General features: G+C 70.5%; 53 protein-coding genes and 3 pseudogenes (2 of these 56 cut by a window edge). 25 read left to right on the forward strand and 31 right to left on the reverse strand.

Annotated elements, in window-relative coordinates; translation table 11 throughout:
- The 3 genes from ACFYWX_RS28195 to hemL all read right to left on the reverse strand — a co-directional run.
- A protein-coding gene (locus tag ACFYWX_RS28195) for a hypothetical protein (RefSeq protein ID WP_389426910.1) crosses the window boundary here: on the reverse strand, window positions 1-1124 show its 5' portion. The gene continues 169 nt to the left of window position 1, outside the view; only the first 1124 of its 1293 coding nucleotides appear in the window; its start codon is at window positions 1122-1124; the stop codon falls past the left edge of the window.
- Between the two features lie 133 nt (window positions 1125-1257).
- On the reverse strand, window positions 1258-1941 hold the full coding sequence (locus ACFYWX_RS28200; RefSeq protein WP_389426911.1) for a histidine phosphatase family protein: 684 nt from the start codon (window positions 1939-1941) through the stop codon (window positions 1258-1260).
- Window positions 1938-3257: a glutamate-1-semialdehyde 2,1-aminomutase gene (hemL, locus tag ACFYWX_RS28205; protein WP_389426912.1), complete on the reverse strand. Its 1320-nt coding sequence runs from the start codon at window positions 3255-3257 to the stop codon at window positions 1938-1940. Before hemL ends, ACFYWX_RS28200 begins: the two co-directional genes overlap by 4 nt.
- A 375-nt stretch (window positions 3258-3632) precedes the next feature.
- Here hemL and ACFYWX_RS28210 point away from each other — a divergent pair, with 375 nt between their 5' ends.
- Both ACFYWX_RS28210 and ACFYWX_RS28215 read left to right on the forward strand, forming a co-directional pair.
- The gene (locus tag ACFYWX_RS28210; RefSeq protein WP_389426913.1) at window positions 3633-4259 is read left to right on the forward strand and encodes a hypothetical protein; all 627 of its coding nucleotides are present in this window, start codon (window positions 3633-3635) and stop codon (window positions 4257-4259) included.
- 189 nt (window positions 4260-4448) lie between these two features.
- Window positions 4449-4931, forward strand: a pseudogene (locus ACFYWX_RS28215) (diacylglycerol kinase); the annotation flags it as partial.
- Window positions 4932-4958: 27 nt separating this feature from the next.
- On the opposite strand, the gene ACFYWX_RS28220 reads toward ACFYWX_RS28215, so the two are convergent.
- The 3 genes from ACFYWX_RS28220 to ACFYWX_RS28230 all read right to left on the reverse strand — a co-directional run bounded on the left by ACFYWX_RS28220 (window position 4959) and on the right by ACFYWX_RS28230 (window position 6636).
- Window positions 4959-5327 carry an amphi-Trp domain-containing protein gene (locus tag ACFYWX_RS28220; protein WP_389426914.1) on the reverse strand — a complete coding sequence of 123 codons (369 nt, stop codon included), beginning with the start codon at window positions 5325-5327 and terminating at the stop codon, window positions 4959-4961.
- A gap of 124 nt (window positions 5328-5451) precedes the next feature.
- Window positions 5452-5781 carry a potassium channel family protein gene (locus ACFYWX_RS28225; RefSeq protein ID WP_389426915.1) on the reverse strand — a complete coding sequence of 110 codons (330 nt, stop codon included), beginning with the start codon at window positions 5779-5781 and terminating at the stop codon, window positions 5452-5454.
- A 276-nt stretch (window positions 5782-6057) separates the two neighbouring features.
- Entirely contained in the window at window positions 6058-6636 is a 579-nt protein-coding gene (locus ACFYWX_RS28230; RefSeq protein ID WP_389426916.1) for a hypothetical protein, read from the reverse strand.
- Between the two features lie 636 nt (window positions 6637-7272).
- Here ACFYWX_RS28230 and ACFYWX_RS28235 point away from each other — a divergent pair.
- From ACFYWX_RS28235 to ACFYWX_RS28260, 6 genes are all read left to right on the forward strand, one after another.
- Entirely contained in the window at window positions 7273-7545 is a 273-nt protein-coding gene (locus ACFYWX_RS28235) for a hypothetical protein (RefSeq protein ID WP_389426917.1), read from the forward strand.
- Between the two features lie 835 nt (window positions 7546-8380).
- Window positions 8381-9691: a cation:proton antiporter gene (locus tag ACFYWX_RS28240; protein WP_389426918.1), complete on the forward strand. Its 1311-nt coding sequence runs from the start codon at window positions 8381-8383 to the stop codon at window positions 9689-9691.
- 206 nt (window positions 9692-9897) lie between these two features.
- Complete coding sequence (locus ACFYWX_RS28245) at window positions 9898-10224, forward strand: carboxymuconolactone decarboxylase family protein (RefSeq protein WP_389426919.1); 327 nt, start codon at window positions 9898-9900, stop codon at window positions 10222-10224.
- A gap of 478 nt (window positions 10225-10702) precedes the next feature.
- Window positions 10703-12712, forward strand: a complete 2010-nt coding sequence (locus ACFYWX_RS28250; RefSeq protein ID WP_389426920.1) for a spermidine synthase — start codon at window positions 10703-10705, stop codon at window positions 12710-12712.
- 87 nt (window positions 12713-12799) lie between these two features.
- Window positions 12800-13198, forward strand: a complete 399-nt coding sequence (locus tag ACFYWX_RS28255) for a DUF6153 family protein (RefSeq protein ID WP_389426921.1) — start codon at window positions 12800-12802, stop codon at window positions 13196-13198.
- A gap of 90 nt (window positions 13199-13288) precedes the next feature.
- Entirely contained in the window at window positions 13289-13957 is a 669-nt protein-coding gene (locus tag ACFYWX_RS28260) for a DUF305 domain-containing protein (protein WP_389426922.1), read from the forward strand.
- An 80-nt stretch (window positions 13958-14037) separates the two neighbouring features.
- Here the strand turns inward: ACFYWX_RS28260 and ACFYWX_RS28265 are convergent, their stop codons facing one another.
- Window positions 14038-14226, reverse strand: coding sequence for a hypothetical protein (locus ACFYWX_RS28265; RefSeq protein ID WP_389426923.1), 189 nt, complete (start codon window positions 14224-14226; stop codon window positions 14038-14040).
- A 59-nt stretch (window positions 14227-14285) separates the two neighbouring features.
- Between ACFYWX_RS28265 and ACFYWX_RS28270 the strand changes: the two genes are divergently transcribed.
- Window positions 14286-14567: a TetR/AcrR family transcriptional regulator C-terminal domain-containing protein gene (locus tag ACFYWX_RS28270; protein ID WP_389426977.1), complete on the forward strand. Its 282-nt coding sequence runs from the start codon at window positions 14286-14288 to the stop codon at window positions 14565-14567.
- A gap of 44 nt (window positions 14568-14611) precedes the next feature.
- Here ACFYWX_RS28270 and ACFYWX_RS28275 read toward each other — a convergent pair whose 3' ends face one another.
- Window positions 14612-15562: a hypothetical protein gene (locus ACFYWX_RS28275; RefSeq protein WP_389426924.1), complete on the reverse strand. Its 951-nt coding sequence runs from the start codon at window positions 15560-15562 to the stop codon at window positions 14612-14614.
- Window positions 15563-15800: 238 nt separating this feature from the next.
- On the opposite strand from ACFYWX_RS28275, the pseudogene ACFYWX_RS28280 reads away from it, so the two are divergent.
- Window positions 15801-18053: pseudogene (locus tag ACFYWX_RS28280) on the forward strand (heavy metal translocating P-type ATPase).
- A 71-nt stretch (window positions 18054-18124) separates the two neighbouring features.
- Here the strand turns inward: ACFYWX_RS28280 and ACFYWX_RS28285 are convergent.
- The 3 genes from ACFYWX_RS28285 to ACFYWX_RS28295 form a co-directional block, all read right to left on the reverse strand.
- Window positions 18125-18535 carry a hypothetical protein gene (locus tag ACFYWX_RS28285; protein WP_389426925.1) on the reverse strand — a complete coding sequence of 137 codons (411 nt, stop codon included), beginning with the start codon at window positions 18533-18535 and terminating at the stop codon, window positions 18125-18127.
- Between the two features lie 82 nt (window positions 18536-18617).
- Complete coding sequence (locus tag ACFYWX_RS28290) at window positions 18618-18911, reverse strand: SHOCT domain-containing protein (RefSeq protein WP_389426926.1); 294 nt, start codon at window positions 18909-18911, stop codon at window positions 18618-18620.
- Between the two features lie 25 nt (window positions 18912-18936).
- Window positions 18937-19359, reverse strand: a complete 423-nt coding sequence (locus ACFYWX_RS28295) for a DUF6325 family protein (protein ID WP_389426978.1) — start codon at window positions 19357-19359, stop codon at window positions 18937-18939.
- Between the two features lie 215 nt (window positions 19360-19574).
- On the opposite strand from ACFYWX_RS28295, the gene ACFYWX_RS28300 reads away from it, so the two are divergent.
- Both ACFYWX_RS28300 and ACFYWX_RS28305 read left to right on the forward strand, forming a co-directional pair.
- Window positions 19575-20993: a DUF2252 domain-containing protein gene (locus ACFYWX_RS28300; RefSeq protein ID WP_389426927.1), complete on the forward strand. Its 1419-nt coding sequence runs from the start codon at window positions 19575-19577 to the stop codon at window positions 20991-20993.
- A 44-nt stretch (window positions 20994-21037) separates the two neighbouring features.
- Window positions 21038-21202: pseudogene (locus ACFYWX_RS28305) on the forward strand (ArsR family transcriptional regulator); the annotation flags it as partial.
- A 3-nt stretch (window positions 21203-21205) separates the two neighbouring features.
- Here the strand turns inward: ACFYWX_RS28305 and ACFYWX_RS28310 are convergent.
- The 3 genes from ACFYWX_RS28310 to ACFYWX_RS28320 all read right to left on the reverse strand — a co-directional run bounded on the left by ACFYWX_RS28310 (window position 21206) and on the right by ACFYWX_RS28320 (window position 22762).
- On the reverse strand, window positions 21206-21544 hold the full coding sequence (locus tag ACFYWX_RS28310) for an STAS domain-containing protein (RefSeq protein ID WP_389426928.1): 339 nt from the start codon (window positions 21542-21544) through the stop codon (window positions 21206-21208).
- Between the two features lie 42 nt (window positions 21545-21586).
- Window positions 21587-22381, reverse strand: coding sequence for an aquaporin (locus tag ACFYWX_RS28315; protein WP_389426929.1), 795 nt, complete (start codon window positions 22379-22381; stop codon window positions 21587-21589).
- A 66-nt stretch (window positions 22382-22447) separates the two neighbouring features.
- A complete protein-coding gene (locus tag ACFYWX_RS28320; protein ID WP_389426930.1) occupies window positions 22448-22762 on the reverse strand; it encodes an ArsR/SmtB family transcription factor in 315 nt (104 codons plus the stop codon).
- A 64-nt stretch (window positions 22763-22826) separates the two neighbouring features.
- On the opposite strand from ACFYWX_RS28320, the gene ACFYWX_RS28325 reads away from it, so the two are divergent.
- On the forward strand, window positions 22827-23249 hold the full coding sequence (locus ACFYWX_RS28325) for an arsenate reductase ArsC (protein WP_389426931.1): 423 nt from the start codon (window positions 22827-22829) through the stop codon (window positions 23247-23249).
- Between the two features lie 41 nt (window positions 23250-23290).
- Here ACFYWX_RS28325 and ACFYWX_RS28330 read toward each other — a convergent pair whose 3' ends face one another.
- From ACFYWX_RS28330 to ACFYWX_RS28345, 4 genes are all read right to left on the reverse strand, one after another.
- On the reverse strand, window positions 23291-24739 hold the full coding sequence (locus ACFYWX_RS28330) for an ATP-binding protein (protein WP_389426932.1): 1449 nt from the start codon (window positions 24737-24739) through the stop codon (window positions 23291-23293).
- Window positions 24740-25561 (reverse strand): response regulator transcription factor, encoded by an 822-nt coding sequence (locus ACFYWX_RS28335; protein WP_389426933.1) that lies wholly within the window; start codon window positions 25559-25561, stop codon window positions 24740-24742.
- A gap of 133 nt (window positions 25562-25694) precedes the next feature.
- Entirely contained in the window at window positions 25695-26369 is a 675-nt protein-coding gene (locus ACFYWX_RS28340; RefSeq protein WP_389426934.1) for an FMN reductase, read from the reverse strand.
- Window positions 26366-27454 carry an LLM class flavin-dependent oxidoreductase gene (locus ACFYWX_RS28345; protein ID WP_389426935.1) on the reverse strand — a complete coding sequence of 363 codons (1089 nt, stop codon included), beginning with the start codon at window positions 27452-27454 and terminating at the stop codon, window positions 26366-26368. The genes ACFYWX_RS28340 and ACFYWX_RS28345 overlap by 4 nt, the downstream gene beginning before the upstream one ends.
- 110 nt (window positions 27455-27564) lie before the next feature.
- On the opposite strand from ACFYWX_RS28345, the gene ACFYWX_RS28350 reads away from it, so the two are divergent.
- Window positions 27565-28989 carry an MFS transporter gene (locus tag ACFYWX_RS28350; protein WP_389426936.1) on the forward strand — a complete coding sequence of 475 codons (1425 nt, stop codon included), beginning with the start codon at window positions 27565-27567 and terminating at the stop codon, window positions 28987-28989.
- 4 nt (window positions 28990-28993) lie between these two features.
- Here ACFYWX_RS28350 and ACFYWX_RS28355 read toward each other — a convergent pair whose 3' ends face one another.
- Entirely contained in the window at window positions 28994-29884 is an 891-nt protein-coding gene (locus tag ACFYWX_RS28355; protein ID WP_389426937.1) for an NADP-dependent oxidoreductase, read from the reverse strand.
- 124 nt (window positions 29885-30008) lie between these two features.
- On the opposite strand from ACFYWX_RS28355, the gene ACFYWX_RS28360 reads away from it, so the two are divergent.
- Window positions 30009-30416: a winged helix-turn-helix transcriptional regulator gene (locus ACFYWX_RS28360; protein WP_389426938.1), complete on the forward strand. Its 408-nt coding sequence runs from the start codon at window positions 30009-30011 to the stop codon at window positions 30414-30416.
- On the opposite strand, the gene ACFYWX_RS28365 is transcribed toward ACFYWX_RS28360, so the two are convergent.
- Window positions 30413-30886: a MarR family winged helix-turn-helix transcriptional regulator gene (locus tag ACFYWX_RS28365; RefSeq protein WP_389426939.1), complete on the reverse strand. Its 474-nt coding sequence runs from the start codon at window positions 30884-30886 to the stop codon at window positions 30413-30415. The genes ACFYWX_RS28360 and ACFYWX_RS28365 overlap by 4 nt on opposite strands.
- Window positions 30887-31115: 229 nt before the next feature.
- Here ACFYWX_RS28365 and ACFYWX_RS28370 point away from each other — a divergent pair, with 229 nt between their 5' ends.
- The gene (locus ACFYWX_RS28370; RefSeq protein ID WP_389426979.1) at window positions 31116-31451 is read left to right on the forward strand and encodes a YnfA family protein; all 336 of its coding nucleotides are present in this window, start codon (window positions 31116-31118) and stop codon (window positions 31449-31451) included.
- 9 nt (window positions 31452-31460) lie between these two features.
- Here ACFYWX_RS28370 and ACFYWX_RS28375 read toward each other — a convergent pair whose 3' ends face one another.
- Window positions 31461-31895 (reverse strand): ester cyclase, encoded by a 435-nt coding sequence (locus ACFYWX_RS28375; RefSeq protein WP_389426940.1) that lies wholly within the window; start codon window positions 31893-31895, stop codon window positions 31461-31463.
- A gap of 226 nt (window positions 31896-32121) precedes the next feature.
- Between ACFYWX_RS28375 and ACFYWX_RS28380 the strand changes: the two genes are divergently transcribed.
- Together ACFYWX_RS28380 and ACFYWX_RS28385 are read left to right on the forward strand one after the other, a co-directional pair.
- A complete protein-coding gene (locus ACFYWX_RS28380) occupies window positions 32122-32898 on the forward strand; it encodes an SDR family NAD(P)-dependent oxidoreductase (protein WP_389426941.1) in 777 nt (258 codons plus the stop codon).
- Window positions 32899-32981: 83 nt separating this feature from the next.
- On the forward strand, window positions 32982-34250 hold the full coding sequence (locus tag ACFYWX_RS28385) for a GNAT family N-acetyltransferase (protein ID WP_389426942.1): 1269 nt from the start codon (window positions 32982-32984) through the stop codon (window positions 34248-34250).
- Between the two features lie 47 nt (window positions 34251-34297).
- Here ACFYWX_RS28385 and ACFYWX_RS28390 read toward each other — a convergent pair whose 3' ends face one another.
- A complete protein-coding gene (locus tag ACFYWX_RS28390) occupies window positions 34298-35491 on the reverse strand; it encodes an RtcB family protein (RefSeq protein WP_389426943.1) in 1194 nt (397 codons plus the stop codon).
- A 206-nt stretch (window positions 35492-35697) separates the two neighbouring features.
- Between ACFYWX_RS28390 and ACFYWX_RS28395 the strand changes: the two genes are divergently transcribed.
- The 3 genes from ACFYWX_RS28395 (at window position 35698) to ACFYWX_RS28405 (ending at window position 39196) form a co-directional block, all read left to right on the forward strand.
- Window positions 35698-36570 carry a DUF3558 domain-containing protein gene (locus tag ACFYWX_RS28395; RefSeq protein WP_389426944.1) on the forward strand — a complete coding sequence of 291 codons (873 nt, stop codon included), beginning with the start codon at window positions 35698-35700 and terminating at the stop codon, window positions 36568-36570.
- Between the two features lie 118 nt (window positions 36571-36688).
- Window positions 36689-37600 (forward strand): DUF3558 domain-containing protein, encoded by a 912-nt coding sequence (locus ACFYWX_RS28400; RefSeq protein WP_389426945.1) that lies wholly within the window; start codon window positions 36689-36691, stop codon window positions 37598-37600.
- Between the two features lie 168 nt (window positions 37601-37768).
- On the forward strand, window positions 37769-39196 hold the full coding sequence (locus ACFYWX_RS28405; RefSeq protein ID WP_389426946.1) for a DUF2637 domain-containing protein: 1428 nt from the start codon (window positions 37769-37771) through the stop codon (window positions 39194-39196).
- Window positions 39197-39238: 42 nt separating this feature from the next.
- Here ACFYWX_RS28405 and lysS read toward each other — a convergent pair whose 3' ends face one another.
- Window positions 39239-40981, reverse strand: a complete 1743-nt coding sequence (lysS, locus tag ACFYWX_RS28410; RefSeq protein ID WP_389426947.1) for a lysine--tRNA ligase — start codon at window positions 40979-40981, stop codon at window positions 39239-39241.
- Window positions 40982-41113: 132 nt separating this feature from the next.
- Here lysS and argS point away from each other — a divergent pair, with 132 nt between their 5' ends.
- Window positions 41114-42877, forward strand: a complete 1764-nt coding sequence (gene argS, locus ACFYWX_RS28415) for an arginine--tRNA ligase (protein WP_389426948.1) — start codon at window positions 41114-41116, stop codon at window positions 42875-42877.
- A gap of 17 nt (window positions 42878-42894) precedes the next feature.
- On the opposite strand, the gene ACFYWX_RS28420 is transcribed toward argS, so the two are convergent.
- From ACFYWX_RS28420 to ACFYWX_RS28430, 3 genes are read right to left on the reverse strand one after another with little or no spacing between them, the layout of a single operon-like run.
- A complete protein-coding gene (locus ACFYWX_RS28420) occupies window positions 42895-43629 on the reverse strand; it encodes a hypothetical protein (RefSeq protein ID WP_389426949.1) in 735 nt (244 codons plus the stop codon).
- On the reverse strand, window positions 43611-45236 hold the full coding sequence (locus ACFYWX_RS28425) for a hypothetical protein (protein ID WP_389426950.1): 1626 nt from the start codon (window positions 45234-45236) through the stop codon (window positions 43611-43613). The genes ACFYWX_RS28420 and ACFYWX_RS28425 overlap by 19 nt, the downstream gene beginning before the upstream one ends.
- A 46-nt stretch (window positions 45237-45282) precedes the next feature.
- Window positions 45283-45576 (reverse strand): hypothetical protein, encoded by a 294-nt coding sequence (locus tag ACFYWX_RS28430; protein WP_389426951.1) that lies wholly within the window; start codon window positions 45574-45576, stop codon window positions 45283-45285.
- Window positions 45577-46191: 615 nt separating this feature from the next.
- Here ACFYWX_RS28430 and ACFYWX_RS28435 point away from each other — a divergent pair.
- A complete protein-coding gene (locus ACFYWX_RS28435) occupies window positions 46192-46977 on the forward strand; it encodes a DUF4253 domain-containing protein (protein WP_389426952.1) in 786 nt (261 codons plus the stop codon).
- 19 nt (window positions 46978-46996) lie between these two features.
- Here the strand turns inward: ACFYWX_RS28435 and ACFYWX_RS28440 are convergent, their stop codons facing one another.
- Together ACFYWX_RS28440 and ACFYWX_RS28445 are read right to left on the reverse strand one after the other, a co-directional pair.
- Window positions 46997-48199: a PLP-dependent aminotransferase family protein gene (locus ACFYWX_RS28440; RefSeq protein WP_389426953.1), complete on the reverse strand. Its 1203-nt coding sequence runs from the start codon at window positions 48197-48199 to the stop codon at window positions 46997-46999.
- Between the two features lie 118 nt (window positions 48200-48317).
- Window positions 48318-49220 carry an SAM-dependent methyltransferase gene (locus tag ACFYWX_RS28445; protein WP_389426954.1) on the reverse strand — a complete coding sequence of 301 codons (903 nt, stop codon included), beginning with the start codon at window positions 49218-49220 and terminating at the stop codon, window positions 48318-48320.
- Window positions 49221-49523: 303 nt separating this feature from the next.
- Between ACFYWX_RS28445 and ACFYWX_RS28450 the strand changes: the two genes are divergently transcribed.
- Entirely contained in the window at window positions 49524-49739 is a 216-nt protein-coding gene (locus ACFYWX_RS28450) for a hypothetical protein (RefSeq protein ID WP_389426955.1), read from the forward strand.
- 18 nt (window positions 49740-49757) lie between these two features.
- On the opposite strand, the gene hemB is transcribed toward ACFYWX_RS28450, so the two are convergent.
- On the reverse strand, window positions 49758-50756 hold the full coding sequence (hemB, locus tag ACFYWX_RS28455; RefSeq protein ID WP_389426956.1) for a porphobilinogen synthase: 999 nt from the start codon (window positions 50754-50756) through the stop codon (window positions 49758-49760).
- A gap of 215 nt (window positions 50757-50971) precedes the next feature.
- Here hemB and ACFYWX_RS28460 point away from each other — a divergent pair, with 215 nt between their 5' ends.
- Window positions 50972-52360: an FAD-binding oxidoreductase gene (locus tag ACFYWX_RS28460; protein WP_389426957.1), complete on the forward strand. Its 1389-nt coding sequence runs from the start codon at window positions 50972-50974 to the stop codon at window positions 52358-52360.
- Between the two features lie 55 nt (window positions 52361-52415).
- Here the strand turns inward: ACFYWX_RS28460 and ACFYWX_RS28465 are convergent, their stop codons facing one another.
- Together ACFYWX_RS28465 and hemC are read right to left on the reverse strand one after the other, a co-directional pair.
- Entirely contained in the window at window positions 52416-54119 is a 1704-nt protein-coding gene (locus ACFYWX_RS28465) for a uroporphyrinogen-III synthase (RefSeq protein WP_389426958.1), read from the reverse strand.
- Window positions 54116-55060: the 3' portion of a hydroxymethylbilane synthase gene (gene hemC / locus ACFYWX_RS28470; protein WP_389426959.1), read on the reverse strand. The gene runs 48 nt beyond the window's last position; the window shows 945 of its 993 coding nt (coding positions 49-993); its start codon lies beyond the right edge, outside the window; the stop codon is at window positions 54116-54118. Before hemC ends, ACFYWX_RS28465 begins: the two co-directional genes overlap by 4 nt.

A 55060-nucleotide genomic window follows, 5' to 3' on the forward strand; every position in this document is an offset into this window, starting at 1 on the left:
ACGTCCGCGCCCTTCTCCTTCTCCCGCGCGATGTGCTTGAAGGACTCCTCGACGGCGTCCATGTAGATGCCGCCGTTCCACTGCTCGAAGTGGTTGCCGACGAAGAAGGGTGCGCGGTTTGTCTCATATGCCCGCTTGAAGCCCTGTATGTACGCCTGGGCCGACTGCTGCCGCCAGCCCGGGTAGTTGTGGGCGGGCGCCTTGGTCGAGTTGATCGACTGGTTGGCGAGCATGTTGTAGTCCATCGAGAGGACCTCGAAACTGCGTCCGGGGAAAGGTATCTGCTGCAACGGCAGGTCCCATATGCCCAGCTTCTTCTTCGGCCAGACCTGGATGCCGCCGGAGGAGGAGGCGTCGTAGCGCCAGCCGAGGGCGCGGGCGGTGGGCAGCAGGTTGTCCTGGCCGAGGAGGCAGGGCGTGCGGGCGCCGACGAGTTCCTTGTCGTAGTCGAAGGGCAGGGACGGCAGATCGGTCCAGCCGGTGTTGGTCCGCCACTCCTTGACGAAGGACTTCGCCTGGTCGATCTCGCTGCGCCACTGCTGGGGCGTCCACTTGCCGACCGAGCCGTTGCCCTCACCGCAGAAGTGGCCGTTGAAGTGCGTGCCGATCTCATGGCCCTCGAGCCATGCGCGGCGGACGTTCTTCAGCGTCTCCTTGACGTGGTCGTCGGTGAGGTAGCCGATGTCCGAGGCGCCGCGCGGGTTGTTCGGCGGGTCGTAGAGGCGCTTCTTCGACTCGGGCAGCAGGTACAGCCCGGAGAGGAAGAAGGTCATGCCCGCGCCGTGTTCCTTGGCGAGGTCCAGGAAGCGCGGGAAGAGACCGTTGCCGACCTCGCCCGCGCCGTCCCAGGAGAAGATGACGAACTGCGGGGGCTCCTGACCCGGCTCCAACGGCACCGGCTTCTTGGGCTGGTGGGGCTGCTTGCCGGTGAAGGAGGTGGAGCCGTCGCCGAGGGGGCGGGCGGTGGGCTTCGGGCTGCCGGAGGGCTTGCCGGAGTGGTCGCTACCGGAACCTGAACTGTCCTTCGACCCGTCTGACGACGTGAGGCTGCCGCAGCCCGCAAGTCCGGCGGCCGCGGCGCCCGCGCCGAGTCCGAGCATCCCCCTGCGAGTGAGAGCGCGCATTGCTTCCCCGATTCGTACGTCCTCTGGTGGTCACCCAGTCAGAGGACGTGACGAAGGGGGAGGTTCCCCGCGATCACTCCGAGTTCGCAACAAATGTCACGAGCGTGTCATAGCGGCCGCGGAGTCATTCTGCTTACGCTCCGAAGGCCTTGCCCTGCCCCTTGACCGGCTTGGCGCCGGCGAGGAGGTGGGCGGGGACGAGGTCGCGGGCGGGCTCGGTGTAGCCGACGGACACGATCTTGTCGCCCTGGTACGTGAACGTCGTCAGCGAGGCGAGCGTGCACTGCCGCTTGCGCGGGTCGTGCCACAGCCGGCGCCGCTCGACGTACGACCGCACGATCCAGATCGGCAGCTGGTGACTGACCAGCACGGCCTCGTGCCCGCGGGCCGTGTCCTTCGCCGCGTCCAGCGCCCCCTTCATACGGACCACCTGGTCGACGTACGGCTCGCCCCACGACGGCTTGAAGGGGTTCACGAGGTGCTTCCAGTTGCCGGGCTTGCGCAGCGCACCGTCACCGACGCCGAACGTCTTGCCCTGGAAGACGTTGTCGGCCTCGATGAGCCGCTCGTCGGTGGCGAGGTCCAGGCCGTGCGCCTTGGCGATCGGCGTCGCGGTCTCCTGGGCCCGCTCCAGCGGGGAGGCGACGACGTACGTCACATCGCGGGAGGAGAGGTGCTCGGCGACCCGGTCGGCCATCTGCCGCCCGAGCTCGGAGAGGTGGTACCCGCCGAGACGGCCGTACAGGATCCCGTCCGGGTTGGCCACCTCGCCGTGGCGCATGAGGTGGACGACGGTGATGTCCGCGTTGGTGGTCATGCTGCTGTGGCCTCCGCAGCCGCTCGGGCCGCCGCCGGGAGGGCGTCGGCGATCCACTGGATGGCCCGCTCGTCGTGGGCCGTGGAAACGAACCAGGACTCGAAGGACGACGGCGGCAGGTAGACGCCGTTCGCCAGCAGCGCGTGGAAGAAGGCGGTGAAGCGGAACGACTCCTGCGCCTTGGCGTCCTCGTACGTGCGCACCGCGCGGTCCGTGAAGAAGACGGAGAACATGTTGGAGGCGCTCTGCACGGTGTGCGCGACGCCTTCCTTGGTGAGCGCCTCGGAGACGAGCGTCTGGATCTGCTCCGACACGGCGTTGACCTTGGCGTACGCGGCGTCGTCGAGGAGACGCAGCTGGGCGAGCCCGGCGGCGGTGGCGATCGGGTTCCCGGAGAGGGTGCCGGCCTGGTAGACGGGCCCGGCGGGCGCGAGGTGCGCCATCACGTCGGCACGGCCACCGAAGGCGGCCGCCGGGAAGCCGCCGCCCATGACCTTGCCGAAGGTCATGAGGTCGGGCCTGACCCCGTCGATCCCGTACCAGCCGGCCCTGCTGGTGCGGAACCCGGTCATGACCTCGTCGGAGATGAACAGGGCGCCGTTCGCCCGGCAGGCGTCCTTGAGCCCCTGGTTGAAGCCGGGCAGCGGGGGCACGACACCCATGTTGCCGGGCGAGGCCTCGGTGATCACGCAGGCGATCTCGCCCGGGTGCCGGTGGAAGGCCTCCTGCACGGCCTCCAGGTCGTTGTACGGCAGCACGATGGTGTCGCCGGCCTGGGCGCCGGTGACGCCCGGGGTGTCGGGCAGCGCGAAGGTGGCGACGCCGCTGCCCGCCGCCGCGAGGAGCGAGTCGACGTGGCCGTGGTAGCACCCGGCGAACTTGATCACCTTGGACCGCCGGGTGAACCCGCGCGCGAGCCGGATCGCCGACATGGTGGCCTCGGTCCCGCTGGAGACGAGCCGCACCTGCTCCACGGGCTCGACACGCTCCACGATCTCCTCGGCGAGCGCGACCTCGCCCTCACCGGGCGTACCGAAGGAGGTACCGCGGGCGACGGCGTCCCGCACGGCCGCGATGACCTCGGGGTGGGAGTGCCCGAGGATCATCGGCCCCCAGGAACAGACGAGGTCGACGTATTCACGGCCGTCCGCGTCCGTCAGGTACGGACCGGTACCGGACACCATGAACCGGGGCGTTCCACCCACAGCGCGGAAGGCACGCACCGGGGAGTTCACGCCACCCGGCGTGACGGCGGCCGCACGGTCGAACAGAGCCTGCGAGACAGGCGCATCATATGAATAAGGCAGTTCGCTCATGACCTGCGACTTCTCCGACCTCTCGGACTCCGGTTGCCAAGTGACCTCCTCAGGGTAGGCCAGGGCCCGCGACCGCACGCCGGACCGACTGCCGAACCGGCTGCCGAACCTGCTGCTGAACCGGCGCACAGTCCGCATAACGCGGCGGACGGCCCGTGGCCCTCCATGATCTGCGAGACTGACACCTGATACACGCAGCTCAACCGGGCCATGGTGTACAGAACCTTGCACCGTGGTGTGTTCAGGGCTGCAAAGATCCTGCGGACAGGTGTTTCAACGCACGTTTCGGCGGGCGACCGTGGGGGAGGTCACTGACACGATGATCGGGTTGCGCGGCGGGGGCCACGCGTCCTAAAAAAGCAGTCGGGTGGAGATATGCATCGCGGTGGCGGACTGGGCGAGGGGACTGACGATCTGGGTCCTCGACGTGCCCGGCGGGGAAGGCACCGACGCGACGCGGAGGACACGACCGAAGCACGTCAGGCACACGGTGTACCGAGTGAGTCCGAGCGGCTCGACCGACGGGTCGAAGAGCTGGGGGCGGGGAGCAGGAATGGTGGTCGGGTGGGGGTGACGTACAAGTACTTCGGCGCGCCTGACGGCGCGACCGCGGCCCGCGTCCCGATCTCGATGCGCCCCGAGGAACTCGGCGGCGACGAGCTGGGCATGAACGGCATGTTCACCAAGATCAAGCCGGAGACGATGGCCGCGATGGTGCTGACCGGCATCGAGGGCGTCCCCCTGCACAAGGTGCCGCCCCTCGAACTCGTCGTCCTGCACCCCGACTACGCCGTCGTGAAACTCCCCATGACGGTCGTGGATCCCCTCCGCGACATCGGCGAGGAAGCGGTCGGCGCGGCAGCCTTCATCTGGTCGACGGTGCCGGACCGGGGTGGGCCCCGGGACGCGTTCAACGTGTATCAGCTGCTGCACGAATGGCAGGACTTCAGCCATCGGTTGCATGAGGCGGGGCATCAGCCGTACTGCCTTGTGTGGCCGTGACCTGGGATTTCATCGGTAGCGGGCGGGGTCTTCGGGCCTCGCCCTTTTCAGTGCCGGAGAGGGGCCGTCAGGCGGCCAGGGCACATTGAGGGCACATGGGTCTCGCTGGAGGCACTGATGTGCCCTGTGCGGCGGGTGGGTCGCCGTCGTCTTCCGCCGCGGCTTCCGTTTCCGTGAAGGCGTCGTCGACGCGACGACAAGGTCCGCACCATCCTCCAGACGCTTCCAGACCTGCTGACCCACCGACGCGGTCCCCGGCTGGCCGTCCACGCCGCGGACACGGCCATCGACGGCCTCCAGGCCGTGCTCGTCAGCAACAACCCCTATGGGATGGGCGACCTGGCCGGCCTCGGACGCCGCGAGGTCCTGGATTCAGGCGCCCTCGGCGTCCTGGGCGTCAGCGTCGACAACGCCGCGCAGGCAGCCGAGTTGCTCGCGGAGAAGCACGCGCCCGGCCTCACCAGCCTGACCGCCCAGGAGGTCGTCATCGATGCGGACGAGCCCGAGATCGAGGCCGGGGTTGACGGTGAGGCACTGACCCTGCCGACGCCCGTACGGTGCACGATCCACCCCCGGGCTCTGCGCGTCCGCGTACCACGCCACCGCCCCGGCGTGCCCCGGACGAGGGCCCCCATGGACTGGCGGCGACTGCGAAAGCTGGCGATGAGTTGAGGAGCCGCCGTCCTTCCCCGGCACGATTCAGGGCGTCTTGGTAGCGGACCGCTTCGCGCTTTTGCTCCTGCTGGTGCCCGTGCTGCTCCGACCGGGCTTGGCGGGCACGCTCTTCCGCCCCGTGGCCTTCTCGGTGCCTGCGACCGTCCGCGATGGCGCTGTCCGGGTCGGTGCGGTCGGCCACTTGAACTCGATCTCCAGCTCGATCTCCCCGTCACCGATCTCGACCTCCATCTCGCTGCGAAGGTCGTCGGGGATCCGCAGGCTCAGCGTTCCGGGGCTGAGTTCCAGTTCGGCATCGCCACCTTCCCTCAGCGCGGCTGCGAGCGCCGTGAGCTGGTCAGCCGCCTCAAGTCGTGACAGCGAACGCTTCTGCTCGAACTTGAGGTCCTTCATAGGTGTCTCCGATCCGACAGAAAGAGTGGATAACACCCATTCTGGTGTCATGTGCGGGATCGGACATCCTCATAGCCGGCCGGGTCGCCTGCTCGTTACTGACCCACGCTACTGACCCCCGCTCCTAGCGGTGGATCTCCTCGGGGGGCTGTGCGCCTGAGGCGCCTCCCGGTTGTCGGCGCCGACTGACAGCACCCATGATGTTCTTGATCGCGAGCCCGAGGATGACGAGATCAGCGATCATCTGCCCGGTGACCACGAGCCGAGCCGCCTCGCTCTTGGCCGTAACGTCACCGAACCCGACCGTCGCGAAGACGGTGACGGCGAAGTACAACCCGTCGGTGTGCGTCAGCGGCCCGCCGAAGTTGCCGGCCGACATCGCGGCCATGCCGAAGTTGCCGGCCGACATCGCGGCCATGGCGACGTAGGTGCTGGCGAACAGCAGCAGGAACAACGGAACACGTGGTCAGCGCTTCGACGGCCCGCAGTCCCGGGAACGGTGACCGGAAGATCGAGCGCACCTGGAACGCGACCAACCCGATGAACGCCAGCAACCCGATCACCAGCATCGTGACGGCGGACCAGGCCGAGGAGTGGTCCAGGGGCAGCAGAAAGTACAAGGTCACCAGCGCGGTGGCGGCTCCCACGATCCGCAGAACAACCCGCACGATCATGCGGCGCGGGAGTCTGGCCTCACGCCGGGTGTCCGGCCCGGGGCCGGCGCTGTCAGTCACTGGTCGCGGTGTGTGGGGGAGGGCTCACCGACAGCGGCGCGCACCCAATCGTGAGCACTGCCGGGGTCGAGGGCGGCGAGAAACTCTGTGAGCGCGCCATCCCAGCTCTCTTCCGCACGTTCGGCCGCCGCAGCGGCGACCATCTGCCGCGTGTCCGTGTCCTTGCAGCGGACCAGCGTGACGGCGGCATCGGGGCCGACTTCCGCGAGGATCCTGTGGGCTTGCTGCGCTTTGGATCCGACGTGACCTTTGCGCACTCCAGCGGCGTGGGCCCCGACCCTTGCCCCTTTCAGCGTGGCGAACAGACCCATGAATCCGGCCATCCATGCGAGGGAGATGCGGAACAGGGCGTTCACGAAACCGTTGGCCGTCAGCACGCGGGACTGGGTCACCCTCAGCGAGCCGTCGGCGTTTCCTCTGATCACCACAGCAGTCGTGCCGCTCGTGCGGGCCTTCCTGCGGAAGCCTCGCCCGAGCGACACCAGCATGCGTTCGGCGCGATGGCGGTTGTCGAAGCTGGCGATGACTACCGAATCCTGCCCGGATTGCGCGACCGAGGTGGTCTCCGACGTCATGGGGAGCGTCCTTCGCAGCCGAGGGACCGAGATCAAGACCTGGCTGAGGTCACAGCCACGCCTACTCGATGGGCTTAATGTCCCAATTTTAGCTACTCGGAAGCCCGTCGCTCTATCGATCATGATGAGCGCGGGTTCGAGTGTGGTGGCTCGGCCGGGTGCTTCTCGCACTGATCGACACATCCACGGCCCTGAGGGCGCTCGGTGTGGTCGTGAGCATCAAGGCGATTGAGGGGAACTTCCTGCAACCGTTCAGGTCAGCTGACCCGGGTGTCCGGCTGGCGCCGTTGCTGCCAGAGGCGTCGTCAGCTACGTCACCCGGGTGCCGCGTCCTGCTGGTACGGCCGGCCGGGCTGGCTGACGCTGGACGGGAAAGTGCCGTCGAGGTGGGAGAAGCCATGGAACGCCAGACCAACCGATGTGCTGTTGTTGGGATGGCCGTCATGCTCGGTCTGACCGGCTGCTCGTCGGACGACGAGTCTCCGAGCTCCCCCGCTTCCTCGGCGGCTTCCGTTGTGAAGTCGGGTGCGTCCGAGCTTGCCTCCGCGGCCAGCAGCGGCAGCGTCCGCGGTGGCTTCTGCGGCCGCTTCCGCGGAGGCGGCCGCCTCGTCTGCGCTGGATGAGGTGAAGGGCGGCTTGGACGCCAAGTCGGACGTCACCCTGGGCAGCGTCGCGACGGGCTCCGACGGCAAGGCGGAGGTCCCGGTGACCGTCGCCAACCACGACTCGAAGTCGAGGAGCTACATCATCGTGGTCAATTTCAAGGATCAGTCGGGCAACTTGGCCGACGTGGTCGTCCTCGACGTCTCCCAGGTCGCCGCAGGCAAGACCGCCCATGCCACAGCTCGGAGCAACCGGGACCTGACCGGCACGGTGACCACCGAGGTCCGCGACGCGTTGCGGTACTGACGCCACACGGCCGAGGCCGAGAACGGAAGGGTCTCGATGGACCTTGGTGGCATGGTGGCGCGGTCCCCACAGGTGAAGCGGATGCGGCGGGAGGTCAGCGGACCTCGGTGGCGGCCTGCTGGACGGCCCTGTCGATGTCTCTCGCGCTCACGTCGAGTTCCTTGGCGACATGCTTGGCCGCTTTGAGCTGGGCTCTCTGCAGCGCCTGCGAGAGCGTGCTTTCGCCGACGACGACCAGGGCGGCCTGCCCCTCGTCGATGAGGTCGCCGAACTCTGATGTCGGCCCGGGACATGCCGCGCCAAAGGTGCCCGCTCACGCCACCGACGGCGGCACCGACAGCGGCCGTACCGATAACCGCTGGAGGGAACAGCAGGCCGACGACCGCACCGGCAGCGGCGCCGCCCCACGCCCCGTGCCGGGTGGCCGTCTCGTCCTTGTTGACGTGGACCTTGCCGGCCTCGTCCTTGGTGACGACGGATGCGTCGTAGGCGCCGACCGCACCGACCGCATGGAGGTCCTTGCTCCGCCACGTCGGGGGTCGCCACCGCTGAGGGCATTTTCTTGAATCCGCCCGTACCACCATGCTGCGCGCCTCATGGATCATCCGCATGCGCACCAGCCGCGCCGGGCGGTGACGCAGGCGGGCCCGCGACGCGTGTCGGTGCCGCGGTCGGGGTCCGGCCTCGCACCACACTGATCCTTGATCGGCCGTCGCGGTGCCCGAGGCTCCGATGCCCCGTGCAAGAACAGGTGCGAGATGAGCGGGATCCGGCAGCGCGCTCCCTCTGCTCCGTGGTCAACGGCTGTGCGTTGCGACAGGAAGCGTGGGATGTCATGAGTGGTGGCAGCGCCTGGACCGGGGCCGCGGTCGCGGCCGTCACCGCCGGCTACGCGCTGTTCTCGCGCCGCCTGGCCTCGACGCCGGTGTCGGCTCCGATGGTGTTCACCGGCTTCGGCGTGCTCATCGGACCGATCGGGCTGGACGTTCTCGACCTGGGCCACGACGCAGGCCCGGTGCTGACGTTGATCGAGGCCGCCCTGGCCCTGCTGCTCTTCACCGACTCGATGACGGTACGCCGAAGCGACCTGCGCACGGGCGGCTTCCTGCCCCTGCGTCTGCTGGCGATCGGCCTGCCGTTGAGCATCGGAGCGGGGTGGCTGCTGGCGTGGCCCTTGTTTCCCGGTCTGACTCTCTGGGAGTTCGCGCTGCTGGGCGCGGTTCTCGCCCCCACCGATGCGGCGCTCGGCAAGACCGCCTGCTCCAGCCCACGTGTCCCGGCCCTCGTGCGCCACGGGCTCAACGTCGAGAGCGGGCTGAACGACGGCTTGGCGCTGCCGTTCTTCCTCATGTTCCTCGCCGCGATCCCCGGCACGGTCGCCTCCGAGGAGGGCGTGGACGGGGTGTTCTGGCGGGCCCTGGCGGTCAGCACCGCGGTGGGGCTGGCCTTGGGTTGGGTCGGAGGGTGGCTGTCGACCTTCGCGCGGGCCCGGGGCTGGGTGACGGGTGAATGGCAGCAGGTGGTGGTCCTGGCGGTGGCGTTCTGTGCGTACAGCGTGGCGACGGGCTTGGACGGGAGCGGCTTCATCGCCACCTGGATGGGCGGGTTCGCGTTCGGCGTCGCACTGCGCCAGGGCGAGCCGACACGTGCGGAGTCGGCCAAGGAGCGGCCAGCCGACCTGGCCGAGTACGTGGGCGGGCTGCTGGGGACCCTGAGCTTCCTGGTCTTCGGCGCGGTCCTGCTCGGCCCGACACTGGAGCACCTCGACTGGCGGATCATCACGTACGCCGTGCTCAGCCTGACGGTGGTCAGAATGCTCCCGGCGGCCCTCGCGCTGGCCGGCACCGGCATGCGGCTTCCCACCCTGGCCTACGTCGGCTGGTTCGGACCCCGCGGCCTGGCCTCCGTGGTCTTCGGACTCCTCCTGGTCGAGGACCACGTGCCCGGGATCGAACAGCTGGGCCGAGTCATCGCGGCCACCATCGGCCTCAGCATCCTGCTGCACGGCATGTCGGCCCCGTACTTCGCCGACCGCTACGGGAACTGGTACGACGCCGCAAAAACCACCACCCCCGACCTGCGCGAGGCCCAGGACGCGTCGGAAGGTTTCGGCAGACAACACGGCGGCTCACGACGCCTGCGCTGACCGGGCCGGATCTGTCGGCGCGGTCCGCCAAGGTCAACCCGGGTGGTTACGGTCTGCGTCCGGACGGATGATCACCGGCCTGCCCGCCCTCAGGCGCCAGGCCCGGAGGAGTTCTAGGGTTGAGGGAGATCCCGGGGGCGCGGAATCCGTTCCCTCCGCCTGCCTCCCCCCACTCGGGCCTGAAACAGACCAGGAGGGCATGCGCCATGTCCACTGCATCGGAAACCCCAGTCCTGGACACCCTCGCCGCCATGACAGTCGACTCGATCGAGCGATGCGGGCTGGCCCCGGACATGCTCCTGCTCACGCGCATCGCGGCACTCGCCGCCTCGGACGCCCCGCCGATCTCCTACGCGGCGCATATCGACCCCGCCCTCAGGACCGGCATGACCGCAGACCAGCTGCAGGACGTCCTGGTCGCCATCGCGCCCATCGTGGGCACCGCCCGCGTCATGACGGCAGCGGGCAACATCGCCGCGGCCCTCGGCATCGCCATCGCAGTCGCCGATGCCGAGATCGAGGCGCAGGGCTGAGGAGCAGACACCCACCCGGCATCGACGATCCGTACGGCCGGCCTCGGGCAGGCGTGATCACCCACCGCAACGTCCAACGGCGCGGTGGTCAGGGCCTTTTGCGGGCGGCTTGCCCATCTGCCACTCGGCAAGGCCCGGGGGCGACGACGGACAGCACCTTGACGCTGCACGAGTGGCAGGACTTCAGCCATCGCCTGCATGAGGCCGGGCATCAGCCGTATTGCCTGGTGTGGCCATGACCTGGGGTTTCGTGGTTTTCGGGCGGGATCTTCGGATCCCGCCCTTTTCAGTGCACTAGTTCGCTGCCCGCCCTGTGGGGGTGCGAGCCGGAGGCGTCGTGCCCGGTGCGGTGCGGCTCGCTTGGCCGAGCCCAAAAATGTCCACGCCACAGACCGGCAAGGCATCTCGACTGACCGCACCGAAGATGGCACCGTAAACCCGCATGAAGCGGCCTGAAAGCGGACAAAACAAAAGTTCGGTGCGCTGGAGACTCGTGCTGGCCAGCACCACCATGCTCTTCGTCGAGTTGGCGCTGATCAGGTGGGCGGGTGCCAACATCGTCCACCTCAGCTACTTCTCGAACTTCATCCTGCTGGGATCGTTCCTCGGCATCAGCATCGGATTCCTGATCCCCGCGGCGCGAGGACAGTGGCTCAAACGCTGGACACCGATCCCGCTCGCGCTCCTGATCATCCTGGTACGCGAGTATCCGGTGCAGGTACGCCAGAGCAGCGGCGAGGTCATCTACTTCACCGCCGTGAAGACCACCGGCCTCCCCGAGTGGGTCACGCTGCCGGCCATCTTCCTCCTGACCGCGGTGATCATGGCCGGGATCGGAAAGATCACCGCCGACCTCTTCCGCCAACTTCCCTCGCTCGACGCCTACCGCTACGACCTGATCGGCAGCCTCACCGGCTCGTTGTCCTTCGCCGTGCTGTCCTGGCTGCGCGCCCCGTCGGTCGTATGGGGCGTACTCGCCGCCGCAGCCCTGCTGGTCCTCGGAGGACGCCGCAACACGCTGCTGTACGGCATCCCCCTCACGGCGATGGTCGCCGCGCTGTTCCTGGAGTCGACGACATCCGGCATCTCCTGGTCGCCCTACTACAAGATCGAGCTCAAGCCCGCGCCGACCACCACCCGGACGTGGTACATCTCCGCCAACGGCGTCCAGCACCAGAGCACCGCGCCGCTGGCGGTGCTGATGCGGCAGAACTCGCCCTACCGGCAGGCGTACGAGGACACGCCCCGCAACCCGCACAAGCGCGTGCTGGTCATCGGAGCCGGCAACGGCAACGACGTGGCGGTCGCGCTGGCACACGGAGCGGAGCGCGTGGACGCGGTCGAGATCGACCCCCGGCTGCAGGAGATCGGCGCGCAGCTGCACCCCGCGAGGCCGTACGACGACCCCAGGGTGCACGCCCACATCGACGACGGACGGGCCTTCCTGGAACGGACGAAGACCAAGTACGACCTCATCGTCCTGGCGCTGCCGGACTCGCTGACGCTGGTGTCCGGTGCGAGCAACCTGCGCCTGGAGAGCTACCTGTTCACCAAGCAGGCGTTCGAGGCCGCGCGTGATCACCTGGCACCGGACGGCGCGTTCGCCATGTACAACTACTACCGCAAGACCTGGTTGGTCGACCGCTTCGCCGGAACCCTCGACGACGTCTACGGCCACGCCCCCTGTCTGACGACGTTCAAGAGGACCGCGGCCGTGCTGGTGGCCGGAATGACGCCCGCCGACCAGTCCTGCGAGAGGATCTGGCAGCCCAGCGGCGCGGTCCCGGCGGCCGCGACCGACGACCGCCCCTTCCCGTATCTGCTGCACCGGAGCATTCCCACGCTCTACCTGGGTGCGCTGGGCGGGATCCTGCTGGTGACCGTCCTGTCGGTGCGCCTGGCCGGGGTGCGCATCCGCAGCACGTTCCGCTACACCGACATGTTCCTGCTGGGCGCGGCCTTCATGTTGCTCGAAACGAAGAACGTGATCGGCTTCGCGCTCTACTTCGGTACGACCTGGCTGGTCAACGCCCTCGTCTTCTTCGGAGTCCTGCTCGCCGTCCTCGCGGCGGTCGAGGTCCGGCGCAGGCTGCGGCGGGTCAACCAGCTGCTGCTGCAGGTGCTGCTCTTCAGCTCCCTCGCGGTGGCCTGGCTCGTCCCCTCGCACGCCGTGCTCTCGCTGCCCTTCGCCGGACGGCTCGCCGCCGCGATCGCCCTGGCCTTCGCCCCCATCTTCTGCGCCAACCTCATCTTCTCGGACCGCCTCGCGCTCGCCCCGGACCCGACCTCCGCGTTCGGCGCGAACCTGCTGGGCGCGATGACCGGCGGTGCGATCGAGTACCTGGCCCTGGTGACGGGCTATCAGGCACTGCTGTTGGTCGTCGCCGCCCTGTACCTCGGGGCATGCATCGCCATGCGCTTCACCGGGCGCGGACCGGGCGCGCAGGCGACGCGGGTGCCGGACGAGACCGTGACCGCCAAAACCTAGTCTGTGAACACGAGCACCGCCGCACCCGTATCCAGATCGGACACCGCCGATGAGCCCGCTTCACAGGCTCTGCCTAGGATGATCCCGATGAAGAGCCCCGAGCAGCACCTCGTGCGACCGCCCGTGCGGCGGTGGCGGGCGCTGCTCGTGCTCGGACTGCTGGCCGGCCTGTTGGCCATGCACGCCTTGGCTCCCGGCGGCAGCGGCCACGAACACGCCGGCCCGCAGCACATGACGGCCGTCGCGGTCAGCGCTCATGACGACTGCGCCGGACACGGCGGGGACTGCGGCGGAGGCCACCTCCATCACGCCGATCCGACCTGCGTGGCGGCCGCGGTGAGCGGTGCGCCGGCTCTGCCCGCCCTCGTTGCCGACCCGGTGGCCGTGCCCATACACGCCGACACGGTCTGCTCGTACGCGGCCGAGGCCCCGGACAGCGCCCGCGCGCCGCCGTCCCTGGCGGAACTCCAACTCCTGCGGATCTAGACACCACGCGGCACTGCGTCCCCAGCACAGCGACGCAGTGCGCCTCGGCACGTCCAGATCCCTGTCACACAGCACAGCAGGAGTTCCAGCATGCGCAACACCCGTACCCTGACCCGCCGCGCCGTCGTCGCGGCCGCGTCCGTCACCGCCGCACTCGTCCTCGCCGCCTGCGGCAACGACAGCAACGAAAGCGACAACCGCGGCAGCGCACACGCGGGCGGTCACAGCTCCGCGTCGTCGTCGTCGAGCTCCGGCGCCACGGCCGGGGCGCACAACGCCCAGGACGTGTCCTTCGCCCAGGGCATGATCCCGCACCACCAGCAGGCCCTGGAGATGTCGGGGCTCGCCGCCGACCGGGCCTCGTCCGCCGAGGTCAAGGACCTCGCCTCGCGCATCGAGAAGGCACAGGACCCGGAGATCCGGACCATGAGCGGCTGGCTGACGTCCTGGGGCGAGGACGTCCCGGCATCGTCCGACAGCACGGCGGAGTCCATGCCCGGCATGGACCACTCGGACGGGTCCGCGATGCCCGGCATGATGGACGGCTCGGACATGGACAAGCTGGAGAAGGCGTCCGGCACGGACTTCGACACCATGTTCCTGACCATGATGATCGAGCACCACAAGGGCGCCGTGGACATGGCCGGCACCGAGAAGAGCAAGGGCACGTACGGTCCCGCCACGTCCATGGCCGACGACATCGTCACCGCGCAGACCACCGAGATCATCGAGATGAACAAGCTCCTCGGCAGGAGCTGACCGTCTGCAGGGGCAGGGGCTGGTGTGTCCGCACCGGCCCCTGCCCCCGGCCCCTGCCCCTCCGCTGCTGGAGTCCGCCCTCAATGCACGTGCGGGCCGCCGGTCGTCTGCGGCTTGGTGTGCGGTACGAGGACGAGGGCGATCAGCGCACTCGCCGCGGCGGTGATCGCACTGAGGGTGAAGGCGCTGGTGAAACCGTCGACCGTGCCCTGTTCGATGCCGGACGCGGCGACGGTGGACAGCACGGCGATGCCGATCGAACCGCCCACCTCGTGGAAGGTGTTCCGACCCCGACATCCTCGCCCTGCGCAATGTCGTCACCCGCGAACTGCACCGCTTCCCCGAACTCGGCGCCGCCTGGCACCAGGCTGGACCGGAAGTCCATCACCCCGCCGTCGCCAACACGTTGAGGCACCTGACGGACCAGGGCCGACTGGACATCCCCGACATCGAGGTGGCCACCCTCCAGCTGTACTCGCTCCTGCTCTTTCCGCACCTGGTGTTCAGCACCTACGGCACCACGATCGACGAAGACCTCACCGACCGCCTGATCGCCGGCGGCGTCGACATGTTCCTCGGCCGGTACACGCCGCGCGCCGCGAAGCCGTAGCCGCTCGCGCGCATCCGCGGAAGACCTGCCCACGTCGACACCACTCAGTGCCGATGCCCGCCGGCGGGCTCTCCCGCGACCCTCGGGCCGTCGGACCGGACCGTGAACGCCGCGGTGTGGACGCGCCCTTCGTGCTTGAAGTCGAGGAAGAGCCGGTACGTGCCGCTGCTGGGCGCCGTGGCCGTGAACGAGATGTCGGGGCCGGGCTCGGTCGCGCCGTCGCCGGGTTCGCCGCCCGGGTGGACATGGAGGTAGGCGAGGTCGCCGGAGCGCAGGGCGACGAGATGGCCGTACGCGCCGAGGTAGGGCTGGAGGTCGGTGACCGGCTTGCCGTCGCGGGAGACCGTGAGCTTCAGTTCGCCGGCCGCGCCCGGGCGCAGCTTTCCGGTCAGCTCTACGTCGTAGCCGTCGGTCTCGGCCGTGGCGCTGAGGGCCGGCAGCCCCTTGGGCTCATACGGGCCCGAGGCTGCGAGATCCGCGCCGAGCGTGAGGTTCTCGGCCCCCTTCGCCGCCGGGGTGAAGTCGGCGAAGACCCGGTAGCCGCCCGCCCGGGGCAGGTCGACGGGGACGCTCCAGGTTCCGTCGGCGGCACGGGTGGGGTGCAGATGGCGGTAGGTGACCAGATCGCGTGAGGCCACGATGAGGTGGAGTTCCTTGTCGTGCTCGCGCTGGTAGGTGGTGACGGCGCGGCCGGCCTCGTCCCGGACGGCGAAGCGCAGCTCTGCCTGTCGGCCCGCCGCGACCCGCGGAGTCTTGAGGTCGAGGGTGTAGCCGCCCTCGGAGATCTGCAGCCCGCCGAGCGCAGGAGTCGATGCGTGCCCCGCATGCCCGCCGCTCTCCTGTGGTGTCGGTGATTCCTCGCTGTGGCTGTCATGGGTGGACGCCGGTGCCTCGTTCGCCACGACGGGCTCGATGCCGTTGCCCAAGCCGTAGGCGGTGCCGAACGTCGCGGCGAGTGCGGCGGCGAACGCGGTGATCTTCCGTCCGGCATGCATGGGTACCTCCCGGCGAACAGGGGCCCTCGGGACTTTGCAGCATGGGGCCTCGATGCACTTCAACATACCCCTAGGGGGTATGAAGTCAAGGGCTCTCGTTGCTTGCTCAAGATACCCCCTCAGGGTATACATGAGTCACTGCCCGGGTACCCCTACCCCGTATCCGGTATGACCTGCGGCCACTGCAAGGCCACCCCACCAACCCGGTCCCGGCCGCCCACCCCTACGAGGAGCAGCCATGTCCACCACCACGAACGGCGTCGCCGCCGAGGTAGAGCTCGCCATCGGCGGGATGACCTGCGCCTCGTGCGCGGCGCGCATCGAGAAGAAGCTCAACCGCCTGGACGGGGTCACCGCCACCGTCAACTACGCCACCGAGAAGGCCAGGGTCAGCTACGGCGGTGACGTCCTGGTCCGGGACCTGATAGCCACCGTCGAGGCGACCGGATACACCGCGCAGGAGCCCGCTCCACCCGAGCACCCCGCCGAGCCGTCCGACGAGGTCGACGAACTCCGGCCGCTGCGCGAGCGGTTGGTCACCGCCGTGGTGCTGGCGGTTCCCGTCATCGCGATGGCCATGGTCCCCGCGCTGCAGTTCGAGTACTGGCAGTGGCTGTCCCTGACGCTTGCGGCACCCGTGGTGACGTACGCGGCCTGGCCCTTCCACAAGGCGGCGTTCACCAACGCGCGGCACGGCGCGGCCACCATGGACACGCTGATCTCGGTCGGCACGTCGGCCGCGTTCCTGTGGTCGCTGTGGGCGCTGTTCTTCGGGACCGCGGGCATGCCCGGCATGACCCACCCCTTCGAGCTGACCATCGCCCGCAGCGACGGCGCCGGGAACATCTACCTGGAGGCCGCTGCCGGCGTGACCGCCTTCATCCTGGCCGGGCGGTACTTCGAGGCCCGCTCCAAGCGGAAGGCGGGCGCGGCCCTGAAGGCGCTGCTGGAGCTGGGCGCGAAGGACGTCACCCTGCTGAACGCCGACGGCGGCTAACAGACCATCCCCACCACCGCGTTGAAGGTGGGCGACCGCTTCCTCGTACGCCCCGGCGAGAAGATCGCCACCGACGGGACGGTCGTCGAGGGCTCCTCCGCCGTGGACGCCTCCATGCTCACCGGCGAGTCCGTCCCCGTCGAGGTGGCGCCCGGTGACCCGGTCACCGGTGCCACGATCAACGCCGGCGGCCGCCTCGTCGTCGAGGCCACCCGTGTCGGCGCCGACACCCAACTGGCCAGGATGGCCGAGCTGGTCGAGAACGCCCAGAACGGAAAGGCCGCGGCACAGCGGCTCGCGGACCGGATCTCCGCCGTCTTCGTGCCGATCGTGATCGCCCTCGCGCTGGGCACCCTGGGCTTCTGGCTGGGCAACGGCGCCGGGCTGACGGCCGCCTTCACCGCCGCCGTCGCCGTGCTGATCATCGCCTGCCCGTGCGCCCTCGGCCTGGCCACGCCGACCGCGCTGCTGGTCGGCACCGGACGCGGCGCCCAGCTCGGCATCCTCATCAAGGGCCCGGAGGTCCTGGAGTCCACCCGCGAGGTCGACACCATCGTCCTCGACAAGACCGGCACCGTGACCACCGGTCGCATGACCCTGCTGGCCATACACCCCGCCGAAGGCACCGACGAGAGCGAAGTCCTACGGCTGGCAGGCGCGCTGGAGCACTCCTCCGAGCACCCGATCGCCCGCGCCGTGGCCGACGGGGCGCTTCAGAAGCTGGGCTCGCTGCCCACTCCCGAGGACTTCGCGAACGTCCCCGGTCTCGGTGTGCAGGGCATCGTCGACGGCCATGCGGTCCTGGTGGGCCGGGAGCGGCTGCTGGGCGACTGGGCGATGGAGCTTCCGGCGGAGCTGTCCGGTGCCAAGGCGGCGGCCGAAGCAGCCGGCCGTACGGCGGTCGCGGTCGCCTGGGACGGCGAGGTGCGGGCGGTACTCGAAGTCGCCGACGCCGTGAAGGAGACCAGTGCCGAGGCGATCACCCGGCTGCGCGCGCTCGGCCTGAGGCCCCTCCTGCTGACCGGCGACAACAGGGCCGCGGCCGAGTCCGTCGCCCGCGAGGTCGGCATCGCACCCGAGGACGTCATCGCCGAGGTGCTGCCGCAGGACAAGGTCGACGTCGTCAAGCGGCTCCAGGGCGAGGGACGTTCGGTCGCGATGGTCGGCGACGGCGTCAACGACGCGGCCGCCCTCGCCCAGGCCGACCTGGGCCTGGCGATGGGCACGGGGACGGACGCCGCGATCGAGGCCGGCGACCTGACCCTCGTACGGGGCGACCTGCGTGCCGCGCCGGACGCCATCCGCCTCGCCCGCAAGACCCTCGGCACCATCCGCTCCAACCTCTTCTGGGCCTTCGCCTACAACATGGCCGCACTCCCGCTCGCCGCAGCCGGCCTGCTCAACCCGATGATCGCCGGAGCGGCCATGGCCTTCTCCTCGGTCTTCGTGGTCGGCAACTCCCTGCGTCTGCGCTCCTTCCGGGCCACCCGCTGAGTGATGCATGACCCCAGCGGTGGCGCCGGGACACCCGCGCGGGCCCGGGTCCGATCAGGCGTCGGTACCGGTCAGTCCCGCTTGACCACGCACAGTGCCCAGATGACGAAGGCGTACAGGGCGATCAGTGTGAGTGACCAGACGGGGTAGTACGGGATGGACAGGAAGTTGGCGACGATCAGCAGCGCCGCGATGCCGACTGCGACGACCCTGGCCCAAGTGGCCACCGCGAACAGGCCGAAGCTCACGAGGAGCGCGACGACGCCGAGGATCAGTTGGATCCAGCCCCAGCTCGTCAGGTCGAACTTGAAGACGTAGTTGGGGGTGGTCACGAAGACGTCGTCATTGGCGATCGCCATGATGCCCCGGAAGAGGTCGAGAATTCCGGCGACGAACAGCATGACGGCGGCGAACAGGGTGAGACCGGTGGCGCCGGCATGGGTGCCTGCCGTCCCGTGGTGGGGTGTGGCGGTGGTGGCCATGGATGGATCTCCGTTCCTGTGGGCTGCGGTGCCGCTCGGTAACGGGCCTTCGCGGCTGCCGCTGTGTGTCGGCCATGGAGCATCAGCCGAGGAGCCTGCTCTTCTGCTCCTCGAACTCGGCCTCGGTCAGCACGCCTTGCGCCTTGAGTTCGCCCAGCTCCTTGAGCTTGTCGAGCGTGCTGCCCATGTCGTCGGTCGGCGTGGCGGCCTGCGGGGGCTGCGCCGAGGGGGCGGGCCGCGGCTCGGGTTCCTGGTGGACGGAGCCCTGTTGGGCGGCCCAGCGTCCCTGCTGGCGGCGTGACACACGGTTGGACACCGCGGTCGCCGTGCCGGCGACGACCGCCGTACGTGCCACTCCGCGAAGGAGTCCTGGCATGGCGAGGTCCTTTCTCGCTTGCCTTTCAGGAAGCCGCCTCCGCCGCTTCGAGCGAGGCGATGACCGCCTGTACGGGAAGCCGCCCGGAAGCGACCAACTGAGCTCCCCCGCGACGCAGTGCGGCGGCGAAGGGAGCGGCCCACACGTTCTCGTAGATCAGGAGACCCGCGGAGTTGCCGGGCTCCACGGCGGCAGCCGCCTCCTCCAGGTCGTCCTGGCCGAGCAGGCCGGAGTGGACGCCTTCGAAGACCGCGAGATCGAGGTTGCCGTCGCCGGTGAGGTCGGCGATCTCCAGGGCGGTCACCGAGCCGTCGTCGTCCTTCCTGATGAACACCAGGTCGAGGATCCGGATGAGGCCGCGGTCCACGAGATCGACCAGAAGCGGGAAGCCCTCGCCCGTCATTCGGTTGCCGGGAAACTCCACCACGATGTAGTCGATGGGTCCCATGACGTCGCTCTGCTGGCTCACGACTCACCCCTTGTGCTCGCGGGTCCCTTGAAATCCATTGCATCACCGGACCCGGGCGGGCGCACCCGGACCTGAGTCGCCGGGTAAACCAGCCGGACCTACCCTGAATAAGGAGAGCGAAAAGCGGAGAGCGGTCGAATAATTCACCGCGCGATATCGCCCGCCGGAATTCACTTGTGCGGGGAGCGTCTTTGATGAGCGAAACCAATCCGACCGGCTATGACATGCGGCACCGCACCCCGGAAGAACGTGCCGCGCTCGGCAAGGCCGCCCGGTCCACGGCCCCTCGTTCCGGGCATGCCGAGTACACCCCGTCGCCGAAGCGCACCGACCCGGTGGACGTCATCGAGGCGCAGTCGGCGAAGCGGGTCCCGGAACTCGTACCGATCCGCTACGGCAGGATGAGCGAGTCGCCGTTCCGCTTCTACCGCGGAGCCGCCGCCATCATGGCCGCGGACCTGGCGGACACCCCTCGCAGTGGTATCAGGGCGCAGTTGTGCGGCGACGCCCACCTGCTGAACTTCCGGCTGCTGGCCTCTCCCGAGCGCCGTCTGATGTTCGACATCAACGACTTCGACGAGACGCTGCCCGGCCCGTGGGAGTGGGACGTCAAGCGTTTGTCGGCGAGCCTGGTCATCGCGGGCCGGGCGAACGGCTTCAGCGGCAAGGAGCGGGCGTCCCTGGTGCGGACGGCCGTACGGTCGTATCGCGAGCGCATGCGGACCTTCGCCGGGCTGAGCAATCTCGCCGTCTGGTACACCCGCTTCGAGGCGGACGAACTGCAGAAGCAGTTCGCTCCGGCCGTCAGCGCCGAGGACCGCGACCGCTGGGAGCACGCCCGGGCGCGGGCCCGCGCGCACGACACCCTGCAGGTCTTCGACAAGCTCACCCACGTCGTCGACGGACAGCGCCTGATCGCCCCCGATCCCCCACTCCTGGTGCGGCTCGCGGACCTGGTCTCCGGCGCCCAACGCGGCATCCTGGAGAAGGAGCTCGGCCGGCTGGTCGAGCGGTACGGCCACACCCTGCAGACCGACCGGCGATTCCTGCTGGAGAGCTACCGAGTCGCCGACGTGGCGCGCAAGGTCGTCGGGGTCGGCAGCGTGGGCACCCGCTGCTGGATCATCCTGCTGCTGGGAAGGGACGACGAGGACCCGCTCTTCCTGCAGGCCAAGGAGGCCGACGAGTCGGTGCTGGCGCCCTACGCCGGCGCGAGCACCTTCCCCACCCAGGGCGAGCGTGTCGTCGCCGGCCAGCGGCTGATGCAGGCCACCAGCGACATCTTCCTGGGCTGGGAACGCGTCCACGGCATCGACGGCCGGCGCCGGGACTTCTACGTGCGCCAACTGCGGGACTGGAAGGGCATCGCGCTGCCCGAGAGCATGTCACCGAAGCAGATGGCACTGTTCGCCGAGCTGTGCGGCGCCACGCTGGCCCGCGCCCACGCCAGGTCCGGTGACCGGGTCGCGATCGGCGCCTACCTGGGGGGAGGAGACGTCTTCGACCGCGCGCTGGCGACGTTCGCCGAGCTGTACGCGGACCAGAACGAGCGGGACCACCAGGCGCTGGTCGACGCCATCAAGGTGGGACGGGTCCCGGCCGAGGCGGCCTGAACGAAGACCTCACCGGGTCATGTCAGGTGCGGCCGGTCCGCCGGGGCCGCTCGGGGCCGACCGCACGCAACCTTGCCGTCTCCCACCACCTGAAGAAGCTCAAGGAGGCCGGCCTGCTCACCTCGCAGCGGCGCGGCACCTGGGTCTCCTACCGGGTCGAGCCGTCCGTACTGGCCGCGATGGGCAAGCTGCTCACCGCCGGGAGCTGACAGCTACTCCTCGATCGTCGCCACCGCATCGACGCCCGCCTGGCGCAGCGTCCGGTGGACGTCCCGGCGGGCGCCGCGGACCGTGAGGGCGGCCGGTTCCGGTGCGCGCGTCGCCGCCCGGAGCAAGGCGTAGGCGCACGCCATGTCCAACCGCTCCAGACCGCTCATGTCGAGGTCCCAGGCGTCGGCCTGCCTCAGCCGCTCGTCGAGGAGCAGCACTTCCAGTTCGCTCAGCACATGCATGTCCAGGACACCGGTGAAGGCCAGAACGGCATGCTGCCCGTCGGCCTCGGCGATGCTCACTGTCCCCGTCCGGGCCCGCGCGGGGTGTTCGTCTGCCACGGCGACCTCCTGGGCAGCCAGTGCACGGTGTACCCCCATTCTCTACGCCCGGGCGGCCGATCGCCCCCGCATGAAGATGACCGCGACCAGGGCCAGCCCGACCGCCGCGCCGACGGCCTGCATGCCGACGAAGCCCGGGACCGAGCGCGGGGCGATGCCCGCGAAGGTGTCGGTGAAGGCGCGGCCGATGGTCACGGCGGGGTTGGCGAAGGACGTGGAGGAGGTGAACCAGTAGGCGGCGCCGATGTAGGAGGCGACGGCCACGGGGGCGAAGTGGAGGCGGTCGGTGCGGGCCAGGCCGAAGATCAGCAGGATCAGGCCGGCGGTCGCGACGACCTCCCCGAGGAGCAGGTGTCCTGCCGAGCGGTCGTGGGTGGACCACTTCACCAGCGGTTCGCCGAACATCGCGTCGGCCAGGATCGCGCCCGCGACCGCGCCGGCGATCTGGGCGGGAACGTACAAAGCCGCCTCGCGCAGGGAGACGCCCGCGCCGCCACGGCGGGCGGTCCACCACTCGGCCAGGGTGACCGCGGGGTTGAAGTGCGCGCCGGAGACCGGCCCGAGCAGGGTGATCAGAACGCCGAGCCCGAAGACCGTGGCCATGGAGTTGGCCAGGAGTTGCAGGCCCACGTCCTTCGTCAGGTCGGTGGCCTGGATACCGGAGCCGACGACGACCGCGACAAGGGCCGCCGTGCCGACGAACTCGGCCGCGACGCGCGCGATCAGCGGGGGCCCCTGGGGCGGGGTCGCGCCCGGGGCGGGCTGAGGCTCGGTGGCGGACTGAGGCTCGGTGGTGGACTGGGGCTCGGTGGTGGACTGGGGCTCGGTGGTGGCCAACAGGGCTCCTCGGGTCAGGGGCCCAACAGGGCTCCTCGGGTCAGGGGCCCAACAGGGCTCCTCGGGTCAGGGGCAGGACCGCTTGACGTCGTTCTCGGCCGCGACGCGCGCGGTCTCCGCCAGGTCGGCGAACCGGCCCGCGAGGGAGGCGATGACGTCGGGCTTCAGCCGGTAGTAGGTGAACCGGCCGCAGGGTTCGGTCTCCACGACCCCCGCCTCGCGCAGCACCTTCAGATGGTTGGAGAGGTTGGTCTGCCTGGCCCCCGTCTCCTCGATCAGGTGCGTGGTGCAGAGCGTCTCCCGGGCCAAGAGGGTGACGATCCGCAGGCGGAGCGGGTCGGCCAGAACCCGCAACAGATCAGTGTCGACTGACGTCAGCATGGGCTGATACTCTCACATCACTCCTGGCTGATACCAGCCTGGGCTGATCACGAAGGAAGAACCGATGCCCTCCAGCCCGCTCGCCTCCGTGCTCTTCGTCTGCGTCCACAACGCCGGGCGATCCCAGATGGCCGCCGGGTTCCTCAGCCACCTCGCGGGCGACCGGATCGAGGTCCGCTCCGCCGGCTCCGTCCCGGGCGACCAGGTCAACCCCTCCGCGGTCGAGGCGATGAGGGAGGTCGGCGTCGACATCGCCGACGCCGAGCCGAAGATCCTGACGACCGAGGCCGTACAGGCGTCCGACTACGTCATCACCATGGGCTGCGGCGACGCCTGCCCGGTCTTCCCCGGCAAGAGGTACCTCGACTGGGCCCTGGAGGACCCGGCCGGCAAGGGCGTCGAGGCCGTCCGTCCCATCCGCGACGAGATCAAGGCCCGCATCGAGGCCCTGATCGCCGAGATCGACGCCGGGCAGGGGCACGCATAGCGACCGGCCCGGTCGAAGACCCTGCCGCCGCGGCCGCCCCGTCACACACCCCCGCCCCGCGCCCCCTCCTCGGGCTCCCCGCCCACCGTGAACCCGATCACCGTCCCGCCGCCTTCCCGCCGGAAGGCGAACGGCGCTCCCCCGTGCACGAGCGCCACCTCCCGCACGATGGACAGGCCGAGCCCGGAGCCCGGCAGGGAGCGCGCGTCGGCGGCCCGGTAGAAGCGGTCGAAGATCCGCATCAGGTCGGCCTCCCCGATGCCCGGCCCGCGGTCGAGCACCTCTACGCGGACCGCCCCTGGCCCGGAGACGGCGGCCCCGGTGACGACGATCTCGATGGGAAGACCGCCCTCCCGGTCGAACTTCGCCGCGTTCTCCACCAAATTCGACACCGCCCGCGTCAGCATCCCGGGCCGCCCGTCCGTCGTCGTGTCGCCGCTCGTGCTGAGCACGATCTCCCGCCCGGTACGACGGCGGGCGAGGCCCGCGACCTCCTCGGCGAGGTCGGCGAGGTCGACCCGCTGCGGCGGCTCCGTGTCGGACTGCCCGGCCGCGAGGTCGACGAGCTCGTTGACCAGGTCGGTCAGTTCGCGGGCCTCCTGCGTGAGGTCGACGACCAGGTCCTCACGGGTGGCCGGGGGCAGCTCGTCGATGCGCCGCAGCAGCGAGATGTTCGTCCGCAGCGAGGTCAGCGGCGTACGCAGCTCGTGCCCCGCGTCCTGCACCAGGCGACGCTGGTCCTCCTCCGACTGGGCGAGGCGGCCGAGCATGTGGTCGAAGGCACGGCCGAGACGGCCCACCTCGTCGTAGCCGGTCACCGGCACCTCGATGCCGAGCCTGCGGGTGCGGGCCACGTCCTCGGCGGCCGAGGTGAGGACGATCAGGCGCCGGGTGATGCGCCGCGCCAGCCACCAGCCGACCAGACCCGCCGCGACCACCACCGCGATCATCAGCACCAGCGTCCGCTGCTGGAGCGCCCGCAGCAGGTCCTCGGTGTCGCTGAACTCCTGCGCGACCTGCACCGCGCCCCGCCCCCCGCCGAGCGACACGGTCGCCACACGGTAGACGTCACTGCCGACGTCGACGTCCCTGTGCTCGGCCAGCCGCCCGGCGCTCGCTTCGGCCGCGATCCTCCGGTCGCCGGCGGTCACGGGCAGTCCCGGGCTGCCCGGGTCGACCACCCCGCCGTCGAAGCCCAGCACCTGTACGTCGGTGCGGGCCGGGCGGACGAGGTCGTGGCCCGGCGCGGAGGAGGAGAAGTCGTCGGGGGTCATCCGGTGCTGGCGCACCTCGTCCCGCAGGTCCTGCACGACCTCGTCGAAGACCGACTGCTGGTCCACGCGCACCAGCCGGGCGGCCGCACTGTAGGACAGGATGCCGACGAGGACGGTGACGGCGGCGGTGACGGCCGCGAAGGACACCGCGAAGGTGGTGCGCAGGGAGACCAGGCGGGCCCGCCGTCTCGCCGACAGCCGCCCGAGACGGCCCACTCAGTCCTCCCGCAGCACGTAACCCACGCCCCGCACGGTGTGGATCAGCTGCGGTGCGCCGGGCTGGTCGAGCTTGCGGCGCAGGTAGCCGACGTACACGGCGAGGTTCTTGGAGCCGGGGCCGAAGTCGTAGCCCCAGATGCGGTCGTAGATGGTGGAGTGGTCGAGGACGATGCCCGCGTTGCGGACCAGGAGCTCCAGGAGCTCGAACTCCGTGCGGGTCAGCTCCAGCTCGCGGCCGCCGCGCCAGGCCCGCCGCGCCTGCGGGTCCATGCGCAGCCCGGCGGCCTCGACCTGACGAGCGGACGGGAGGGGTCCCCTGGTGCGGGCCTCGGGGGTGATGACCTCGCCCACGGAACCGTTGAAGCCGTTGGAACCGTTGGCGCTGCTGGAGCCGACTGATCCGGCGGGGCCGATAGGACCGGCCGGGCCGACGGAACCGGACGGGTCGACGGGGCTCGTGCGGCGCAGGAGGGCGCGCAGGCGGGCGAAGACCTCCTCGACGTCGAACGGCTTGACCACGTAGTCGTCGGCGCCCGCGTCCAGGCCCGCGATGCGGTCCGCGGTCTCCACCAGTGCCGTGAGCATGAGGATCGGCGTGCGGTCGCCCTCGGCGCGCAGCACCCGGCAGACCTGCAGGCCGTCGATGCCGGGCATCATCACGTCGAGGACGAGCACGTCGGGCGGGGTCTTGTGGGCGTGCGCCAGCGCCTCGACGCCGTCGGCGACCGCGGTGACCCGGTAACCCTCCAGCGTCAGGGCCCGTTCCAGGGCGTGACGGATGGCGCGGTCGTCTTCGGCGAGGAGCACTGTCTGGGGCACGCCCCCAGTGTGCCCCGGCCCGCGGCGGTACGGCCGGGGTGAGCCGGGCTGCGACCGCCCTTTTTACCGGCCTCTCACCGTCCCGAAGCCAACCCCGGCCCGCCGCCTACCGTCCTCTCACCGTCGCCGCGGCTCACCCCGTGGGCCGCAGCGCGGCGAGTTGCTCGGCGAACGGCACGACCTCGAACGCGTCCTCGACGGCCCGCGCCGCCGACGGGCCGCCCCCGGCCGCCGAAGAACCGTGCCCGGCCGCCGTAGAACCGTCCCCGGCCGCCGCAGAGCCGCGCCCGGCCGTCGAGAGCCCCGCCATCAGCCCCGCCAGCTCCCCCGCCGCCCGCTCGATCCGCCCCCGCAGCCCCTCCGCGCCCCAGTCCTCCGAAGCGGCGTACACCGCGGTCGGTACGACGACGGCCCGCAGGTGGGCGAAGAGCGGGCGCAGGGCGTGCTCCAGGACGAGCGAGTGCCGGGCGCTGCCGCCGGTCGCCGCGATCAGCACCGGCTTACCGCTGAGCGCGTCCGGGTCGATCACGTCGAAGAACGACTTGAACAGCCCGCTGTACGACGCCGAGAACACGGGCGTGACCACGATCAGCCCGTCGGCCCCGGTCACCGCGTCGATCGCGGTGGCGAGGTTCCGCCCCGGGAACCCGTTGGTGAGGTTGTGCGCGATCTCCACGGCGAGGTCGCGCAACTCGACGACCCGCACCTCGGCCGGGGTCCGCTCGGTGGTCGCCGCGGCCAGCCGGTCGGCGAGCAGTCGCGTGGAGGACGGGACGCTCAGCCCCGCCGAGACGACGACGAGCTTCATGCGACGGTCTCCTTCCGCGCGGCGGTGAGCAGGGACTGGTGGGTCGGGGCCTCCGGCACGTCGGCCGGCCGCCCCTTGGCGAACTCCTCGCGCAGCACCGGCACGACCTCCTCGCCGAGCATGTCGAGTTGCTCCAGGACGGTCTTCAGCGGCAGCCCGGCGTGGTCCACCAGGAACAGCTGGCGCTGGTAGTCACCGGCGTACTCGCGGAAGGACAGCGTCTTCTCGATGACCTGCTGCGGGGAGCCGACGGTCAGCGGGGTCTGGTCGGTGAAGTCCTCCAGGGAGGGCCCGTGCCCGTAGACCGGCGCGACGTCGAAGTACGGCCGGAACTCGCGCACCGCGTCCTGGGAGTTCTTCCGCATGAACACCTGACCGCCGAGACCGACGATCGCCTGCTCGGCCGTGCCGTGCCCGTAGTGGGCGTACCGGGCCCGGTACAGCTCGACCATCCGCTTGGTGTGGTCGGCCGGCCAGAAGATGTTGTTGTGGAAGAAGCCGTCGCCGTAGTACGCGGCCTGCTCGGCGATCTCCGGGGAGCGGATGGAGCCGTGCCAGACGAACGGCGCGACCCCGTCCAGCGGCCGGGGCGTGGACGTGAAGCCCTGGAGCGGCGAACGGAACTTCCCCTCCCAGTCCACGACGTCCTCGCGCCACAGCCGGTGCAGCAGGGCGTAGTTCTCGATGGCGAGGTTGATGCCCTGCCGGATGTCCTGACCGAACCAGGGGTAGACCGGGCCGGTGTTGCCGCGGCCCATCATCAGGTCCACGCGCCCGTCGGCCAGGTGCTGGAGCATCGCGAAGTCCTCGGCGATCTTCACCGGGTCGTTGGTGGTGATGAGGGTCGTGGAGGTGGAGAGGATGAGCTTCTCCGTGCGCGCCGCGACGTAGCCGAGCATCGTCGTCGGGGACGACGGCACGAACGGCGGGTTGTGGTGCTCGCCGGTGGCGAAGACGTCGAGCCCGACCTCCTCGGCCTTCAGCGCGATGGCGACCATGGCCTTGATGCGCTCGCGCTCACTCGGCGTACGGCCCGTGGTGGGGTCCGGCGTGACGTCGCCGACGCTGAAGATCCCGAACTGCATGGTCGCTCAACCTCCAAAGTTGTTGACCGTTCAACTATACCGCTGAACGGTCGGCCTCACCCCCTTATTCCAGTTGCCCCGCCCAGCCCGCACCCTTCATATTTACCTGCGTGACACAGACACTGCATGACGCAAAAGAAAGACCGGCCCTCCGCGCCCGCACCCGCTGGGCGATCCTCGCCGTCGTCCTCGCCGCCGACGTCCTCGACCTCCTCGACGCCACGATCACCAACATCGCCGCCCCGACCATCACCGCCGACCTCGGCGGCGGCCCCGCCCTCGTCCAGTGGCTCGGCGCCGGATACGCCCTCGCGCTCGGCGTGCTGCTCGTGCCCGGCGGCCGGCTCGGCGACAAGTACGGGCGCCGCCGCCTGTTCCTGACCGGCCTCGCCGGGTTCGTCATCGCCTCCCTGGCCTGCGGACTCGCGCGAAACCCGGAGCAACTGGTCGCCGCCAGGCTCGCCCAGGGCGCCTTCGGGGCCCTCGTCATCCCGCAGGGCTTCGGCATCCTCGGCGCCACCTGGCCCCGCGACCAGATCGGCAAGGCCTTCAGCCTCTTCGGACCGGTCATGGGCCTGTCCGCCGTCGGCGGCCCGATCCTCGCCGGATTCCTCGTCGACGCCGACCTCGGCGGCCTCGGCTGGCGCCCCATGTTCCTGATCAACCTGTTCCTCGGCGGCGCCGCCCTGCTCGCCGCACTCCGGCTGCTCCCCCGCGACGCGGGCGACCCGGCCGTCTCCGTCGACGGACCTGGATCGGCGCTGCTGGCCGGCGCGCTGCTCGGCCTGCTCGGCGGCCTCATCGACGGCTCGGACCACGGCTGGACCGGCCGCCCCCTCGTCCTCCTGCTCCTGGGCCTCGCCCTGTTCGCCGGCTTCTGCCACCGCCAGCGCACCGCCACCCGGCCACTCATCCAACCGTCGCTGCTCCACAACCGCGGCTTCACCTCGGGCCTGCTCCTCGGCATCGTCGCCTTCGCCGCGACCGCCGGCCTCCTCTACGTCATCTCCCTCTTCTTCCAGCACGGCCTCGGCCGCTCACCGTCCGACACCGCGCTCGGCCTGATCCCCCTGTCGCTCGGGATCGTTGTCGCGTCCATCGCCTGCTACCGCCTCATCCACGCCTACGGCCGCCGGCTCGTCGTCGCCGGGCTGCTGATCGTCCTCGCGGGCTGCGGCTACCTGGCGCTCCTGGTCATCGACTCCGGAACGTCCCTGAACCATTGGGAGCTGGTCCCGCCCGTGCTCCTCATCGGCGTCGGTATGGGCACCTGTTTCGGCACGGTCTACGACGTCACGATCGGCGACATCGCCCCCGAGGAGGCGGGCAGCGCGAGCGGCTCGCTCAACGCGGTGCAGCAGGTCGCCAACGCGATCGGGGCAGCGGCCGTGACCACCGTGTACTTCCATGCGGCCGACGGCGACGAGGCCCACGCCATGACCGTGAGCCTCGTCGTGGTCGCCGCGGCCATCGCCGTATGCCTGCCCCTCGTACGACTCCTGCCGCGCAAGGCACCGCAGGAGCAGCACCACTGACGAGCTAGGGCACCAGCACCAGTCGCCCCCGCACCCCGCCCTCCCCCAGCCGGGCGTGCGCCTTCGCGGACTCCTCCAGGGCGTACGTCTCGGCCACCCGCAGCGTCAGGACACCCGCCTCGACCAGCCGGACCAGCTCGGCCAGGCGCGCCCCGTCGGCGCTCACCTCGACCGCGCCGGTCCGCACCCCGCGCTCGGAGGCCGGCTCCGCCTGCGGGATGACACCGGCGAAGGCACCGCCGTCCCGCACCCACGCCAGGGCCCGCTCCCCGATGACCGCCGCGTCCAGCACGGCGTCGACACTGCCCGGCTCCACGTCCCCGGCGGTGAAGTGGGCGGCACCCAACGACCGTACGAGCTCCTCGTCGCCCTCCCGGGCCAGCGCGGTCACCGGGATCCCGCGGTGCGCGGCGAGCTGGACGGCGAACCCGCCGACCGCGCCCGCCGCACCCGTCACCAGCAGCGACGCACCCGGCGCCAACTCCAGCAGATCCAGGGCCTGTACGGCGGTCAGGGCGTTCAGCGGAAGCGTCGCCGCGTGCACCGCGTCGACCGTCGTCGGCGCCTTGGCCACCGCGTCCGTGTCCACGACGACGTACGCGGCGTGCGTGCCCAGCGGCTTCACCATGCCGTAGTCCAGCGCCACCACCTCGTCGCCGACACTCCACGAGGTCGCCACCCCCGTCGCGTCCACGGTCCCGGCGACGTCCCAGCCCAGACCGATCCGCTTGCCCGCACCCCCGAAGACACCCTGCCGCACCCCCGCGTCCACCGGGTTCAGCGCGGCCGCCGCGACCTTGATCCGCACCTGCCGCGCACCCGGCTCCGGCACGTCGACATCCACGACCTCCACGGCCTCGGGACCGCCGAACGTCGTAACCACTGCTGCACGCATGACAACTCTCCCTGCTCACCGGCCACCCGAGGCGACCACCGCCCCGTTTCCACAACCCTAGGAAGAGCTACTATCTATAGGGAAGTAGGTACCTGAAGGTGCCTACCTCACCCGAAGGAGAGCCATGGCGACCACGACAGCGGCCCAGCGACGCGAGCAGGCACGCCTCGAGTACGACGCGTTCATCCGGGGCTGCCCCACCAACCAGCTCCTCGGCCGCCTCAGCGACAAGTGGGTCAGCCTCGTCGTCGCGGCCCTCTCCGGCGGCGGCCCGCTGCGCTACAGCGACCTTGGCCGCAAGATCGCCGGCGTCAGCCCCAAGATGCTCACGCAGACCCTGCGCACCCTCGAACGCGACGGCATCCTCGCCCGCACGGTCACCCCGTCCGTCCCGGTCCGCGTCGACTACGAACTCACGCCCCTGGGCCGCAGCCTCGCCCTCCTCCTCACCGCAGTGAAGGACTGGGCGGAGAACCACATCGACGAGGTCCACGCGGCACGGGAGCGCTACGACGAGGGGAACGACGTCTAGACGTTCCCGGCCCGCAGGCGGGCGACCTGGGCCGCGCTGAACTCCGTCGTACGCCTCATGTGGTTCACCAGCAGGGCGAGTTCGGAGTCGTCGAGGTCGTCGAAGAGCGCCACCCAGCCACCGCCCAGCCGGTCCCACACACGCCCGAACTCGACGATCTTCTCCGGCACCGTCGCCACCAGCACCCGCCGCCGGTCCTCCGCGTCCCGCTCCCGCACCACGTACCCGGCCTTCTCCAGCCGGTCCACCAGGCGCGTCGCCGACCCGGTCGTCAGACCCGTCAGCTCGGCGACCCGGCCCGTCGTCACCGGCTCGCGCTCCAGCGTCAGCAGGTTCAGGCACTGCAGGTCCGTGGGATGCAGGCCCAGATGGTCGGCGAGAGCCTGGTTGAAGAGGGCGTACGAGGCCATGTAGCGGCGCGAGACGGTGGACAGCTCGTCCAGCAGTCGCGACCGCGCGTTCCCGGACATGGCCTGCACCCCTTTGTTCGCGCCGTGCGGAGATCGTAGTCGGAAGTGGGAAGCGGACGGGTCAGAAGGAGTACGGGTCGCCCGTGTCCAGCACGCGTGGTACATGGACGACGCGTGGTACATGGACGACCGACCGGACGTACCTGATGTATCCCCCGCGGAACGCCCCGCAGGCGCCCTCCATCAGGTGACGTCGAGCCCCGCCGGAGTGCCGTGGCAGGCTGCACGCATGCTCGTCCTGCGCTCCGCCGCCCTCTTCGTCCTCGCCGCCCTCTTCGAGATCGGCGGCGCCTGGCTGGTCTGGCAGGGCGTGCGCGAACACCGCGGCCGGCTGTGGATGACGGGCGGAGTCCTCGCACTCGGCGCGTACGGCTTCGTCGCCACCTTCCAGCCGGACGCCCACTTCGGCCGCATCCTCGCCGCGTACGGCGGCATCTTCGTCGCCGGCTCGATCCTGTGGGGCGCGGTCGCCGACGGCTACCGCCCCGACCGCTGGGACATCACGGGCGCACTGATCTGCCTCGCGGGCATGGCGGTGATCATGTGGGCACCGCGAGGTGACTGAGCGGCGGGCTCACTTCAGCTCTTCGGGCAGCAGCCCCAGCTGCCCCAGGAACTCCATCTGGTCGAAGTACAGCCGGTAGCTGACGATCCGGCCGTCCTCCACCTTCGCGAAGTCGACCCCGCGGATCCTGATCTCCCTCTGGGTAGCGGGCAGCGACTCCCCCGACGGCAGCGGAATCGGCCCCGTGTTCCTGCCGTGGAAGAACCCCTCGTCGACCGCGGTGTCGCCGACCTCGTACGAATACACCGACTCGTAGCGGGCATCCGTGATCATCTCGGTCATCTGACGCCAGTAGTCGGCGATGTTCTCGCGCCCGTGCAGCTCCCCGCCGTCGGGGGTGACGGCGACCGCGTCCGGCGCGTACAGCTCGGCGATGAGCTTGGGGTCCGCCTTCGTGGTGAGCGCCTCGGTGAGCCGGTCCATGACCTCACGCGCATCACCCATGATCCACCTCCGTGTGTCAGGGGATCACCCACCTCATTTTCTCACGCGCGACAGCCCGTGTCCGGTCCGCGAAGCCGCCCCATGACCCGTCCCGCGAAGCCGCCCCATGGCCCGTCCCGTGACCCGTCCCACGCCCCGGACCCCGACCCGTACGAATGCCCCCGCCACCTATCCTGGGCGGCGCAGGCCGATCGCACGAACGCCCGAGCACCCGAGGAGCAGCCCCATGGCCACCGCCGCACCGTCCGCCGCCTCCCGCATCGCCGTCGTCACCGGTGCGAGCAGCGGAATCGGCGCCGCCACCGCCCGACAGCTCGCCACGGCCGGCTACCGCGTGGTCCTGACCGCGCGCCGCAAGGACCGCATCGAGCAGCTCGCCGAGGAGATCAACGCGGCAGGCGGCGCGGCGACGGCGTACCAGCTGGACGTCACCGACCGCGCGGCGGTCGACGAGTTCGCCACCGCCTTCAAGACGATCGGCGTACTCGTCAACAACGCGGGCGGCGCGCTGGGCGCCGACCCGGTCGCGACCGGCGACCCGGCCGACTGGCGCACGATGTACGAGACCAACGTCATCGGCACCCTGAACCTCACGCAGGCCCTCCTGCCCAAGCTGGTCGCGAGCGGCGACGGCACGATCGTCGTCGTCTCCTCCACCGCCGGCCACGGCACCTACGAGGGCGGCGGGGGCTACGTCGCCGCCAAGCACGGCACCCACGTCCTCGCCGAGACCCTGCGCCTGGAGATCGTCGGCCAGCCGGTCCGGGTCATCGAGATCGCCCCCGGCATGGTCAGGACCGACGAGTTCGCGCTCACGCGCTTCGGCGGCGACCAGGAGAAGGCGCAGAAGGTCTACGAGGGCGTCGCCGAGCCCCTCACCGCGGACGACGTGGCCGACACCATCACCTGGGCGGTGACCCGCCCCAGCCACGTCAACGTCGACCTGCTCGTCCTCCGCCCTCGCGCCCAGGCATCCAACACGAAGGTGCACAGGGAGCTGTGACACCGGATCAGCCGGATCCGCGACGCTGAGCAACGAACGCACCCCAGGTCACCGCGGTGAAGGACCGCCTAGGGTCGGGGAACGTGGACAGACACATACCCTTCGCGTCGTTGCACAACTTCCGTGACCTGGGCGGCTACCGGACCGCCGACGGCGGACACCGCGTCCGCCCGGGCCGCCTCTTCCGCTCGGACTCCCTCGGACAGCTGGGCCCCGGCACACCGGACTGGGACCGCTTCCTCTCCCTGGGCATCCGCACGGTGCTGGACCTGCGCCACCCCTGGGAGGCGGACCAGCGGGGCCGCGTCCCGGCGGACGATTCCTTCACGTACCACAACCTCAGCATCGAGCACCGCCCCTACAACCAGGCGGCCCAGACCCCCGACGTCGACCCGGGCCCCTACCTGGCCGAGCGCTACATGGAGGTCGCGGAGGACGGCACGAAGGAGATCCGCAGGGCACTGGAACTGGTGGCCCAGGCAGCGGAATCCGATGAGCCCCTGGTCTTCCACTGCGCCTCGGGCAAGGACCGCACAGGCCAGCTGGCGGCCCTGGTCCTAGGCCTCCTGGACATCCCGGAACCCGCGATCATCGAGGACTTCACCCTCACGGAACTGGCCACCCCGGCCCTGCTGGCGGACTGGCGCACCCGCAACGGGGGCCGCACCCCCACCTGGCCGGGCTTCGCTCGCGCCCCCGAGAGGGTGATGCGCCTGTACCTGGAGTCGTTCAGAGCCCGCTACGGCTCCCCCGAGGCGTACGTCTCCCAGACCCTGGGCCTGAACGCGAAGGCGCTCTCCGAGACCCTCCGCCGTCACCTCCTGGAACCGCGCCCCACCACATGGCCGGCGTTGACCTACCGCAGGGCCACGCCCGCCGACGCCCCCACCCTGGTCCGCCTCCGCGACACGGCAGCCCTCTGGCAACTGGCCCGGGGCATCACCCAGTGGCAGCCCGGCGAAAAGGACGAGGCGCACTTCCGCCAGGTCATGCGCGACGGCGAAGTCTGGCTGGCGTACGCCGGAAACCACGTGGCCGGCGCGTGGGAACTCTGGTGGACCGACCCCGCGGCCTGGGGCCCCCGCCCACCCGACGCGGGCTACATCCACCGCCTGATGACGGTCCCGCACACGGCCCCACCCGGCGCGGGCCGCATGCTGCTGGCAGAAGCGGAATCCCACATCACCACAAAAGCCCGCCCCTACGCCCGCCTCGACTGCCTCTCCTCCAACCCCCGCCTCCGCACGTACTACGAGTCCGCGGGCTACACGGTCGTCGGCGAACAACCCGCGAAGGACGGCGGCTCGGGGAGTCCGTACGCGGTGACACTGCTGGAGAAACGGCTGGGGTAACAGTGAGGGGCCCGGGCCTGATCGGCCCGGGCCCCTCGCAGGTACGTTCAGCCCTTCACGCAGACGACCTGCTTCAGCTTCGCCACGACCTCCACGAGGTCCCGCTGCTGGTCGATGACCTGCTCGATCGGCTTGTACGCGCCCGGGATCTCATCCACGACACCGGAGTCCTTGCGGCACTCCACGCCTCGCGTCTGCTCCTCCAGGTCCTTCGTCGAGAAGCGACGCTTGGCCGCGTTGCGGCTCATGCGCCGACCCGCGCCGTGCGACGCCGAGTTGAAGGCCTTCTCGTTGCCGAGTCCCTTCACGATGTACGAACCGGTGCCCATCGAGCCGGGGATGATCCCGTACTCGCCGGAACCGGCCCGGATCGCGCCCTTGCGGGTGACGAGCAGGTCCATGCCGTCATAGCGCTCCTCGGCCACGTAGTTGTGGTGTGCGCTGATCTCCGGCTCGAAGGTCGGCTTCGCCTTCTTGAACTCCTTGCGGATCACGTCCTTCAGGAGCGCCATCATGATCGACCGGTTGTACTTCGCGTACTCCTGCGCCCAGAACAGATCGTTGCGGTACGCCGCCATCTGCGGGGTGTCCGCGATGAAGACGGCGAGGTCGCGGTCGACCAGGTTCTGGTTCTGGGGCAGCTTCTGAGCCACGCCGATGTGGTGCTCGGCCAGCTCCTTGCCGATGTTCCGGGAACCGGAGTGGAGCATGAGCCACACAGAACCGGTCGAATCCGTGCACACTTCGACAAAATGGTTGCCGGATCCGAGCGAACCCATCTGCCTCGTTGCGCGCTCCTGCCGGAATTTGACCGCTTCGGCGATCCCGTCGAAGCGCCCCCAGAAGTCGTCCCACCCGTCGGCCGCGAACCCGTGCATGCGCCCGGGGTCCACGGCATCCTCATGCATGCCCCGCCCCACCGGAATGCTCTGCTCGATCTTCGACCGCAGCCGGGACAGATCCCCCGGCAGATCGTTCGCCGTGAGTGACGTCCGCACCGCCGACATCCCGCAGCCGATGTCCACCCCGACCGCCGCGGGGCACACGGCCCCCCGCATGGCGATGACGGAGCCGACGGTCGCGCCCTTGCCGTAGTGGACGTCGGGCATGACGGCCAGGCCCTTGATCCACGGGAGGGTGGCGACGTTGCGGAGTTGCTGGAGGGCGCCCTCCTCGACCGTCGCGGGATCGGTCCACATGCGTATCGGGACCTTCGCGCCAGGCATCTCGACGTACGACATATCGTCCTCATTCCCCCGGAAACAAAACAGAAGTCTCAAGTCGCAAAACCAGCGCCAAGGTCGATGAAAAGGGACAACGGACCGGCGTCCACAGCTCTGCGTGCGATACACATTGTCTCCAGTGGCAGCCCCCGCGCGGCAAGCGAATAACCAGCGGGGACACTGGCACAGACACGTGCGGACACACCGTCGAGAGGAGCCTGACCGTGCAGCGGAAGGCGTACGTATCCGGCGTCGCCGCGCTCCTCGCGGCGCTCCTCGCCGGCTGCACGGGCAGCTCGGACGACGGCGGCACGACGGACGACTCCAACCCCGGCGACGCCGGTACGGCGACGGCGGCGGCGCAGCCCGGCAAGTACACCTCGCTCCCCGAACCGTGCGGCGCGGTCCGCCGCGGCACCCTCGACGCGATGCTGCCCGGCATCAAGCAGGTCGCGGACCCCGACCAGCGGGAGAAGGCCTACGCGGGCGAGGCGACGTTGACGTACAACACGGACCGCAAGGTCGGCTGCAACTGGAAGGTGCAGGGCGCGCAGGCCACCGACCATCTGCTCGTCGACTTCGAGCGCGTGGTGTCGTACGACAACGCGGTCAGCGACGACAACCAGGCCGAGCAGCTCTTCGCGACGAAGGAGACCGCGGCGGACCTCCCGGAGCCGACCGCCTCCGAGTCCACCGGGACCGTCGGGGCCGCAGGGTCCACCGGCGGCGAGGACACGGCGGCGCCCTCCGCCGACCCCAGCGCCTCCCCGTCCTCCCCGTCCTCCTCGGCGTCCACGTCTCCCTCTTCCTCCTCGACCTCCTCGCCCTCCGCGTCCGACACCGCCACCCCGATCGACCTCCAGCCCCGGGTCCTCAGCGATCTCGGCGACGAGGCGTTCCTCGACGACGAGCTGAGCAGCTCCGGTTCGACGGCCAAGCAGCGCACGGTGACTGTGGCGTTCCGCACGTCGAATGTGATCGTGACGATCGAGTACATGGAGCAGCCGACGACGGTGGGCATCGTCCCGGACAGCGAGGAAATGCAGGACAGGGCGAGGAAACTGGCCTCCCAGCTGGCCGACTCGCTGGCGGGCTGACACCCCTTCAGTGCGTGCCCGGTGCCTGCCGCGAAGGTCACAAAGCGAGAACACACAGCTCCTTCACCGCGTACCGTGGCCCCTCGGACCCGATCCGACCGCAGGAACCACGAGCGTCATGAGTGAAGGAACCATGCAGCGACGAGCCCAGCGAGACCAGCGTGACCAGCGAGCGAAGCGAGCCAAGCGCCTGAACCGCGTCCTTGTCAGCGCGGCCGCCGTCCCCGTGATGCTGGTGGCCGCCGGCTGCTCCTCCGACTCCGATTCCGGCTCCGCCGATGCCGCCACGCAGGGCGCCGGCAGTGAGGTGAGCACGTCCGCGAGCGCGTCTCCGACCGTGCAGGCGGCCGCGTACCGGACGCTGCCCGAGTCGTGCAAGGTGCTGCCGAAGAAGACCCTGGAAGACCTGGTGCCCGAGGCGAAGTCGGGCAAGGAGGGCAAGTCGAGCGACGCGTCGACGCGGGGCAGCTGCTCCTGGAGCAGCCTCGCCAACAACGGTGTGAAGGGCTCCCAGTTCCGCTGGCTGAACGTGTCGCTGCTGCGCTTCGAGTCGGACCAGACGCGTGGCGCGGGTGACAAGCTGGCGAAGGAGTACTACGCGTCGCAGGTCAAGGACGCCCAGGCGGTGTCGGGCGCGAAGAACGCGAAGTCGGAGCCGGTCGCCGGTACGGGCGACGAGGCGACGCTGGTGCGCTACGACCTGAAGAAGAAGGAAGGCGGCTTCAAGCAGCAGACGGTGGTGACGCGCGTGGAGAACGTCGTCGTGACCGTCGACTACAACGGTGCGGGCCTGGCCGGCGACAAGGCGCCGAGCTCCGACGATCTGACGAAGGCGGCGGAGAAGGCGGCCAAGGAGGCGGTGGCGGCGGTTTCGTCGGCGAACGGCAAGGGCGGCTCGGGCTCGGGCTCCGGTTCGGGTGCGGGCACGGCGAGCCCGACGCCGTCGAAGTCGGCGTCCAAGGAGCCGTCGGCGACCCCGTCGAAGTCCGCGAGTGCCTCCCCGTCCAAGTCAGCGGCGAAGAAGAGCTGACTGTCACACCTGGCGGTCAACTCCCTGCTCGGAGCGGCCGTTTGACGGAGCCCGGCCCCTTCCTGGGGCCGGGCTCCGCCCGTACCGACCACGCGTCCGGCGCACACATGTGCCACCCTGTTGCGCGCAACAGCACGCAAGGGGAGGGGAGTACGGGTGGCCGCGCCAATGCAGCTGACTCGGACGCACCGCGTTCTCATCGGCGTGGTCGTGGCCGGCGCCGTGATCATCGCCGGCATCGGCTTCGCCGGTTCGTACGCGGCGGTCCGCGAGCTGGCCCTCAAGAAGGGCTTCGGGAACTTCAGCTACGTCTTCCCGATCGGCATCGACGCGGGTATCTGCGTGCTGCTGGCTCTGGACCTGCTCCTGACGTGGATCCGCATCCCCTTCCCGCTGCTGCGCCAGACGGCGTGGCTGCTGACGGCGGCGACGATCGCGTTCAACGGCGCTGCGGCCTGGCCGGACCCGCTGGGCGTCGGCATGCACGCGGTGATCCCGGTCCTGTTCGTCGTCTCTGTCGAGGCGGCCCGGCACGCCATCGGCCGTATCGCCGACATCACGGCCGACAAGCACATGGAGGGCGTCCGCCTCACCCGCTGGCTCCTCTCGCCGCTCCCCACGTTCCTCCTCTGGCGCCGCATGAAGCTCTGGGAGCTCCGCTCCTACGAACAGGTCATCAAGCTCGAGCAGGAACGCCTCGTCTACCAGGCCCGCCTCCGCTCCCGCTTCGGCCGAGCGTGGAGGAGGAAGGCCCCGGTGGAGTCCCTGATGCCGCTGAGGCTGGCGCGGTACGGCGTCCCGCTGGCGGAAACGGCCCCATCGGGCTTGGCGGCGGCGGGCATAGAGCCGGCACTGATCCCGTCGGCGCCGCAGCAGGAGCTGCCGCCGGCTCGCGCGGCCGACGGCTCCGCCCCATCAGCCGCCCCAGCTGCGGGCAGCCGTGCCGCTGGGGCGCCACCCGTCCCACGGAGAGCGGCACCTCCCGGCGAGCAGCGTCCACAGCTGGTCAGCAACCCCGACGCGCAGCAAGCCGCCTACCAACCCGGACCTGAGCCGGAGCCCGGACCTGAGCAGAGCCCATGGTTCAAGGCCCCCGCCCAGAGCGAGTACCAGGGCGGCTACGACCCCTCGTACGTGCCCGACGAGCAGTACGAGCAGTGGTACGAGGAGCAGCAGTACCCGGATCCCCAGCAGTTCCAGGACTCGCAGCAGTTCCAGGACCCCCAGCAGTTCCAGGACCCGCAGCAGTTCCTGGGCCGCCAGCAGTTCCTGGGCCCCCAGCGGTACGAGGAGCCCCCGGCCCCCCAGTCCCCCTCCCCGGAGGACACCGGCAGCTTCCCCATCCCGGTCACCCGTGGCCGCACCCGCGAGCTGGGCGAAGGTGGCGGTACCGCGCCGGTCGAGCCGGACGAGGAGTCGTACTACCAGGTCTTCAAGCAGTCGATCAGCGGCAGCGGCTACCCGACCCCACGTGAGTTCATCGACAACGTGGAGGCCGAGTTCGGTATCACCCTCCCCGCGGAGGATGCGAAGCGCATGGTCAGCCGCTTCACCAACCGCCACAACGCGCAGTTGGAAGAAGACCACATCGCGTAGAAAAGGGGCCCTCCTGGTGGAGGGCCCCTTCTCAACCGTTGATCAGGCTCCGAGCAGTGCCCGCACCCTCTCCTGCCCCACAGCCAGCAGCAGCGTAGGCAGCCGCGGCCCGGTGTCGCGCCCCACCAGCAGGTGGTACAGCAGCGCGAAGAACGACCGCTGGGCGGTCTTGATCTCCGGCGGCAGCTCCTTGGGCGTGGCGTCCGCGGCGAACCCGGCCTGCACCTTGGGCACGCCGTACACAAGGTGCGTCAGCCCGTCGAGCGACCAGTGCGAGTCGAGCCCGTCGAGCAGCAGCCGCAGCGACTGCTGGGACGCCTCGTCGAGGGACTTCAGCAGCTCGGCGTCGGGCTCGTCGCGCACGATGGTGCGCTGGTCGGCGGGGACGTGCGTGTTGATCCACGCCTCGGCCTTGTCGTAGCGCGGCCGTGCCTCGTCCAGCGACCCGAGGGGGTTGTCGGGGTCGAGGTCGGACAGGATGCGCAGCGCCTGGTCCTGGTGCCCGGCGGTGATGTCGGCGACGGAGGCGAGCGTCCGGTACGGCAGCGGCCGCGGCGTGCGCGGCAGCTCATCGGCGGCGGTGCGCACCGCACGCGAGTGCGCGGCGACGTCGGCCGGCAGGGCGGAGCCGTCGGCGACCTTGCCGTCCAGCTTGTCCCACTCGTCGTAGAGCCGCTGGATCTCCTGGTCGAAGGCGATCTTGAAGGACTGGTTGGGCCTGCGGCGGGCGTACAGCCAGCGCAGCAGCTGGGGCTCCATGATCTTCAGCGCGTCCTCGGCGGTCGGCACACCGCCGCGCGAGGACGACATCTTCGCCATCCCCGAGATGCCGACGAACGCGTACATCGGCCCGATCGGCTGCTTCCCGCCGAAGATCCCGACGATCTGCCCGCCGACCTGGAAGCTCGACCCGGGGGACGAGTGGTCGACGCCGCTGGGCTCGAAGACGACGCCCTCGTAGGCCCAGCGCATGGGCCAGTCGACCTTCCAGACCAGCTTGCCGCGGTTGAACTCGTTCAGCCGGACGGTCTCGGAGAAACCGCACGCGGTGCAGGTGTACGTCAGCTCGGTGCTGTCGTCGTCGTAGGCGATGACGGTGGTCAGGTCCTTCTCGCAGTTGCCGCAGTAGGGCTTGTACGGGAAGTACCCGGCGGAGGAACTGCCGTCGTCCTCGTTCGCCGCGCCTGAGCCCTCGGCGGCTTCCAGCTCGGCCTCGTCGACCGGCTTCTGCTGCTGCTTCTTGGCGGGGGCCTTCTTGGTCCGGTACTGGTCGAGGATCGCGTCGATGTCGCCCCGGTGCCTCATGGCGTGCAGGATCTGCTCGCGGTACACGCCGGAGGTGTACTGCGCGGTCTGGCTGATCCCGTCGAACTCGACGCCCAGCTCGGCGAGCGACTCGATCATCGCGGCCTTGAAGTGCTCGGCCCAGTTGGGGTGGGCGGAGCCCTTGGGGGCCGGGACGGAGGTCAGGGGCTTGCCGATGTGCTCGTGCCAGGAGTCGTCGACCCCGGCGATGCCGGCGGGCACCTTGCGGTAGCGGTCGTAGTCGTCCCAGGAGATGAGGTGGCGGACCTGGTGGCCCCGGCGGCGGATCTCGTCGGCGACGAGGTGCGGGGTCATGACCTCGCGGAGGTTGCCCAGGTGGATGGGGCCGGAGGGCGAGAGGCCCGACGCGACGACGACGACCGGTTTGCCCGGGGTCCGACGCTCCGACTCCTCGATGACCTCATCCGCGAAACGGGAGACCCAGTCGGTGGTCTCGGTGCTCTGACCCACGATCGGCACGTCCTCTTTTACTGAAGGCTTGATGGTGGCCCCATTCTCCCAGACCGCATCGTGCCCGCGAAAACCGCTTTACCCCCCGTGGGATACTGGCTGTGTCTATCGATCCCCACGAGGAGAACGGCACCCACTCCTATGGCCTCGGTCACGTCCCTCAGCGACTCCGTCCAGCAGCAGCTCATCTCCGCGATCTCCGCCGCCCTGCCGGAGGCCTCCGCGGACCCGCTGCTGCGACGAAGCGACCGGGCCGACTTCCAGGCCAACGGCATCCTCGCGCTGGCCAAGAAGGCGAAGGCGAACCCGCGGGAGCTGGCGACCCAGGTGGTCTCCCATGTCGTCACCGGTGATCTGATCAAGGAGGTCGAGGTCTCCGGTCCCGGCTTCCTGAACATCACGATCGGCGACAGTGCGATCACGGAGACCCTCGCCGCGCGGTACGCGGACACGGACCGCCTCGGTGTGCCCCACCCGGAGCGGGCCGGTACGACGGTCATCGACTACGCCCAGCCGAACGTGGCGAAGGAGATGCACGTCGGCCACCTGCGTTCCGCGGTGATCGGCGACGCGCTGGTCCAGCTGATGGAGTTCGCGGGCGAGACCGTCGTGCGGCGGCATCACATCGGCGACTGGGGCACCCAGTTCGGCATGCTCATCCAGTATCTGGACGAGCACCCGCACGAGCTGGACCACAAGGCCGCCGAGGTGAGCGGTGAGGAGGCGATGTCGAACCTCGACCGCCTCTACAAGGCCGCGCGCAAGTTCTTCGACTCCGATGAGGAGTTCAAGACGCGGGCGCGTCGCCGGGTGGTGGACCTCCAGGCCGGTGAGCCGCACACGCTCGCCATGTGGCAGAAGTTCGTCGACGAGTCGAAGATCTACTTCTTCTCCGTCTTCGAGAAGCTGGACATGGAGGTCCGGGACCCGGACATCGTCGGTGAGTCGGGTTACAACGACATGCTGGACGAGACGTGCCGGCTGCTGGAGGAGTCGGGTGTCGCGGTCCGCTCGGAGGGCGCCCTGTGCGTGTTCTTCGACGACGTCAAGGGCCCGGACGGCAAGCCGGTCCCGCTGATCGTGAAGAAGTCGGACGGCGGCTACGGCTATGCGGCGACCGACCTGTCCGCGATCCGCGACCGTGTCTTCAACCTGAAGGCCGACACTCTTCTCTACGTCGTGGACGCCCGTCAGGCGCTGCACTTCCGGATGGTCTTCGAGACCGCCCGCCGGGCCGGCTGGCTGAACGACGACGTCACGGCCGTCCAGCTCGCCTTCGGCACCATCCTCGGCAAGGACGGCAAGCCGTTCAAGACCCGCGCGGGCGAGACGGTCAAGCTGGTCGACCTCCTCGACGAGGCGGTCGAGCGTGCCACGGCCGTGGTCGGGGAGAAGGCCGAGAAGGTGGGCCTGTCCGAGCGGGAGATCGAGGAGAACGGCCGGTACGTCGGCATCGGTGCCGTGAAGTACGCGGACCTGTCGACCTCCGCCGTGCGGGACTACAAGTTCGACCTGGACCAGATGGTCTCGCTGAGCGGCGACACGTCGGTGTACCTGCAGTACGCGTACGCCCGTATCCAGTCCATCCTGCGCAAGGCGGGCGAGGCCCGTCCGGCGGCCCACCCGGAGCTCGCGCTGGCCCCGGCGGAGCGGGCGCTGGGTCTGCATCTGGACCGGTTCGGCGAGACGGTCCTCGAGGCGGCGTCGGCGTACGAGCCGCACAAGCTGGCGGCGTACCTGTACCAGCTGGCGACGTTCCTGACGACCTTCTACGACCAGTGCCCGGTGCTGAAGGCGCAGACGCCGGAGCAGGTGGAGAACCGCCTGTTCCTCGTCGACCTGACGGCCCGCACCCTGCACCGGGGCATGGCCCTGCTGGGCATCAGGACGCCTGAGCGTCTCTGACACCCGGCAGGGACCGCTCAGGCCTTCTGGGTCTGGGCGGCCCACGCCCGCTCGAAGAGCACCGGTACCGGCATCATCGGCACGACCGCCGTATGGGCCGTGGACCGGTGCTCTTTCGCGTGTGGCAGCAGCTGGAACTTGGCCCGCTCGACCGGCAGGCGCGGCGCCTTGGTCTCCTGCCAGGCGCCGGGCAGGAACAGGGTGCGCCCGGCCCGCGCGCGGTCGGCGCGTCCGACCCGCCCGGACGCGGCGAGTTCGGTGTGCGCCGCCTTGAACCGGGCGTTTTTCCAGGCGGTCCACTGCCTGACGTTCCGGTCGGTCGGGTCGGGCAGGGCGAGCACCATCAGATACAGGGCCGCCGCATCGGCTCCGAGCCCGTAAGAGCGCCGGCACTCTTCGACAAGGTGCGGCACGCTCCGGCTCGGGTCCTGCTCCCACCCGCTGTCCCGTCCTTCCTCGGCGGCGAGATGTTCCCCGAGCGCCGCGAAGTCCGCGGAGAGCAGCGTCCGCAGATCGACGAGACCGGGCAGACCGTACGGCGCGGGCAGCCACTGGGAGGGCAGGACGGAGTCGAGGTACTCCTCCAGCCGGCACAGCACCGGATCGTCGGCCCCGGTGAGCAGGGCGGGGTCGACCCGTATGTGCCGCAGCCCCAGAAACTCCGGGGCGTCCTCCCAGGACACGGCCGGGTGGGCGTCCAGCCCGAGGGATTCGAGTGAAGCGGGCGCTCCCATCAGGTAGTTGCTCTGCACGGAGAACACGGTGAGCGGCCCGGCCCCGGCCTCGACCGCCGCCCGCATCCGCCCGATGGCAGCCCCGACAGCGGTCCGTCGCGGATCCCCCGCGGGCGTCCGGTAGGCCATCCAGAGGGCGGCCCGGACGAGGCCGAGCAGGTGAGGGGTGCCGGCGAGGGGGGAGAGGCGGGGGTGTGGTCGGCGGGGAGTTCGGCCGCGGGTCGGTGGGGGCCGGCCGCGCGGTTCCCCGCGCCCCTGGGTGGGCTGGGTGGGCTGGTGTCGGCGTCGGCCGGGTTGTTGCCTTCGGACAGTGCGGCGGTTCCGGAGGTCACGCGGCCGAGGAGGGCGGCGGTTCGCAGGGTGGGCCACCACAGGGCGTCGGGGCCTTTTAGGCTCGCCGCGGCGACCGCGTGCTCGCCCTTGGGCCGGGTGAACTCCTTGCCCGCGAGCGGCAGCAGGTCCGCCGGCACGGGCAGTGGCGTGCCGTGGCGGGTGCGCCACCATGCGGCGGCCCGCTCGATGTCGGGCCCGTCGGTCCACAGCCGCTCGGGATCGTCGGGCAGGAGCTGTTCGTACAGGCCGGCGAGGTCGTCGGCGGTCAGGAGAGCGGTCAGGCCCTCGGCCACCGCCTCGCGCTCCGCGCGCCGCAGCTTCCAGGTCACTTCCGCCCAGCCGTAGGACGGCAGGTTGGGGTTCGGTTCGTGCAGTTGGTGCGGGGCGCAGTCCACCTGGGCGGCGAGCAGGACGGTTGCCGGCGGGTGAGACGCCCAGGAGCTCGGCGAAACGCGCGGTGAGTTCCGGCCGGGCGGGCACCGGCCCGTGTTCGCGGCGGAGTTCGGCGAAGCGGGCGTACCAGGCGGCCGGGCGCGTGGGCCGCAGAAGCCGGGCGTCGACCTGTGCGGTTCCGCCCGCGGACAGTGCCCGGTGCGCGGCGAAGTCGCCCGTGGGCGCGTATTCGAGCAGGGTGCGCCCCTGCGGGTCCGCGCCCACCACGACGGCCGCCGAGGTGTCTGTCCGGAAGGCCCAGCCGCGATGCAGGCCCCGGTTGTCGGCCATCGGCGCCGTCCGGATGACGCGCCAGTGCCCCGCCTGCGCGTCGCCCTCGTACCCGGCGACGAAGGGCAGCCGCGCGTAGTCGGCGTAGGTCTGGGCGTCGGGGACCCAGCGGGGATACCGGACTCCGGCACCCCGGGCAGCTCGCCGCTCAGCCGGGCCAGGGTTCCACTCCGCTCCATCAACTGCCGCCACAGCCGGTTGAGTTCCTCGGAGTGACGCGGCCGGACCCGGAGCAGGCCCGCGCACACCGCACCCGGTTCCCGCCCGCACAGGAGCTCCAGGGCCCGCCCCTTGAGAACGTCGCCCCAGAACACGTCGTCGTACAGACTCAGCCGCCCGACCAGCTCGGCGTCCGCCAGCACGGTGGCCAACTCCTCCTCCGGGTCCAGCCCTCCCGCCTTGGCCACCCTGCGGACGTCCGCCGCCATCTGCGCGTACACCCCGCCCAGAGGGCCGCTGCCCGCGGCCCGCCGCACCACGGCCTCCCGGAAAGCCACCGCCCGCTCCGGCGTGCCCGCCCCCTTCGCGCTCAGCTCCTTGGCCCGCGCACGCAGAGCTGTACCGGACAAGGCCCCGGCCTCAGCGAACCGGGCATACCGCGCACCCAGCCACTCCTTACCGCTCGGCAGTGGCGTCGAGGAACAGCGGCATCAGCTCGGGCCGCGCCTTCTCCAGCTCCTTGAAGAACTGGTCCGTGCTCTTCTTGTAAAGCCCGGTCTCCCGCAGCCGCTCGGCCTCCTCCAGCACCACCTGCTCCTGCCCCGCAAACGCAGCCAAGCCCCGCTCGGGAAAGGGAATCTCAGCAAGAGCACCACCACCATCAACAACCCCGACCCCGAACCCCCCGACACACTCCCACTCGTAGAAGGCCATCACCCTGTCCCGGTACGGCGCGACGTCCTCCGCCATGACCCGCACAATCCGCCACCCGGTCACAGCGTGAACGTAAACGCGGGCGACAAGCCCACTCCCCTCCACCCCCTCTCCCCAACCACAACACCTTCCGCCTCCAGCACCTCCCCCCACACGGGATCACTCTCACCGAGCTCAGCCGCGACACCGACCCCACCCTCGGCCCAAGCCCGGGCAAGCACCCGAGCCTCCTCCCGATGCGCCACCACCCCCTCCCGCAACCGCCGCATCCGCACAAGCTCCGGCCGCCCGACCAACACACCGGGCACCTGCTTCAGCTCCCGCCCGCGCGGATTCCGCCACACCCACCTCAGGTCCTCCCCCAGCTCCCCCGAGTACCCGTCCACCTCAACACGCCAAGCCACCAAGGCCGTCCCCCGTTCTCGATCACTCCCCGCAACTCTAGGCACGCCCACTGACAACGCCGGCAACGGTGAGCGGGGCGGCTGGGCCATCGTGACCAATCGGCAGATGTGTGCCACACCAGCCCCCTTCCCACCCGGCTCTTCGGCAGCGCGGGTGGCCCAGATCCCCCAATAACCGGGAAACCCGACGCGCGCCCCCACTGCCCACCCCACCCCACTGTCAGTCCCCACCCCTAAAGTCACCGCCATGGCGACTCTTCCCAACCCCCTGCCCAAGCTGGCGGCCGATCCGAGTGGGCGTGTGCTCGGGCTTCGACTCCCCCTCGGGCGACTGATCGACGCGACGGACGAGGGGCCGTGGCACGAGCCGTTGCTGTGGCATGCCGAGCAGTCCGTGTCTCCCGGCAACTGGACGGCGCTGGGTGTGCCGGCCGGCCGGGCCGGGCTGCTCCCCGTCCTTGTCGACGTCGGTGGCAGCCAGGGCGGCCCGCAGGATTGGGAGTTGATGCCGGACGAGGTGTCGTACCCGGGGGATCACGACGCCGAGGAGGTGCTCGCCGACCTCTGGGAGGAGTACGCGGCGCAGGACGACGAGTGGCCCGGCCTGATAGCCGGCCCCGCCCTCACCGCCGATCCGGACACACGCGCCGCCGAGGTCGCCGACTCCCTCGCCCAGGGCCGCTCCTGGTTCAAGGAACCGCATCTCGCCCTCGTCCCGGCCCGACGTTCCGCCGACATCCCCGCGGCCATCGGCTGGACCGGTCCCCTGAACTACGAGAACGACGTCGCCCGCCTGTGCGCGGTACTGCGCTCCTGGGAGGACCGCTTCGGCATACGGGTCGTGGCCCTCGGCTTCGACCGCCTGGTCGTCTCCGTGGCCGCTCCCCCTTCCTCCCTCGCCGAGGCGGAGGCGGTGGCCGCGGAACACTTCGCGTTCTGCCCGGACAACGTCCTGCATCACAGCGACGGCACCCTGGGCACGTACGCCCGCCAACTCCTCGACGAGCGCACCTGGACCTTCTGGTGGGACTGACCCCCGCGCCCCGCACCGGCTACCGCAGCCCCTTCCCCAACCTCCGCAGCCCCTCCCCGATCTCCTGCGGCGTCTGCGTCACGAAGCACAACCGCAGCGTGGAACGGTCGGGCACCCCGGCATAGAAGGGAGCGCCGGGCACGTAGGCCACATCGTGCCGTACGACCTCCGCAAGCAGGGCGGTCGTGTCGTACGTCTCCGGGAGCCGGGCCCAGAGGAACATGCCGCCCTCGGGGCGCTGCCAGGTCGAGCCCGCCGGGAGCGCCTCCGCGAGCCCGGCGAGCATCGCGTCCCGCCGTTCGCGGTACACGCCGGCCACGCGGGCCACGTGTGCGTCGAGGTCGCCCGCGGACAGGTACTGTGCCGCGGCCAGCTGGTTGAGGGTCGGCGTGTGCAGGTCGGCCGCCTGCTTGGCGACCACGCAGGCCCTGCGCAGTTCCGCCGGCGCGCGCAGCCAGCCGAGGCGCAGGCCGGGTGCCATGACCTTGGAGAAGGAGCCGAGGAGGACGGTGCGGTCGCGGGCGTCGTCGTAGGAGCCGATCCACGGCACCCGTTCGCCGTCGTAGCGCAGCTCGCCGTAGGGGTCGTCCTCGACGATCCACAGGCCGTGCCGCGCGGCGACGGAGGCGACGGCGGCCCGGCGTTCGGTCGGCATGGTGCGGCCGGTGGGGTTCTGGAACGTCGGCACGGTGTAGAGCAGTTTGGGCCGCTCCCGCTCCACCGCCGCCGCCAGCGCCTCCGGGTCGGCCCCGTCGGCGTCCGTGGGCACCGCGACCACGCGCGCGCCCGCGAGGCCGAAGACCTGGAGTGCGGCCAGGTAGCAGGGGTCTTCGACGAGGACGGTGTCGCCGGGGTCGAGGAGGGCGGCCGCGAGGAGGGAGAGCGCCTGTTGGGACCCGGTGGTGACGAGGAGGTCGTCGGCGGTGGTCGGCAGCCCGCGTGCGGTGATCCGCTGCGCGAGCCGCTCCCGCAGCCCCGGCTCGCCCTCGGTCGTGGAGTACTGCAGTGCCCGCTCCGGTGTCCGTTCGAGCACCCCGCGGAACGCGGCGGCGATGCCCTGCCGGTCGAACAGTTCCGGCGCGGGCAGCCCACCGGCGAAGTTGATCACCTCGGGGCGTGCGGTGACCGCGAGGATGTCCCGTACGGGTGAGCCGCCGATGGCCCGGGTCCGTGCGGCGAGCGGCGGGAGGGAAGCGGTCGGTGGCGTGGGTGCGACGGTCATGTCACGGCTCCTTCGGCGGCGGGTACCTCGCGTGCTCGCAGCCTAGAGAAGTACGTGCTGCCTACAAGAACATTTCCGCGATCCGGACCCCGGCCACAGACGGCATGAGACCCCGCCCTCACCCCTTGCGGCCACTCGCCCCGTACACATTGATGTCCGCGTCCGTGACATCGCTGATGTCGTGGTAGCGCACCTTCTCGATGTCGTCGAGGCCCTCCAGGTAGGCGGCGCCCGGCTGTTCCGGCACGGGCGCCGCGTCGTCGGGCCGCCAGTGGTGCGCCGGGACGACGCCGGGCTGGGCCAACTCGACGCCGGCCTCGGTGAAGAAGCGCTCGACCTCGGCCTTCGACCGCAGCACGAAGGTGAATCCGCGCTCCGTGTACGTGCGTTGCACCGCCCTGATGTTCTCCGGGTTGAGGTCCTCGGTGAGGTGGCTGAGGACGAGCCGGCTGCCGGAGGGCAGGGCGTCCACGAGCTCGCGCAGGATCGGATACGCCTCCTCGTCCTCGACGAAGTGCAGGATCGCCACCAGGCACAGGGCGACCGGCTGGTCGAAGTCGAGGGTCTTGGCGGCCTGTTCGAGGATCTGCGCCGGGTTCTTCAGGTCGGCGTCGATGTAGTCGGTGCGGCCCTCGGGGCCCGACGTGAGCAGGGCGCGCGCGTGCGCGAGCACCACCGGGTCGTTGTCGACGTAGACGACCCGGGAGTCGGGGAGGATCCGCTGGGCGATCTGGTGGACGTTCTCCGCGGTGGGCAGGCCGGTGCCGATGTCGAGGAACTGGCGGATGCCGTCCTCCTTCGCGAGCGTGGTCACCGCGCGCCGCATGAAGTCGCGGTTGTGCCGTACGTCGAGGTAGCCGCGCGGGTTGGCGGCGAGCGCCGCGGCGGCCGCGGCACGGTCCACCGGGTAGTTGTCCTTGCCACCGAGGAAGACGTCGTAGACGCGGGCCGGGTGCGCCTTGGTGGTGTCGATCCTCCTTCTCAGCTCGGCGGGGTCCTGGCTGAGGGCATCACCGGACATGGGCGTCTCCCTGGAAGGTCGGTCATCCAACTGACAACCGATACGGCGGTCAACAACCTAACTCCCGGGGCCACTTGATCGTGCCCTACCCACAACAACCCACAACAACCCGACAGCAGCCCACAACAACCACTGCCCGAGTCGCTTCCGCCGTCCCGTCCCGCGTCCCGGGATGACCCGGTTTCCGCAGTTCAAAGGGGTGAGACCGAGCCCGGCGTCCCGAATACCGCCAGGAGCGTGGCCTCCGAACCACCGAACGGCCCAAGCTGTGATCGTCCCACCGCTCTCGTCCGGAAGGCCGTCATGCCCGCACGCCGCGCCGCCAGCACCCGTCTGCTCGCCGCCACCCTGACCGCCCTCGCCGCGCTCGCCCTCACGGGGTGCCGGGACGGCGAGGGCCTGCGCGACGAGGGACCGTCGAAGGCCGGGCTGCCCACGTCGTCCGCCGCCTACGAGGTCCCGGCCGGAAAGCCCGGACCTACAGAGCGAGATCCCGGCCAAAAAGCCCGGACCTACTGAGCAAAGAGCATCCGGAGCCTACTGAGCGGCCAGCATCCGGGCCGCCTCCACGGCCCAGTACGTCAGGATGTTCTGCGCGCCGGCCCGCTTGATGCCGGTCAGCGTCTCCAGGATCGCCCGGTCCCGGTCGATCCAGCCCTTCTCGGCGGCGGCCTCGATCATCGAGTACTCGCCGGAGATCTGGTAGGCGGCGACCGGCACGTCCACGGAGTCGGCGACGCGCGCGAGGATGTCGAGGTAGGGACCGGCCGGCTTGACCATCACCATGTCGGCACCCTCCTCCAGGTCGAGCGCCAGCTCGCGCAGGGACTCCCGCACGTTGGCCGGGTCCTGCTGGTACGTCTTGCGGTCGCCCTTCAGGGACGAGCCGACGGCCTCCCGGAAGGGCCCGTAGAAGGCGGAGGCGTACTTGGCGGTGTAGGCGAGGATCGCGACGTCCTCGCGGCCGATCTGGTCGAGGGCGTCCCGGACCACACCGATCTGCCCGTCCATCATTCCGCTGGGCCCGACGACGTGCGCGCCGGCGTCCGCCTGGACCTGCGCCATCTCGGCGTACCGCTCAAGGGTCGCGTCGTTGTCCACGCGCCCCTCGGCGTCCAGGACCCCGCAGTGTCCGTGGTCGATGGTCTCGTCCAGGCACAGGTCGGACATGACGAGCAGGTCGTCGCCGACCTCGGCGCGCACGTCGCGCAGGGCCACCTGGAGAATGCCGTCCGGGTCGGTCCCGGGCGTCCCCAGGGCGTCCTTCTTCGACTCCTCCGGCACCCCGAACAGCATGATCCCGGAGATCCCGGCCTCCACCGCCTCCAGCGCGGCCTTCTTCAGGCTGTCGCGGGTGTGCTGCACGACGCCGGGCATGGCGTTGATCGGCACCGGCTCGCTCACGCCCTCCCGCACGAACGCGGGCAGGATGAAGTCGGCGGGGTGCAGGCGGGTCTCGGCGACCATGCGCCGCATGACGGGGGTGGTGCGCAGCCGACGGGGACGCGTACCGGGGAAGGATCCGTACTTCGTCATGCACCTACGCTACGCCCGCCCGCCCCCCGCCTTTACCGACTGCCCGTCGGGGACCGGACCGCCCCACGCCGGGGCTCCGCGACATGCGCCGCACACCCCCCAGGTCCATGCTGGACATACAGCCCGACGAAAACCCAGGGCCCGGGCACAGCTCCCAGGGCCCCAAGAACTTACGGCCCGCCGCCGTATCTCCGTAGCCCCCAACGGAGCACGCGATGACCGCGACCCATCACACCCCGTCCGACCTGTTCGCGCTGTCCGGCGTCCGCGGCCCGGTTCTGCGCCCCGGAGATGACGGCTACGTCGCCGAAGTGACCGGCTTCAACCTTGCGGCTGCGCACACCCCGGACATCGTCGTCGGCGCGACCTGCGCCGACGACATCGTGGGCGCGCTGCGCTGGGCCACCGCCACCGGCACCCCCGTCGCCGTCCAGGCCACCGGTCACGGCGCGAACTACCCCATCGACCGTGGTCTGCTGATCACCACCGCCCGCATGACGGACGTACGGATCGATCCGCGCGAGCGCACCGCGACGGTGGCCGCCGGCGCGAAGTGGAGCCATGTCCTGAAGGCGGCCGCCCCCCACGGCCTTGCCGCGCTCTGCGGCACGTCCACGGACGCGGGCGTGGTCGGCTACACGCTGGGCGGCGGGCTTCCGGTGCTCGGCCGGGCGTACGGCTACGCGACGGACCTGGTCCGCTCCCTGCGGCTCGTCACGCCCGACGGCACGCTGCACGAGGTCGACGCGGGCCACGATCGCGACCTGTTCTGGGCGCTGCGCGGCGGCAAGGGCAACGTGGGCGTGGTGACGGAGATGACGTTCGACCTGCTTCCGCTGCCGCGCATCCTCGGCGGTGGCATCTACTGCGCCGGCAAGCACGCGGAGGCGCTGCTGCGCACGTGGGCGAACTGGACCCCGACGCTGCCCGTCGAAATGTGCTCGGCGTTCTCACTCCTGCGTCTGCCACCGTTGCCGGCGATTCCGGAGCCCCTGCGCGGTGGCTTCTGGGCCCGCGTGGCGGTGGCCTGGACCGGTGACGTGGCGGAGGGTGAGGCACGGCTGGCCCCGATCCGCGAGGCGGCGCCGGTCACGGTAGACACGGTGAAGGAGATGGAGTACGCGGCCGTGGACCGCATCTACCTGGAGCCGCAGGACCCCCTGCCCGCGAGGGAGTCGTGCACGCTCCTGCGCGATCTGACTCCCGACGCGGTGGACACGTTCCTGTCCGAGGCCGGCCCGGCCATGACGGACTACCCCCTGCTCGTGGTGGAACTGCGCCACATGGGCGGCGAACTCGCCCGCCCCGCCCACGTCGAGGACGCGATCTGCGCCCGCGACGCCAGCTACTTCCTGGAAACGGTCGGCGTCCTCTTCTCCCCGGAAGCGGCCGTCGCCGTCGAGGAGGCCACACGCTCCCTCCACCGGGCGATGTCCCCCCACAGCACCGGCCTCACCATGGTCAACATCCACGGCACCCCCGGCGACGAACGCGACCGGGCCCGGGCATGGACCCCCGAGGTCTACGCCCGCCTGGGCCGCACGAAGACGACGTACGACCCAAGCAATCTGCTGCGCTACGGCCACACGGTGACATCCGCTTGAGGACCTGTCCTGTTGAGGACCTGTCCTGGCTGCGGACCGCGTCAGCCGACGGCGCCTACGTGGTGCGCCTGCGCCGAGCCCCCGGCCTGCGCTCACTCGGCCGGGTGACCGGATCCCCGGCGTCGAGCGCCGCGGCCCGACGCCTCAGCCCGAAGTCCGCCAACGCCTCGGCCAGCTTGTGCACGGACGGTTCCGGAGCCATCACGTCCACCCGGAGCCCGTGCTCCTCGGCGGTCTTCGCGGTGGCCGGCCCGATACAGGCGATCACGGTGACGTTGTGCGGCTTGCCGGCGATACCCACCAGGTTGCGCACCGTGCTCGACGAGGTGAACAGCACCGCGTCGAACCCACCCCCCTTGATCGCCTCCCGGGTCTCGGCCGGCGGCGGCGACGCCCGCACGGTCCGGTAGGCCGTGACGTCGTCGACCTCCCAGCCCAGCTCGATGAGACCCGCCACCAGCGTCTCCGTGGCGATGTCGGCCCGCGGCAGGAAGACCCGGTCGATCGGGTCGAACACGGGGTCGTAGGGAGGCCAGTCCTCGAGCAACCCCGCCGCCGACTGCTCCCCACTGGGCACCAGGTCCGGCTTCACACCGAACGCGATCAGTGCCTTGGCGGTCTGCTCCCCGACCGCCGCGACCTTGATCCCCGCGAAGGCGCGCGCGTCGAGCCCGTACTCCTCGAACTTCTCCCGCACGGCCTTGACGGCGTTCACCGAGGTGAAGGCGATCCACTCGTAGCGGCCCGTGACGAGGCCCTTGACCGCGCGCTCCATCTGCTGGGGCGTGCGCGGCGGCTCGACGGCGATCGTCGGGACCTCGTGCGGCACGGCACCGTAGGACCGCAGCTGGTCGGAGAGCGACGCCGACTGCTCCTTCGTGCGCGGCACGAGTACCTTCCAGCCGAACAGCGGCTTGGACTCGAACCATGCCAGCTGGTCGCGCTGGGCGGGGGCGGAACGCTCGCCGACCACGGCTATCACCGGCCGGCCGCCCTCGGGCGACGGCAGCACCTTCGCCTGCTTCAGCGTCTGCGCGATGGTGCTCAGGGTCGCGGTCCAGGTCCGCTGCCGTGTGGTCGTACCGGCGACGGTCACCGTCATCGGGGTGTCGGGCTTGCGGCCCGCGGCCACCAGCTCGCCCGCCGCGGCGGCCACGGAGTCGAGCGTCGTGGAGACGACGACGGTCCCGTCCGACGCGCCGACCTCGGTCCAGCACCGGTCGGAGGCGGTACGGGCGTCCACGAACCGCACGTCCGTGCCCTGCGCGTCCCGCAGCGGGACACCGGCGTACGCGGGCACGCCGACGGCCGCGGCGACACCGGGTACGACCTCGAAGGGCACGCCCGCGGCAGCGCAGGCGAGCATCTCCTCGGCGGCGTACGTGTCGAGTCCCGGGTCCCCGGACACCGCACGGACGACCCGCCTGCCGCCCCGCGCGGCCTCCATGACAAGATGTGCGGCATCCCGCACCACGGGGATCGGAACGGTCGTTGACGAGCCGTCAACAACCGTCAGCTGAGGCGCGCCTGTGCCCGGGACCGGGTCCGAGGACGGATCCGCCTCCGTGTCGACCACGGAGACGCCCGGCCTGGCATGGACGCGTACGACGTCGAGCACCTCGTGCTCGGCGACGAGGACGTCCGCGTTGGCCAGTGCCTCCACGGCACGCAGAGTCAGTAGTCCCGGATCCCCGGGTCCGGCACCGAGGAAGGTGACGTGCCCGTGTTCCGGACCGGCGGGAAGGGTGGTGGGGCTCAATGTGCTCGCTCCCCCATCAGACCGGCCGCGCCCGCGGTAAGCATCTCGGTGGCGAGTTCGCGACCGAGCGCCAGCGCTTGGTCGTGCGTCTCGGGCACGGGACCGGTGGTGGACAGCTGCACCATGCGGGTGCCGTCGGTCGTGCCGACGACGCCGCGCAGGCGCATTTCCTTGACAAACTGCCCGTCGGCCAGCAGGTCGGCCAGCGCGCCCACAGGGGCGCTGCAACCGGCCTCCAGGGCGGCGAGCAGTGACCGCTCGGCGGTCACGGCGGCCCGTGTGAACGGGTCGTCGAGCTCGGCGAGCGCGGCGATCAGGTCCGCGTTGTCGGCGGCGCATTCGATCGCGAGGGCCCCCTGGCCGGGGGCGGGCAAAACGGTGTCGACCGACAGGAAGTCGGTCACTTCATCACTGCGGCCGATCCGGTTCAGTCCGGCGGCGGCGAGCACGACCGCGTCGAGCTCACCGTCCCGCACGAAACCGATCCGGGTGTCGACGTTCCCCCGGATCGGAACCGTCTCGATGTCCAGTCCGTGGCTGCGCGCGTACGCGTTCAGCTGCGCCATGCGACGCGGCGCACCGGTGCCGATGCGGGCCCCGCGGGGGAGGTCCGTGAACTTGAGGGCGTCCCGGGCGACGATGACGTCGCGCGGGTCCTCGCGCACGGGGACGGCCGCCAGGACCAGTTCCTCGGGCTGCGTGGTCGGCAGGTCCTTCAGCGAGTGCACCGCGAAGTCGATCTCGCCGCGCAGCAGCGCGTCGCGCAGTGCGGTCACGAAGACGCCGGTGCCGCCGATCTGTGCGAGGTGCTCGCGGGAGGTGTCGCCGTAGGTGGTGATCTCGACGAGTTCGACGGGCCGTCCGGTCACCCGGCTCACGGCGTCCGCCACCTGCCCGGACTGGGCCATGGCGAGCTTGCTCCGCCTGGTCCCGAGCCTCAG

The organism is Streptomyces sp. NPDC002888, assembly GCF_042888465.1.
Taxonomy (GTDB): domain Bacteria; phylum Actinomycetota; class Actinomycetes; order Streptomycetales; family Streptomycetaceae; genus Streptomyces.

Excerpts from the sequence above, each read along its gene's own strand:
- ACFYWX_RS28400 (WP_389426945.1), top strand. The coding sequence starts at position 36,689 with ATGAGTGAAGGAACCATGCAGCGACGAGCCCAGCGAGACCAGCGTGAC.
- ACFYWX_RS28370 (WP_389426979.1), top strand. The coding sequence starts at position 31,116 with ATGCTCGTCCTGCGCTCCGCCGCCCTCTTCGTCCTCGCCGCCCTCTTC.
- ACFYWX_RS28345 (WP_389426935.1), bottom strand. The coding sequence starts at position 27,454 with ATGCAGTTCGGGATCTTCAGCGTCGGCGACGTCACGCCGGACCCCACC.
- ACFYWX_RS28220 (WP_389426914.1), bottom strand. The coding sequence starts at position 5,327 with ATGAAGGACCTCAAGTTCGAGCAGAAGCGTTCGCTGTCACGACTTGAG.
- ACFYWX_RS28290 (WP_389426926.1), bottom strand. The coding sequence starts at position 18,911 with ATGCCAGGACTCCTTCGCGGAGTGGCACGTACGGCGGTCGTCGCCGGC.
- ACFYWX_RS28255 (WP_389426921.1), top strand. The coding sequence starts at position 12,800 with ATGAAGAGCCCCGAGCAGCACCTCGTGCGACCGCCCGTGCGGCGGTGG.
- ACFYWX_RS28275 (WP_389426924.1), bottom strand. The coding sequence starts at position 15,562 with ATGCATGCCGGACGGAAGATCACCGCGTTCGCCGCCGCACTCGCCGCG.
- argS (WP_389426948.1), top strand. The coding sequence starts at position 41,114 with ATGGCCTCGGTCACGTCCCTCAGCGACTCCGTCCAGCAGCAGCTCATC.
- ACFYWX_RS28435 (WP_389426952.1), top strand. The coding sequence starts at position 46,192 with ATGGCGACTCTTCCCAACCCCCTGCCCAAGCTGGCGGCCGATCCGAGT.
- ACFYWX_RS28430 (WP_389426951.1), bottom strand. The coding sequence starts at position 45,576 with ATGGCGGAGGACGTCGCGCCGTACCGGGACAGGGTGATGGCCTTCTAC.
- hemB (WP_389426956.1), bottom strand. The coding sequence starts at position 50,756 with ATGACGAAGTACGGATCCTTCCCCGGTACGCGTCCCCGTCGGCTGCGC.
- ACFYWX_RS28200 (WP_389426911.1), bottom strand. The coding sequence starts at position 1,941 with ATGACCACCAACGCGGACATCACCGTCGTCCACCTCATGCGCCACGGC.
- ACFYWX_RS28260 (WP_389426922.1), top strand. The coding sequence starts at position 13,289 with ATGCGCAACACCCGTACCCTGACCCGCCGCGCCGTCGTCGCGGCCGCG.
- ACFYWX_RS28380 (WP_389426941.1), top strand. The coding sequence starts at position 32,122 with ATGGCCACCGCCGCACCGTCCGCCGCCTCCCGCATCGCCGTCGTCACC.
- ACFYWX_RS28295 (WP_389426978.1), bottom strand. The coding sequence starts at position 19,359 with ATGGGACCCATCGACTACATCGTGGTGGAGTTTCCCGGCAACCGAATG.
- ACFYWX_RS28210 (WP_389426913.1), top strand. The coding sequence starts at position 3,633 with ATGCATCGCGGTGGCGGACTGGGCGAGGGGACTGACGATCTGGGTCCT.
- ACFYWX_RS28375 (WP_389426940.1), bottom strand. The coding sequence starts at position 31,895 with ATGGGTGATGCGCGTGAGGTCATGGACCGGCTCACCGAGGCGCTCACC.
- ACFYWX_RS28320 (WP_389426930.1), bottom strand. The coding sequence starts at position 22,762 with ATGCTGACGTCAGTCGACACTGATCTGTTGCGGGTTCTGGCCGACCCG.
- ACFYWX_RS28360 (WP_389426938.1), top strand. The coding sequence starts at position 30,009 with ATGGCGACCACGACAGCGGCCCAGCGACGCGAGCAGGCACGCCTCGAG.
- ACFYWX_RS28390 (WP_389426943.1), bottom strand. The coding sequence starts at position 35,491 with ATGTCGTACGTCGAGATGCCTGGCGCGAAGGTCCCGATACGCATGTGG.
- ACFYWX_RS28460 (WP_389426957.1), top strand. The coding sequence starts at position 50,972 with ATGACCGCGACCCATCACACCCCGTCCGACCTGTTCGCGCTGTCCGGC.
- ACFYWX_RS28450 (WP_389426955.1), top strand. The coding sequence starts at position 49,524 with ATGCCCGCACGCCGCGCCGCCAGCACCCGTCTGCTCGCCGCCACCCTG.
- ACFYWX_RS28440 (WP_389426953.1), bottom strand. The coding sequence starts at position 48,199 with ATGACCGTCGCACCCACGCCACCGACCGCTTCCCTCCCGCCGCTCGCC.
- ACFYWX_RS28230 (WP_389426916.1), bottom strand. The coding sequence starts at position 6,636 with ATGACGTCGGAGACCACCTCGGTCGCGCAATCCGGGCAGGATTCGGTA.
- hemL (WP_389426912.1), bottom strand. The coding sequence starts at position 3,257 with ATGAGCGAACTGCCTTATTCATATGATGCGCCTGTCTCGCAGGCTCTG.
- ACFYWX_RS28355 (WP_389426937.1), bottom strand. The coding sequence starts at position 29,884 with ATGCGTGCAGCAGTGGTTACGACGTTCGGCGGTCCCGAGGCCGTGGAG.
- ACFYWX_RS28285 (WP_389426925.1), bottom strand. The coding sequence starts at position 18,535 with ATGGCCACCACCGCCACACCCCACCACGGGACGGCAGGCACCCATGCC.
- ACFYWX_RS28340 (WP_389426934.1), bottom strand. The coding sequence starts at position 26,369 with ATGAAGCTCGTCGTCGTCTCGGCGGGGCTGAGCGTCCCGTCCTCCACG.
- ACFYWX_RS28300 (WP_389426927.1), top strand. The coding sequence starts at position 19,575 with ATGAGCGAAACCAATCCGACCGGCTATGACATGCGGCACCGCACCCCG.
- ACFYWX_RS28240 (WP_389426918.1), top strand. The coding sequence starts at position 8,381 with ATGAGTGGTGGCAGCGCCTGGACCGGGGCCGCGGTCGCGGCCGTCACC.
- ACFYWX_RS28445 (WP_389426954.1), bottom strand. The coding sequence starts at position 49,220 with ATGTCCGGTGATGCCCTCAGCCAGGACCCCGCCGAGCTGAGAAGGAGG.
- ACFYWX_RS28365 (WP_389426939.1), bottom strand. The coding sequence starts at position 30,886 with ATGTCCGGGAACGCGCGGTCGCGACTGCTGGACGAGCTGTCCACCGTC.
- ACFYWX_RS28405 (WP_389426946.1), top strand. The coding sequence starts at position 37,769 with ATGCAGCTGACTCGGACGCACCGCGTTCTCATCGGCGTGGTCGTGGCC.
- ACFYWX_RS28245 (WP_389426919.1), top strand. The coding sequence starts at position 9,898 with ATGTCCACTGCATCGGAAACCCCAGTCCTGGACACCCTCGCCGCCATG.
- ACFYWX_RS28325 (WP_389426931.1), top strand. The coding sequence starts at position 22,827 with ATGCCCTCCAGCCCGCTCGCCTCCGTGCTCTTCGTCTGCGTCCACAAC.